52 protein-coding genes (2 of these 52 only partly in view) are annotated in these 56,569 nt (G+C 69.6%); 21 read left to right on the top strand and 31 right to left on the bottom strand.

Translation table 11 applies throughout. The features are described from left to right. A protein-coding gene (locus FD678_RS06500; RefSeq protein ID WP_218569555.1) for a TonB-dependent siderophore receptor crosses the window boundary here: on the top strand, nt 1-2,065 show its 3' portion. The gene continues 95 nt to the left of window position 1, outside the view; only the last 2,065 of its 2,160 coding nucleotides appear in the window; the start codon falls outside the window, past its left edge; it ends in the stop codon at nt 2,063-2,065. Nucleotides 2,066-2,147: 82 nt separating this feature from the next. Here the strand turns inward: FD678_RS06500 and lpxK are convergent, their stop codons facing one another. The 15 genes from lpxK to FD678_RS20825 form a co-directional block, all read right to left on the bottom strand. Then, nucleotides 2,148-3,173 carry a tetraacyldisaccharide 4'-kinase gene (lpxK, locus tag FD678_RS06495; protein WP_140720581.1) on the bottom strand — a complete coding sequence of 342 codons (1,026 nt, stop codon included), beginning with the start codon at nt 3,171-3,173 and terminating at the stop codon, nt 2,148-2,150. Beyond that, complete coding sequence (gene msbA / locus FD678_RS06490; protein WP_140720579.1) at nt 3,170-4,939, bottom strand: lipid A export permease/ATP-binding protein MsbA; 1,770 nt, start codon at nt 4,937-4,939, stop codon at nt 3,170-3,172. The genes lpxK and msbA overlap by 4 nt, the downstream gene beginning before the upstream one ends. Further along, nucleotides 4,936-5,373, bottom strand: coding sequence for an ExbD/TolR family protein (locus FD678_RS06485; RefSeq protein ID WP_140720577.1), 438 nt, complete (start codon nt 5,371-5,373; stop codon nt 4,936-4,938). Before FD678_RS06485 ends, msbA begins: the two co-directional genes overlap by 4 nt. A 4-nt stretch (nt 5,374-5,377) precedes the next feature. Continuing rightward, the gene (locus FD678_RS06480) at nt 5,378-6,040 is read right to left on the bottom strand and encodes a MotA/TolQ/ExbB proton channel family protein (RefSeq protein WP_140720575.1); all 663 of its coding nucleotides are present in this window, start codon (nt 6,038-6,040) and stop codon (nt 5,378-5,380) included. Between the two features lie 3 nt (nt 6,041-6,043). Further along, nucleotides 6,044-8,452 (bottom strand): DNA internalization-related competence protein ComEC/Rec2, encoded by a 2,409-nt coding sequence (locus FD678_RS06475; protein WP_218569554.1) that lies wholly within the window; start codon nt 8,450-8,452, stop codon nt 6,044-6,046. Nucleotides 8,453-8,821: 369 nt separating this feature from the next. Beyond that, nucleotides 8,822-9,526 (bottom strand): lipoprotein-releasing ABC transporter ATP-binding protein LolD, encoded by a 705-nt coding sequence (lolD, locus tag FD678_RS06470; RefSeq protein WP_177497608.1) that lies wholly within the window; start codon nt 9,524-9,526, stop codon nt 8,822-8,824. Then, the gene (locus tag FD678_RS06465; protein WP_140720573.1) at nt 9,519-10,760 is read right to left on the bottom strand and encodes a lipoprotein-releasing ABC transporter permease subunit; all 1,242 of its coding nucleotides are present in this window, start codon (nt 10,758-10,760) and stop codon (nt 9,519-9,521) included. Before FD678_RS06465 ends, lolD begins: the two co-directional genes overlap by 8 nt. Before the next feature lie 37 nt (nt 10,761-10,797). Further along, complete coding sequence (locus FD678_RS06460; RefSeq protein WP_140720571.1) at nt 10,798-11,253, bottom strand: hypothetical protein; 456 nt, start codon at nt 11,251-11,253, stop codon at nt 10,798-10,800. Beyond that, on the bottom strand, nt 11,204-11,452 hold the full coding sequence (locus tag FD678_RS06455) for an FAD assembly factor SdhE (RefSeq protein WP_177497606.1): 249 nt from the start codon (nt 11,450-11,452) through the stop codon (nt 11,204-11,206). Before FD678_RS06455 ends, FD678_RS06460 begins: the two co-directional genes overlap by 50 nt. Nucleotides 11,453-11,567: 115 nt before the next feature. After that, nucleotides 11,568-12,275, bottom strand: coding sequence for a succinate dehydrogenase iron-sulfur subunit (locus FD678_RS06450; protein WP_256661891.1), 708 nt, complete (start codon nt 12,273-12,275; stop codon nt 11,568-11,570). A gap of 91 nt (nt 12,276-12,366) precedes the next feature. Continuing rightward, nucleotides 12,367-12,546: a hypothetical protein gene (locus FD678_RS06445; RefSeq protein WP_140720564.1), complete on the bottom strand. Its 180-nt coding sequence runs from the start codon at nt 12,544-12,546 to the stop codon at nt 12,367-12,369. 14 nt (nt 12,547-12,560) lie between these two features. Continuing rightward, nucleotides 12,561-14,351: a succinate dehydrogenase flavoprotein subunit gene (gene sdhA, locus FD678_RS06440; RefSeq protein ID WP_140720562.1), complete on the bottom strand. Its 1,791-nt coding sequence runs from the start codon at nt 14,349-14,351 to the stop codon at nt 12,561-12,563. A 34-nt stretch (nt 14,352-14,385) separates the two neighbouring features. Continuing rightward, a complete protein-coding gene (gene sdhD, locus FD678_RS06435; RefSeq protein WP_140720560.1) occupies nt 14,386-14,772 on the bottom strand; it encodes a succinate dehydrogenase, hydrophobic membrane anchor protein in 387 nt (128 codons plus the stop codon). Next, nucleotides 14,769-15,161: a succinate dehydrogenase, cytochrome b556 subunit gene (gene sdhC / locus FD678_RS06430; protein WP_140720558.1), complete on the bottom strand. Its 393-nt coding sequence runs from the start codon at nt 15,159-15,161 to the stop codon at nt 14,769-14,771. The genes sdhD and sdhC overlap by 4 nt, the downstream gene beginning before the upstream one ends. Nucleotides 15,162-15,216: 55 nt before the next feature. Continuing rightward, entirely contained in the window at nt 15,217-15,387 is a 171-nt protein-coding gene (locus FD678_RS20825) for a DUF1674 domain-containing protein (RefSeq protein WP_140720556.1), read from the bottom strand. Between the two features lie 123 nt (nt 15,388-15,510). Here FD678_RS20825 and ygfZ point away from each other — a divergent pair, with 123 nt between their 5' ends. Beyond that, the gene (ygfZ, locus tag FD678_RS06420) at nt 15,511-16,284 is read left to right on the top strand and encodes a CAF17-like 4Fe-4S cluster assembly/insertion protein YgfZ (RefSeq protein ID WP_218569551.1); all 774 of its coding nucleotides are present in this window, start codon (nt 15,511-15,513) and stop codon (nt 16,282-16,284) included. A gap of 52 nt (nt 16,285-16,336) precedes the next feature. On the opposite strand, the gene FD678_RS06415 is transcribed toward ygfZ, so the two are convergent. After that, nucleotides 16,337-17,428: an ABC transporter ATP-binding protein gene (locus FD678_RS06415; protein ID WP_140720552.1), complete on the bottom strand. Its 1,092-nt coding sequence runs from the start codon at nt 17,426-17,428 to the stop codon at nt 16,337-16,339. 486 nt (nt 17,429-17,914) lie between these two features. On the opposite strand from FD678_RS06415, the gene zwf reads away from it, so the two are divergent. The 5 genes from zwf to FD678_RS06390 all read left to right on the top strand — a co-directional run bounded on the left by zwf (nt 17,915) and on the right by FD678_RS06390 (nt 23,870). Next, entirely contained in the window at nt 17,915-19,345 is a 1,431-nt protein-coding gene (gene zwf, locus FD678_RS06410; protein ID WP_140720549.1) for a glucose-6-phosphate dehydrogenase, read from the top strand. Beyond that, entirely contained in the window at nt 19,342-20,343 is a 1,002-nt protein-coding gene (gene glk, locus FD678_RS06405; RefSeq protein ID WP_140720547.1) for a glucokinase, read from the top strand. The genes zwf and glk overlap by 4 nt, the downstream gene beginning before the upstream one ends. Next, nucleotides 20,340-21,059 carry a 6-phosphogluconolactonase gene (pgl, locus tag FD678_RS06400; protein WP_140720545.1) on the top strand — a complete coding sequence of 240 codons (720 nt, stop codon included), beginning with the start codon at nt 20,340-20,342 and terminating at the stop codon, nt 21,057-21,059. The genes glk and pgl overlap by 4 nt, the downstream gene beginning before the upstream one ends. Before the next feature lie 128 nt (nt 21,060-21,187). Next, entirely contained in the window at nt 21,188-23,101 is a 1,914-nt protein-coding gene (gene edd / locus FD678_RS06395) for a phosphogluconate dehydratase (protein ID WP_218569605.1), read from the top strand. Between the two features lie 106 nt (nt 23,102-23,207). Next, on the top strand, nt 23,208-23,870 hold the full coding sequence (locus FD678_RS06390) for a bifunctional 4-hydroxy-2-oxoglutarate aldolase/2-dehydro-3-deoxy-phosphogluconate aldolase (protein WP_140720541.1): 663 nt from the start codon (nt 23,208-23,210) through the stop codon (nt 23,868-23,870). Nucleotides 23,871-24,070: 200 nt separating this feature from the next. Here FD678_RS06390 and FD678_RS06385 read toward each other — a convergent pair whose 3' ends face one another. From FD678_RS06385 to FD678_RS06340, 10 genes are all read right to left on the bottom strand, one after another. Then, on the bottom strand, nt 24,071-24,946 hold the full coding sequence (locus FD678_RS06385; protein WP_177497604.1) for an endonuclease/exonuclease/phosphatase family protein: 876 nt from the start codon (nt 24,944-24,946) through the stop codon (nt 24,071-24,073). Beyond that, the gene (locus FD678_RS06380; protein WP_218569550.1) at nt 24,943-28,116 is read right to left on the bottom strand and encodes a discoidin domain-containing protein; all 3,174 of its coding nucleotides are present in this window, start codon (nt 28,114-28,116) and stop codon (nt 24,943-24,945) included. Before FD678_RS06380 ends, FD678_RS06385 begins: the two co-directional genes overlap by 4 nt. Before the next feature lie 64 nt (nt 28,117-28,180). Then, on the bottom strand, nt 28,181-29,017 hold the full coding sequence (locus FD678_RS06375; RefSeq protein WP_140720539.1) for a carbohydrate ABC transporter permease: 837 nt from the start codon (nt 29,015-29,017) through the stop codon (nt 28,181-28,183). 46 nt (nt 29,018-29,063) lie between these two features. Next, a complete protein-coding gene (locus FD678_RS06370; RefSeq protein WP_140720537.1) occupies nt 29,064-29,945 on the bottom strand; it encodes a carbohydrate ABC transporter permease in 882 nt (293 codons plus the stop codon). Next, on the bottom strand, nt 29,942-31,234 hold the full coding sequence (locus FD678_RS06365; protein WP_140720535.1) for a sugar ABC transporter substrate-binding protein: 1,293 nt from the start codon (nt 31,232-31,234) through the stop codon (nt 29,942-29,944). Before FD678_RS06365 ends, FD678_RS06370 begins: the two co-directional genes overlap by 4 nt. 3 nt (nt 31,235-31,237) lie before the next feature. Further along, nucleotides 31,238-32,857 carry a glucoamylase family protein gene (locus tag FD678_RS06360; protein WP_140720533.1) on the bottom strand — a complete coding sequence of 540 codons (1,620 nt, stop codon included), beginning with the start codon at nt 32,855-32,857 and terminating at the stop codon, nt 31,238-31,240. Between the two features lie 96 nt (nt 32,858-32,953). Beyond that, nucleotides 32,954-35,941 (bottom strand): TonB-dependent receptor, encoded by a 2,988-nt coding sequence (locus FD678_RS06355; protein WP_140720531.1) that lies wholly within the window; start codon nt 35,939-35,941, stop codon nt 32,954-32,956. A gap of 128 nt (nt 35,942-36,069) precedes the next feature. Continuing rightward, nucleotides 36,070-37,080 carry a LacI family DNA-binding transcriptional regulator gene (locus FD678_RS06350; RefSeq protein ID WP_140720529.1) on the bottom strand — a complete coding sequence of 337 codons (1,011 nt, stop codon included), beginning with the start codon at nt 37,078-37,080 and terminating at the stop codon, nt 36,070-36,072. A 228-nt stretch (nt 37,081-37,308) separates the two neighbouring features. Continuing rightward, the gene (locus tag FD678_RS06345) at nt 37,309-37,572 is read right to left on the bottom strand and encodes a BolA family protein (protein ID WP_140720526.1); all 264 of its coding nucleotides are present in this window, start codon (nt 37,570-37,572) and stop codon (nt 37,309-37,311) included. Further along, nucleotides 37,569-37,868, bottom strand: a complete 300-nt coding sequence (locus FD678_RS06340; RefSeq protein ID WP_140721881.1) for a YciI family protein — start codon at nt 37,866-37,868, stop codon at nt 37,569-37,571. Before FD678_RS06340 ends, FD678_RS06345 begins: the two co-directional genes overlap by 4 nt. A gap of 418 nt (nt 37,869-38,286) precedes the next feature. Between FD678_RS06340 and FD678_RS06335 the strand changes: the two genes are divergently transcribed. The 3 genes from FD678_RS06335 to FD678_RS06325 are packed head-to-tail and all read left to right on the top strand — an operon-like array spanning nt 38,287 to nt 41,551. Continuing rightward, nucleotides 38,287-39,192 (top strand): segregation and condensation protein A, encoded by a 906-nt coding sequence (locus FD678_RS06335; RefSeq protein ID WP_140720524.1) that lies wholly within the window; start codon nt 38,287-38,289, stop codon nt 39,190-39,192. A 6-nt stretch (nt 39,193-39,198) separates the two neighbouring features. Further along, complete coding sequence (gene scpB, locus FD678_RS06330; RefSeq protein WP_140720522.1) at nt 39,199-40,059, top strand: SMC-Scp complex subunit ScpB; 861 nt, start codon at nt 39,199-39,201, stop codon at nt 40,057-40,059. Next, entirely contained in the window at nt 40,052-41,551 is a 1,500-nt protein-coding gene (locus tag FD678_RS06325) for a pseudouridine synthase (RefSeq protein ID WP_140720520.1), read from the top strand. Before scpB ends, FD678_RS06325 begins: the two co-directional genes overlap by 8 nt. 91 nt (nt 41,552-41,642) lie before the next feature. Here FD678_RS06325 and FD678_RS06320 read toward each other — a convergent pair whose 3' ends face one another. The 3 genes from FD678_RS06320 to FD678_RS06310 form a co-directional block, all read right to left on the bottom strand. Further along, nucleotides 41,643-42,077 (bottom strand): hypothetical protein, encoded by a 435-nt coding sequence (locus FD678_RS06320; RefSeq protein WP_140720518.1) that lies wholly within the window; start codon nt 42,075-42,077, stop codon nt 41,643-41,645. Between the two features lie 89 nt (nt 42,078-42,166). Then, nucleotides 42,167-42,982: an amidohydrolase gene (locus tag FD678_RS06315; RefSeq protein ID WP_140720516.1), complete on the bottom strand. Its 816-nt coding sequence runs from the start codon at nt 42,980-42,982 to the stop codon at nt 42,167-42,169. Nucleotides 42,983-43,085: 103 nt separating this feature from the next. After that, on the bottom strand, nt 43,086-44,234 hold the full coding sequence (locus FD678_RS06310; RefSeq protein ID WP_140720513.1) for a pyridoxal phosphate-dependent aminotransferase: 1,149 nt from the start codon (nt 44,232-44,234) through the stop codon (nt 43,086-43,088). A 231-nt stretch (nt 44,235-44,465) separates the two neighbouring features. On the opposite strand from FD678_RS06310, the gene ccmA reads away from it, so the two are divergent. The 10 genes from ccmA to metX all read left to right on the top strand — a co-directional run bounded on the left by ccmA (nt 44,466) and on the right by metX (nt 52,462). Further along, nucleotides 44,466-45,110, top strand: a complete 645-nt coding sequence (gene ccmA, locus FD678_RS06300; protein ID WP_140720509.1) for a heme ABC exporter ATP-binding protein CcmA — start codon at nt 44,466-44,468, stop codon at nt 45,108-45,110. Next, nucleotides 45,107-45,802, top strand: a complete 696-nt coding sequence (gene ccmB / locus FD678_RS06295; protein WP_140720507.1) for a heme exporter protein CcmB — start codon at nt 45,107-45,109, stop codon at nt 45,800-45,802. The genes ccmA and ccmB overlap by 4 nt, the downstream gene beginning before the upstream one ends. Before the next feature lie 39 nt (nt 45,803-45,841). Beyond that, nucleotides 45,842-46,591 (top strand): heme ABC transporter permease, encoded by a 750-nt coding sequence (locus FD678_RS06290; protein ID WP_140720504.1) that lies wholly within the window; start codon nt 45,842-45,844, stop codon nt 46,589-46,591. Continuing rightward, nucleotides 46,588-46,761, top strand: coding sequence for a heme exporter protein CcmD (gene ccmD, locus FD678_RS06285; RefSeq protein ID WP_140720501.1), 174 nt, complete (start codon nt 46,588-46,590; stop codon nt 46,759-46,761). The genes FD678_RS06290 and ccmD overlap by 4 nt, the downstream gene beginning before the upstream one ends. Beyond that, nucleotides 46,758-47,207 carry a cytochrome c maturation protein CcmE gene (gene ccmE, locus FD678_RS06280; RefSeq protein ID WP_140720498.1) on the top strand — a complete coding sequence of 150 codons (450 nt, stop codon included), beginning with the start codon at nt 46,758-46,760 and terminating at the stop codon, nt 47,205-47,207. The genes ccmD and ccmE overlap by 4 nt, the downstream gene beginning before the upstream one ends. Before the next feature lie 72 nt (nt 47,208-47,279). Further along, nucleotides 47,280-49,214, top strand: coding sequence for a heme lyase CcmF/NrfE family subunit (locus FD678_RS06275; RefSeq protein ID WP_140720496.1), 1,935 nt, complete (start codon nt 47,280-47,282; stop codon nt 49,212-49,214). Further along, a complete protein-coding gene (locus FD678_RS06270) occupies nt 49,214-49,819 on the top strand; it encodes a DsbE family thiol:disulfide interchange protein (protein ID WP_140720494.1) in 606 nt (201 codons plus the stop codon). Before FD678_RS06275 ends, FD678_RS06270 begins: the two co-directional genes overlap by 1 nt. Then, complete coding sequence (locus tag FD678_RS06265; RefSeq protein ID WP_140720492.1) at nt 49,816-50,247, top strand: cytochrome c-type biogenesis protein; 432 nt, start codon at nt 49,816-49,818, stop codon at nt 50,245-50,247. The genes FD678_RS06270 and FD678_RS06265 overlap by 4 nt, the downstream gene beginning before the upstream one ends. Further along, nucleotides 50,247-51,296: a tetratricopeptide repeat protein gene (locus FD678_RS06260; protein ID WP_140720490.1), complete on the top strand. Its 1,050-nt coding sequence runs from the start codon at nt 50,247-50,249 to the stop codon at nt 51,294-51,296. The genes FD678_RS06265 and FD678_RS06260 overlap by 1 nt, the downstream gene beginning before the upstream one ends. A gap of 47 nt (nt 51,297-51,343) precedes the next feature. Continuing rightward, nucleotides 51,344-52,462, top strand: coding sequence for a homoserine O-acetyltransferase MetX (metX, locus tag FD678_RS06255; protein ID WP_140720488.1), 1,119 nt, complete (start codon nt 51,344-51,346; stop codon nt 52,460-52,462). A 124-nt stretch (nt 52,463-52,586) separates the two neighbouring features. Here metX and cydC read toward each other — a convergent pair whose 3' ends face one another. Next, nucleotides 52,587-54,287 (bottom strand): thiol reductant ABC exporter subunit CydC, encoded by a 1,701-nt coding sequence (gene cydC, locus FD678_RS06250; RefSeq protein ID WP_140720486.1) that lies wholly within the window; start codon nt 54,285-54,287, stop codon nt 52,587-52,589. Further along, a complete protein-coding gene (gene cydD / locus FD678_RS06245; protein ID WP_140720483.1) occupies nt 54,284-55,996 on the bottom strand; it encodes a thiol reductant ABC exporter subunit CydD in 1,713 nt (570 codons plus the stop codon). Before cydD ends, cydC begins: the two co-directional genes overlap by 4 nt. A gap of 336 nt (nt 55,997-56,332) precedes the next feature. Here cydD and FD678_RS06240 point away from each other — a divergent pair, with 336 nt between their 5' ends. Then, on the top strand, nt 56,333-56,569 hold the 5' portion of the coding sequence (locus FD678_RS06240; RefSeq protein WP_140720481.1) for a cytochrome ubiquinol oxidase subunit I. It continues 1,356 nt past the right edge of the window; the window shows 237 of its 1,593 coding nt (coding positions 1-237); the start codon lies at nt 56,333-56,335; its stop codon lies beyond the right edge, outside the window.

Raw genomic sequence — 56,569 nt, 5'->3', positions numbered from 1 at the left:
GGCCGCGCCCTTGGCGGCCCGGGCGGAAGCCGTCGCCGACGCCAAGACGCTGGACTCGGTCAAGGTGACCGCCGAGCGCCAGGACGGCTACACCGTGCGCGAGACCAGCACCGCCACCAAGCTGGCCCTGTCGCCGCTGGAAACCCCGCAGTCGGTCAGCGTGATCGGCCGCCAGCAAATGGACGATTTCGCGCTGAACAGCGCGGACGACGTGCTGGCCCAGGCCGCGGGCGTGAACGTCGAGAAGATCGAGACGGACCGCACCTACTACACCGCGCGCGGCTTCGACATCACCAACTTCCAGGTCGATGGGCTCGGCCTGCCGTTCACCAATGGCGGTGCCGAAGGCGACATGGATGCTGCGATCTACGAGCGGGTCGAGGTACTGCGCGGCGCCAACGGCCTGCTCTCCTCGACCGGCAATCCGTCGGCGACGATCAACTTCGTCCGCAAGCGCCCGACCGGGGACACGCAGGGCAGCGTCGCCGTGGGCGGCGGTTCGTGGAGCAACTACCGCGTCGATGCCGACCTGTCCGGCAAGCTCAACCAGAGCGGCAGCGTGCGCGGGCGCCTGGTCGGCGCCTGGCAGGACGGCGACAGCTACCTGGACCGCTACAGCCGCAGCAAGAAGGTGTTCTACGGCGTGGTCGAGGCCGACCTGAGCGAGACCACCCTGCTGACCGTCGGCGCCAGCTACCAGCAGAACAAGCCCAAGGGCGCGATGTGGGGCGCGCTGCCGCTGTACTACACCGATGGCAGCCCTACCGATTACGCCCGCTCCACCAGCACTTCTGCCGACTGGAGCGCCTGGGAAAGCACGGACAAGCGCGCCTTCCTGGAGCTGGAACAGGCGCTCGGTGACGACTGGAAGCTCAAGGCCGCGCTGAACTACCGCAAGATCGAGACCGAGGGCGACCTGTTCTATGTCTACGGCACCCCCGATCGCGTTACCGGGCTGGGTTTGTATTCCTATCCGTCCTATTACGCCAGCGACGAAACGCAGAAGTACGCCGATCTCTATGCCAGCGGCACGTTCGCATTGGGCGGCCGTCGCCACGACCTCGTGGCCGGCGTGAACTGGGCCCACTACGACGTGGACCAGCTGTCCTGGTATAGCAACGACATCGGCACCCCACTCCCCAGCCTGAAGGATTGGACCGGCGACTATCCGAAGCCGAGCTTCGATGCCTACTCCGATGGCGCCGTTTTCGACATGACCCGCAAGACCGCCTACGCGACGGTCCGCTGGAACCTGAGCGACCGGTTCAAGCTGATCACTGGCGTCAATTACACCCACGTGGAAAGCGGCGGCGAGAACTACGGCAGCGCGCACGCCTACGACGACAGCAAGACCACCCCGTTCGTCGGCGCGGTCTACAACTTCGACCCGAACTACGCGCTGTACGCGAGCTACGCGGAGATCTTCAATCCGCAGACCGAACTGGACACCAACTTCCGCGTGCTCGATCCGGTCAAAGGCAACAACGCCGAACTCGGCATCAAGGGCCAATGGCTGGATGGCCGCGTCAACGGTTCGTTCGCCTTCTTCCGCGCCAAACAGGACGGCGTCGCCGAAGCCGGCGACATCATCAACAACATCCAGACCTACCACGGCATCAACGCCACTTCCACCGGCTACGAAGCCGAGCTGGCGGGCCAGTTGAACGAGCACTGGCAGGTCGACGCCAGCTACACCCAGCTCGGGATCAAGGGCGAGGACGGCGAGAACGTGCGCACCTACGTGCCGCGGCGTACCGCCAAGCTGGCGACCACCTACCGGATCCCTGGACTGGAGCAGCTCAAGATCGGCGCGAACGTGCGCTGGCAGGATGCCATCTCGCGCGACCAGCTTGCCACCGACCTCGACGGCAACGAGATCTTCACCCGCCAGGGGTCCTACGCCCTCGTCGGTGTGATGACCAGCTATGACTTCACCCCGCAGGTCAGCGCCACGTTGAACGTCAACAACGTCACCGACCGCAAGTACATCAACAGCCTGTACTGGGCCCAGAACTTCTACGGCGCCGGCCGCAACTGGTGGCTGTCGGTCAACTACCGGTTCTGATCGCGATGCGCGGCATGCGACGAGGGCGCCCGACGGCGCCCTCGTCCTCGCCCCCCGGGCCGCGCATGGCGGCGCAGGCGGGTCATTCGCGCGACAGCTTGCCCAGCCTGTCCAGCAGCGCCACCCAGAACGCCGCCGGCAGCTCCGCCTGCAGCGGCACGCTGTAGAAGCCGTCGCCGGCGAAGCCCTGGCATTTCACCGCGTCCTTCTCGGTCATCAGCACCGGCAGGCGGCTGCCGAACTCGAAATCCCCGGCCCGGTAGCGGTGATGGTCGGCGAAGGCATGCGGCACCACCCCGATCCCGCGATTGCGCAGCATCGCGAAGAAACGCTCCGGATGGGCGATGCCGGCCACGGCATGCACGCGGCGCCCGGCGAACGTTGACAGCGGGCAGGCCCGCACGCCGCCGAGCGGCTGCGCAAGCTCGATGCGCAGCCGCATCCCCCATTCGCCGAACCCGACGCCCGCCGCGGCCTGCTCCGGCGAATCGCTGGCCTGGCCCAGGTTGATCACCCGGAAGTCGCATTCGCGCGCGCGCGCGACGGGCTCGCGCAGCGGGCCGGCCGGCAGCAGGTGCCCGTTGCCGTAGCGGCGCTGCGCATCGACCACCTCGATCTCCACGTCCCTGGCCAGCCGGTAGTGCTGCAGGCCGTCGTCGCAGACGACGATGTCGCAGCCTGCTTCGACCAGCGCGCGCGCGGCCGCGACGCGATCGGTATCGACCCGTACCGGTACCCCGGTCTTCCAGGCGATCAGGGCCGGCTCGTCGCCGGCCAGTTCGACCGGCGTGCCGGCCTCGATCCAGCGCGGCTTCCCGGCCTCGTCCCGTCCGTAGCCGCGACTGGCCACGCCGGGTTTCCAGCCCGCCTCCTTGAGCCGGTTGACCAGTTCGATCGTCAGCGGCGTCTTGCCGGTACCGCCGGCGGTGACGTTGCCCACCACCACCACCGGCACCGGCACCTGCTGGCGCTTGCGCCAACCGCGCCGATACAGGCTGCGGCGCAGCGCGGTCGCGCCGGCGTACAGCGGCTCGAGCAGGCGTGCCGCCAACGGAATCGGACCTTCGCCGTACCAGTACGCCGGCGTGCGCGTTTCGCCCCTGCTCATGCCTGCCTTTCGCGGAACTGCATGCCGTGCAGGTGCGAGTACAACCCGCCCAGCGCCAACAGTTCGGCGTGCGTGCCGCGCTCGACGATGCGCCCCTGGTCCATCACCAGCACCTGGTCGGCATGCTCGATCGTGGACAGGCGATGCGCGATCACCAGCGTGGTGCGATCGGGCATCAGGCGATGCAGCGCATCCTGCACCAGGCGCTCGGATTCGTTGTCGAGCGCGGCGGTGGCTTCGTCCAGGATCAGGATCGGCGCGTCCTTGAGCATCGCCCGCGCGATCGCCAGGCGTTGGCGCTGGCCGCCGGACAGGCGACCGCCCTTGGCGCCGACCTGGGCCTGCACGCCTTCCGGCAGCTGCTCGACGAACTCCATCGCGTTGGCGCCGCGGATCGCGTGCTGCAGCTGCTCGTCGCCGGCGTTGCGCATCTCGCCGTAGGCGACGTTCTCGGCGATGCTGCCGTCGAACAGCATCACCTGCTGCCCGACCAGGGCGATCTGCCTGCGCAGGTCGGCCAGCCGGTACTCCTGCAAGGAATGGCCGTCGAGCAGGATCTGCCCCGATTGCGGGTCGTAGAAGCGCGGGATCAGCTTGACCAGGCTCGACTTGCCGCTGCCGGAGCGGCCGACGATGGCGGTCACCGTGCCGGGCGCGGCGACGAAGCTGACGTCGGCCAACGCCGGGCGCGCCTGGCCGGGATAGGCCGCGGTGACGTGGCGGAACTCGATGAGGCCCTGCGCGCGCTCGATGCGGCGGGTGCCTTCGTCCTGTTCCTCCGGCGCATCGAGCACCACGAACAGGCGCTGCGCCGACGCCACGCCCCGCTGCAGCATGTTCTGCACGTTGGTGAGGTTCTTCAGCGCCGGGATGATCGCCATCATCGAGGTCATCAGCGCGACGAAATCGCCCGCGCTCAGGCGGCCGGCGAGCGCCTCGCGCCCGGCGATCAACAGCAGCGCCGCCAGGCCGATGGCACCGAGCAGCTGCACCGCGGCCGAGGAGATGCCGCGGGTCGATTCGACCTTCATCGCCAGGCGCAGGTTGGTGTCCGCCAGCTGCCTGTAGCGCACCATCTCGCTCTCGCGCGCACCGTAGACCTTGACCTCCTGGTTGCCGGACAGCGCCTGGTCGGCGGCCTGCATCAGCTGCGCGCTGCTCTCCTGGATGCGATGGCTGACCCGGCGGTAGCGCTTGGCCACCTTGTCCATCACCCAGGCCAGCGGCGGCGCCACCAGCAGGATCGTCACCGTCACCGTCCAGCTGTACCAGATCATCACCGCCAGCGCGCCGACCACCTGCAGGGTCTGCTGCACCATCACCTTCAGCGCATCGACCGCCGCCTGGGCCACCTGGTCGCTGTCCGAGCCGAGCCGGACCAGCATCGATTGCACCGGCTCGGCGTCGAAGCGGCTGCCTGGCAGGCGCAGGTACTTGTCGAGCACGCTGACGCGGAAATCGCGGGCGATGCTGCGCGCGGCCCGGCCCATCGACATGTCGGTGATGTACCCGGCCACGCCGCGCAGCACGAACAGGCCGACGATCGCCAGCGGCAGCCACATCGCCACTTCGCGGTTGCGCGCGATGAAGGTCTCGTCGGTGATCGGCTTCATCATCGCCAGGAAACCGGACCCGGCCACCGCCTCCAGGATCGCGCCCACCGCGGCGAGCAGCAGCAGGCCGCGGTAGGCGCCGGCGTAGGACAGCAGGCGTCGGTACGTCCGCCAGGGCGAGTCCTGGACGGGCACATCGGTCGAAACGTTCACTTGTGGCTTCCGTCCCTGTTGACGTCGGGTGCGGTGGCGATGGCGATGCGGCGGAAGCCGAGCTGGCCCAGCACGTCCTGGACCGTCACCACGGCCTGGTACGGCGTGCGGGCGTCGGCACGCAGCAGCACGTCCTGCTGGCGATCCTCGCCGGCCACCTGCGCGATGGTCCGCTTCAACGATTCGGAATCCTGCCGCAGCACTTCCTGGTCGTTGACGAAATAGCGCCCGTCGGCGTTCACCAGCACGCTCAGCGAACGCGGTGGTTCGGGATTCTTCTGCTCGCTGGCGGTCGGCAGCTGCAGCTGCAGCGTGGAGCGCGCGTCGAAGGTGGTGGTGACCACGAAGAAGATGATCAGGACCAGGATCACGTCGATCAGGGGCACCAGATCGATGTGCGGCTCGTCCTGGGCGCGGTCGTCGCGGATCCGCATCCGCTCAGCCCTTCGCCAGCGCGGGCGAACGCGGCACCGCCGGCTTGGCCGCGGCCACCGGCGCCGGGCGGCCGTCGAGCGCGTCCAGCAACAGCGTCGCGTCCTGCTCCATCTCGATCACGTAGCCGGCGATGCGGCCCTTGAAATAGCGATGGAAGACCAGCGACGGCACCGCGATGATCATGCCGGTGGCGGTGCAGACCAGCGCCTTGCCGATGCCGCCGGCGAGCTGGTTCACGTCGCCCACGCCATGGTCCAGGATGCCGAGGAACATCTGGATCATGCCGACCACCGTGCCGAGCAGGCCCAGCAGCGGGCCGGCCGAGGCGATCGTGCCCAGGGCGTTCAGGAACTTCTCCATGCGATGCACGACATGGCGGCCGGTGTCCTCGATGCGCTCGCGGATCAGCTCGCGCGGGCGGCCCCGCACGTCCAGCGCCGCCGCCAGCAGCGTGCCCAGCGGCGAGTTGCGGCGCAGCGATTCGATGTGGGCCGGGTCAAGCTTGCCGTGCGCCGCCCAGTTGCGGACCTCCTCGCCCAGGCCCGGCGGCAGCACCTCGTTGCGGCGCAGGCTCCAGAGCCGCTCCAGGACGATCGCCAGCGCGACCACGCCCAGCAGCAGCAGCGGCAGCATCGGCCACCCGCCGGCCTTGACCAGTTCCAACACGTTTCAACCCTCCGGCGCACCGGCCGCATGTACGTTCGCCGATAGGATAGCAGCCGCCCGCCGGCGTTCCGCAGCGTCCCAGAGCCGGGCCCGCCAGATGCGGCGCTCCCTGACCTGAACGCCGGCCTGCCCGAACCATATCCGGATCGCGCCGCTGTGCGCCGTGTTCAGCAGCTCCGCGCCGGATTCGCGCCAGCGCCGCACCACGTCGGCACGCGGGTGCCCGAAGCGGTTGCCGTGACCGGCCGAGACCACCACCAGCCTGGCCCCGCTCGCGCGGATGAACCCGGGTTGCGAGGAACCGTTGCTGCCGTGGTGCGGCGCCAGCACCACGTCGGCGCGCAGGTCGGCGCCATGGTCGCGCAGCAGCCGTCGTTCGATGATCTCGCCGATGTCGCCGGTCAGCAGCGCCGCGCCGTGGACGGTCTCGATCCGCAGCACGCAACTGGATTCGTTGCGCAGGTACGGGAAGAACGGCGACGGATGCAGGAAGCGGAAGCGCACGCCGTCCCAGGTCCACTCGTCGCCGGCCACGCAAGCGGCCCGTATGTCCGGCAGCGGCGCGCCGGGCGGCGCGCGCGAATCCTGGACCGGGAAGACCGCGCGGACCGCGCCCAGGCCGCCGGCATGGTCGGCATCGGCATGGCTCAGCACCATCCGGTCGATGCGCTGCACGCCGCTCGCCCGCAGCGCCGGCACCACCACCCGCTCGCCGGCATCGAAGCCGTCGGGCACGGCCGGACCGGCGTCGTACAGCAGGGCATGCGCGCGGGTACGCACCAGCACCGCCAGGCCCTGCCCCACGTCCATCACCAGCAATTCGGCTTCGCCGTGGCGCGGCAGTTCGCGATCGGGCAGGCAGATCGGCAGCCACAGCAGCAAGGCCATCGCGCGTCCCGGCGTGCCGCGCGGCATCAGCATCCAGAACGCGCCGGCCAGCGCGAGCAGCAAGGCCCACGCCCCCGATTCCGGTGCCCACCACGCGGCGGCCGGGCTTCGCGCCAGCCACTGGAACAGCCTCCAGCTGATATCGAAGCACCCTGCCGCCAAATGCCAGGCCCAGGCGCCGCAACCGGGCACCACCGCCTCCAGGCCCGTGCCGATCAAGGCCAAGGGCACCACGACCAGGGTCCACCAGGGGATCGCCACCAGGTTCGCCAGCGGGCCGACCAGCGAAACCTGGTCGAACAACGCCAGGGTCAGCGGCACCAGGCCGATCGTCGCCACCCATTGCGCGGCCAGGAAGCCGCGCAGCAGCGGCATCGACCGGTCCGGCAGGCACCATACCAGCCAGGCCACGCCGGCGAAGCTCAACCAGAACCCGGCGAACAGCACCGAGAGCGGGTCGAACAGCAAGACCGCGAGCAGCGCGATCGCCAAGGTCTGCGGCGTGTTGCCGCGCCGCCTCGCCAGCGTGACCAGCACCGCCACGGCGATCATCAACACGGTGCGCACGGTCGGCAGCGAGAGTCCCGCCAGCACCGCGTAGCCGGCCCCGCCGAACAAGGCGCCGAGCGCGGCCGCGTGCCGCCGTGGGCAATGGCGTCCGAGCGCCGGCAGCAGCCACCACAGGCCCTGGATCGCCAGGGCGAAGAAGGCGGCCACCATGCCGACGTGGAAACCGGAGATGGCGATGAGATGCGTCAGCCCGACCGAACGCAGCACCGCCCAGTCCGGATCCTGCAGTCCGCGCGTATCGCCCAGCGCCAGCGCACGCACGTAGGGCGCGCCTTGCGCGGGCACCGCGGCATCGATGCGCGCCGACATGGCCTCGCGCCAGGCGTCCACGCCGTGCGGTGGCGCGAGCTGGGCCGCCGCGTCCGGCCGCCGCACCAGCGCCGTCGCCACGAGCCGGTTGCCCAGGGCATGCCGCTCCGCATCGAATCCGCCGGGATTGCTCAGCCCGCGCGGCGCCCGCACCCGCAGCGACATGCGCCACTGCGCACCGGCACGCACGGCGCTGCGCGGCCCGGGCGCGGTCGCTCCGAAATCGTCGTACCACGACACCTGCACCCGCTTGCCGCGCAGGAACGCCGGTTGCGCCACGTCGTCGTCGATCCGCAGCAGGAAACGCGTGCGCCGCGGCTCCGATTGCGGCAGGCCCTCGACCTGGCCGCTCACGACGACCTCGCGCCCCTCCCAGGCCAAGGGCAGTTGGCCGGCAAGCGCATGGGCCGCGTGCAGCCCGGCAAGCCCGAAGCCCACCAATGCCGCGGCCAGCGGAAGACCCCAGCGCCGGAGGCGGACCAGCGGCAGCGCCGGCACGAACGCGGCCAGGTACATCCAGCGCGGCAGCAGGCCCGGCCACCACAGCGCGACCACCACCCCGGCCAGCAGGCCGATCGAGGTCGTCACCAGCGGGAATGCGCCCGCCTTGTCAGATCCGGCGTCCTGCCGGGCCGCTTCCTGCACGGATCGCTCCTTCGATCGATGGGCATCGACGACCCGCGGTCGTCGCAGGCAACGCTATGCCGCTTCGCCTGCTCGGAACAGCGGCGTGTCACGCACCGTCGCGTCGGGAGTTTCCGAATCGGGACACGTCATCCTCGATGGCCGCCTTGGATGGGATCGGTCGCGCGACGGACGAGCATGCCGTTTCCGTCCGTGCGGGACGGCGCGGACGGAAATCCGCCCGCACAGCGAAGGGGCCCTCTCTGGCAAGAAGAGAAGATCGGGCGATGCCGGCGGTTCCGTCGGGACCGAAGTCCTTCCCACAAGGAGGTGCCTCGCACGAAGGCACCTGTTGCACCTCCCCATGCCGGAGCGGAGCGTCGGCCCGCCCTAGACCTCGGCCTTCGCCAATTGGTGCAAGCGCCCTTCGCGCAGTTCCAGCACCCGGTCGAGCCGCCGCGCCAGGCCGCGGTCGTGCGTGACCAGTACCAGGCTCGTGCCCTGCGCGCGATTGAGGTCGAGCATCAACTCGAACACCGTCTCCGCGGTCCGGTCGTCGAGGTTGCCGGTGGGTTCGTCGCCGAGCACGCAGGCCGGGCGGTTGACCAGCGCGCGCGCCACCGCGGCGCGCTGGCGCTCGCCGCCGGACAGTTCGCCCGGCTTGTGCGCCACGCGGTGCGACAGGCCCACCGCATCGAGCAACCGCAGCGCACGTTCGCGCGCAGGCGCGATGTCCTCGCCCGACAGCAGCACCGGCATCATCACGTTCTCCAGCGCGGTGAACTCCGGCAGCAGGTGGTGGAACTGGTAGACGAAGCCGAGCGAACGGTTGCGCAACCTGCCGCGCTCGGCGTCGGACAACGCCGACATCTTCTGCCCGTCCACGTAGACCTCGCCGGACGTCGGTATGTCCAACCCGCCCAGCAGGTGCAGCAACGTGCTCTTGCCGGCGCCGGACGCGCCGACGATCGCAACGGTCTCGCCCGGCGCGATCGACAGCTCCAGCCCGTCGAACACCGGGGTGCGCATCTTGCCTTCCGCATAGGTCTTGGCGAGCGCCTCGGCGCGGACCACCGGCTGCAGGGAATCATTCATAGCGCAGGGCCTCCGCCGGCTGGGTGCGCGCGGCGCGCCAGGCCGGATACAGGGTCGCCAGGAAGCTCATCGCCAGCGCGACGATGGTGATGACGACGACGTCGTGCGTTTGCATGTCGGTGGGCAGGCCGGTGATGTAGTAGACGTCCTCCGGCAGCAGCTTGACGTTGAACAGCGCCTCGATCGCGCCGAGGATGCGCTCCAGGTTCAAGGTCAGCACGATGCCGCCGACCACCCCGAGCACGGTGCCGATGATGCCGATCAGCGAACCCTGCACCATGAACACCTTCATCACCCCGCCGGGCGAGAGGCCGAGCGTGCGCAGGATCGCGATGTCGGCCTGCTTGTCGGTGACCAGCATTACCTGCGAGGAGACCAGGTTGAAGGCGCCCATCGCGATGATCAGCGACAGCAGGATGCCCATCACCGTCTTTTCCATCTTGAGCGAGTGGTAGAGGTTGGCATTCTCCTGGGTCCAGTCGCTGACGCGGTACGGGCCGCGCAGGTTGAGCGCCAGGTCGCGGGCGACCTCGAAGGCCTGGTCCATGTCGTGCAGCTTCAGGCGCACGCCGGTGACGCCGTCCATGCGCAGCACGCGCGCCATGTCGTCCATGTTGACCACCGCCAGGCCGCGGTCGATCTCGTTGTAACCGGCCTCGAAGATGCCGCTGACCGTGAAGCGCTTGATCTTGGGCAGCGCGCCGACCGGCGTGCCCTGGAAGTCCGACAGCGTGACGACGACGGTGTCGCCGACGTTCACGCCCAGCCACAGCGCCAGCTCCTGCCCGAGCAGGATATTGAACGAACCCGGGGTGAGGCTGTCGGCCGAGCCCTGCTTCATCTTCTGCGCCAGCACCGAGACCTTGGCCTCCTCGGCCGGGATCACCCCGCGCACCATCGCCGGCTGGTTGCGCGGGCCGGACAGCAGGGCCTCCTTCTCGATGTAAGGCGCGGCGCCCGCCACGCGCGGGTCGCGCATCGCCACCGCGACAGCGTGCTGCCAATCGTGCATCGGCGCGCCCTCGGCGCTGACCGTGGCGTGGGCCGCCATCTGCAGCAGGCGGTCGCGGATCTCCTTCTGGAACCCGCTCATCACCGCCAGCGTGGTGATCAGCACGGTGACCCCGAGCGCGATGCCCAGGATCGAGGCCATCGAGATGAAGGAGATGAAGCCGTTGCGGCGCTTGGCACGCAGGTAGCGCAGTCCGATTGCGACAGGGATGGGCTTGAACATGCCGTTGGGCGGGTCCGTTCCGAAGAACAAAGGAACGCTATGGTGCCATCTGTGGCCGGGCCGGCGGAACGGCCCGGGCCGCCGCGGCCAGACGCAGTTCACGTCGCGCGGGCGGCGGCAGCAGGTCGGGCCACCACAACCGGCCATCGCGCCGCCGCCCGGGCCAGCTCCAGCGCAGCATCGCCAGCGGCCCGCGCCACTCGACATCGAAGGTATCGGCCGGCCGACCCGCGACGACCACCGGCCGGTCGGGGTCCCAGGGGATCACCAGCTCGAACGGCTTCGCATCCCGTTCGCGCCAGATGCGCCGCACGCCCCATCCCGCCGCCAGGCCGGAGCCGGCCAGGGCGAGCCATCCCGGCAGCTCGCTGGTCCATAGCGACGCCACCGCCAGCCCCGACAACACCCCGCATGCCGCCATCGACCAGCGCGACGGCCGCCACTCAAGCCGGCAGGCTGCGGATGACACCGACGAGTTCGAGCAGGCGCGCATCCGGGCACTCCTCGTAGCCCATGAACCAGCGCCACAACTTATCGTCCTCGCAATCCAGCAGCTGTAGGAAAACCGCCCGCTCGGCGTCGGAAGCCGCCTTCCAGCGCCGCTCCAGGTAGCGGTCGAACAGTTGGTCCAGCTCGCGCATGCCGCGCCGGCAGCGCCAGCGCAGTTTCTTCAGTTCGGTGGATTCGTCCATCGTCGGTTCCATTCCAAGGGGCACGCCCCTCCAAAAACGACAACGGCACCAAACCCTCGGGCCGGTGCCGTCCGCCGATGGCCGCACCCGCGGCCACCGTCCCGCATCGCAGCGGTCAGGCGCGGCGCGCCATCATCAGCTTCTTGATCTCGGCGATCGCCAGCGCCGGGTTCAGCCCCTTCGGGCAGGTCCGCGCGCAGTTCATGATGGTGTGGCAGCGATACAGCTTGAACGGGTCTTCCAGGTCGTCCAGCCGGGCGCCGGTGTCCTCGTCGCGCGAGTCGATGATCCAGCGGTAGGCCTGCAGCAGGATCGCCGGGCCGAGGTAGCGCTCGCCGTTCCACCAGTAGCTCGGGCAGCTGGTTGAGCAGCAGGCGCACAGGATGCACTCGTACAGGCCGTCGAGCTTCTTGCGGTCCTCCGGCGACTGCAGCCGCTCGCGATCCGGCGGCGGCGGGGTCTGGGTGCGGATCCACGGCTTGATCGAGGCGTACTGCGCGTAGAAGTGGGTCAGGTCCGGCACCAGGTCCTTGACCACGTTCATGTGCGGCAGCGGGTAGATCGGCACCTCCGACTTGCCGCACGCGCTGATCGCCTTGGTGCAGGCCAGCGTGTTGGTGCCGTCGATGTTCATCGCGCACGAACCGCAGATGCCCTCGCGGCACGAGCGGCGGAAGGTCAGGGTCGGATCGATCTCGTTCTTGATCTTGATCAACGCGTCCAGGACCATCGGGCCGCACTTGTCCAGGTCCACCTCGTAGGTGTCGGTGCGCGGGTTCTCGCCTGCGTCCGGGCTCCAGCGGTAGATCTTGAAGGTGCGCACGTTCTTGGCGCCCTTGGCCGGGAAGTGCTTGCCCTTGCCGATCTTGGAATTCTTGGGGAGGGTGAACTCTGCCATGGCTGTTCTCGTTGGCTCAGGCGCTGCGCGGCGCGAAGGAGGCCTGCACGGCGCGCACGATTGGAAAGAGGATGGATCCGGCGATCGGGGCGGCTGCGGCGGCCGGCGCCATGGAACGGTCGATCGGCACTCCCGCCGCGACCGCCGGCCGGGCCGGGCCGGCCATCGTGCGGGGAGCGGTGCTCGACGGTTCCATGCGCCGGGCCTGCATCAGTACACGCGCGGCTTGGGCGGGACGACGTCCACGTCCTGCGTGAGCGTGTACATGTGCACCGGGCGGTAGTCGAAGCTGCAGTTGCCCTTCTCGTCGACGCTCACCAGCGTGTGCTTCTGCCAGTTGGCGTCGTCGCGCTCCGGATAGTCCTCGTGCGCGTGGGCGCCGCGGCTTTCCTTGCGCTGCTCGGCCGAGTTGATCGTCGCCACCGCGTTGAGCAGCAGGTTGTTCAGCTCGTAGGTCTCGATCAGGTCCGAGTTCCAGACCAGCGAACGGTCCGTCACCTTGACGTCCTCGAACGAGGCGAAGATGTCGGCCATCTTCTCGCAGCCTTCCTTCAGCGTCTTGCTGGTGCGGAACACCGCGGCGTCGGCCTGCATCGTGCGCTGCATCCTGTCGCGGATCACCGCCGTCGGCGTGTCGCCGTTGGCATGGCGCAGCTTGTCCAGCAGGCCCAGCGCCTTGTCGCAGGCGTCCGACGGCAGCGGCTTGTGCGGCTGGTTGGTGCGGATCGTCTCGGCGCAGCGGTTGGCCACCGCGCGGCCGAACACCACCAGGTCGAGCAGCGAGTTGGAACCCAGGCGGTTGGCGCCGTGCACCGACACGCAGGCGGCCTCGCCGATCGCATACAGGCCGGGCACGACCGCATCGGGGTCGTCGCCGATCTTGCGCACCACTTCGCCGTGGTAGTTGGTCGGGATGCCGCCCATGTTGTAGTGGACGGTCGGGATCACCGGGATCGGCTGCTTGTGCACGTCGACGCCGGCGAAGATGCGGGCGCTCTCGGCGATGCCCGGCAGCTTCTCGTCGATCACGCCCGGGCCGAGGTGGGTCAGGTCGAGCAGGATGTGGTCCTTGTGCTCGCCGACGCCGCGGCCCTCGCGGATCTCGATGGTCATCGAGCGCGCGACCACGTCGCGCGAGGCCAGGTCCTTGTAGTGCGGCGCGTAGCGCTCCATGAAGCGCTCGCCGCTACTGTTGCGCAGGATGCCGCCCTCGCCGCGCACGCCCTCGGTGATCAGGCAGCCCGCGCCGTAGATGCCGGTCGGGTGGAACTGCACGAACTCCATGTCCTGCATCGGCAGGCCGGCGCGCATCACCATGCCGCCGCCGTCGCCGGTGCAGGTATGCGCCGAGGTCGCGCTGAAGTAAGCGCGGCCGTAGCCGCCGGTGGCCAGCACCACGCCGTGGGCGCGGAACAGGTGCAGCGTGCCCTCGGCCATGTCCAGCGCGAGCACGCCGCGGCAGACGCCTTCCTCGTCGAAGATCAGGTCGAGCGCGAAGTACTCGATCATGAAGCGCGCGTTGTGCGCCAGCGACTGCTGGTACAGCGTGTGCAGCATGGCGTGGCCGGTACGGTCGGCGGCGGCGCAGGTGCGCTGCGCGGCCGGGCCTTCGCCGTACTTGGTGGTCATGCCGCCGAACGGGCGCTGGTAGATCTTGCCGTCCTCGGTGCGCGAGAACGGCACGCCGTAGTGCTCGAGCTCGATGATCGCGGGGATCGCCTCGCGCACCATGTACTCGATGGCGTCCTGGTCGCCCAGCCAGTCCGAGCCCTTGATGGTGTCGTAGAAGTGGTAGCGCCAGTCGTCGTCGCCCATGTTGCCGAGCGCGGCGGAGATGCCGCCCTGCGCCGCGACGGTGTGCGAACGGGTCGGGAAGACCTTGGTCAGGCACACCGTCTGCAGGCCCTTCTGGGCCAGGCCGAAGGTGGCGCGCAGGCCGGCGCCGCCGGCGCCGACCACGACCATGTCGTACTTGTGTTCGGTGATCTTGTAAGCGGACATCTAATCTGGATTCCTGTTCTGGGCGCCCGAGGACTCAGGCGCCGCCCAGCGCGATGCGGACCACCGCGAAGACACTGGCGATTCCGCCGACCACGGCGATGAACTTCACCGTCGTCTGCAGCGCAAGGGCCAGGAGCGAATTGTGGATGTAGTCCTCGAGGATGACCTGCAGGCCGAGCTGGGCATGCCAGAACGAGGCCACGAGGAAACCGACCAGCAGGACCGCGTTCCACGGCTTGGCGACCGCCGCGGTGGCGGTGGCGTAGTCCGAGCCGACCAGGCCGAGCACGAACACCAGGAACCAGATGCCGAGCAGCACCAGGGCGGTCGCGGTCAGGCGCTGGTGGACGAAGTGATCGGTGCCGGTCTTGGCCGCGCCGAGGCCGCGCACGTTCTTGAGGGGGGTACGAAAGCGACTCATGCGCCGGCTCCCAGCAGGACGTAGGCCCAGATCAGCGCGGTGATCACCAGGCTGCCGATCACCGACAGCCAGCTGCTGCGCTTGAAGGCGGGAATGCTGTAGCCGTACGCGAAGTCCTGCACGATGTGGCGGATGCCGTTGCACAGGTGGTAGGCGAAGGCCCAGGACCAGATGAAGAGGAAGAGCTGGCCATACCAGGCGCCAGCCAGCTGGGTGAAGCAGCTCCAGTGTTCCGGGCCCAGCATCAGCACCAGCAGGCCGGTGGCGATGATCAGGGCACCGAGCGACAGAACGATGCCCGTGGCTCGATGCAGGATCGAGGTGGCCATCTGGATCTGCCAGCGATACACCTGGAGGTGCGGAGACAATGGTCGTTCTTGGGTCGCCATTCGCTGGACTCGTTTTTCTCGGCTGGGCGGCTTGCGCCGCGTTGGCTGGTGCTGATCAGAAATCGATGCAGCGCCCGTTCTTCTCCCAATCCCCGTATCGCACCGGATCCAGTCCGCCGCGGCCACCGATCTCCTTCGGCTCCGTTCCACCCTTGGAATCATGCGTTCCAGCGGGCGGCGGCGCTTCGGGCTCGGTCTCGGGAGTGGGGGTTGTTTGGCCTATCATGAGGGTCTCGCAACGCAGCAAATTTTAGTCCTGCCCCCCGTGCCTGACAACCTTCACATTACGGAACCGTCGTTCATCCTGCTCCCGGAGGCGGAAATCATCGCGCTCCAGGGGCCGGACGCGGTGGCTTTTTCCCAGGCCCAGTTCGCCAACGACGTGGCCTCGCTGGCCGCTGGACATTGGCAATGGAACGCATGGCTCACGCCCAAGGGCCGGGTCATCGCGATCTTCCTGCTCGCCCGGCCAAGCGAGCAGGACATCCACCTGGTGCTTCCGGACGGCGGTGCCCACGCCATGGCCGAGCAACTGCGCCGCTTCGTGTTCCGCCGCAAGACGAGCATCGAGCCGCGCGAGGACCTGGCCGTGTCCGGCCGGCTGTCGCCCGCCCCGGCCGACGGCGACCGCCTCGGCATCGAGCAGGACCGCCTGTCGTTCGACCTCGGCACCCCCGGGGCGGCGCGCACGCTGTGCGTGCAACCGCGCTCGGCGCTCGTGCAGGCCGACGACGACTTCGCCAAGGAATGGCGCAGGCTCGACCTGCGCATGGGCCTGCCTCGATTGGACGCGTCGCAGCGCGAGCAATGGACGCCGCAGCAGATCGGGCTGGACCGGCTCAACGCCTACAGCGTCAAGAAGGGCTGCTACCCCGGCCAGGAGATCGTGGCGCGCACGCACTTCCTCGGCAAGGCCAAGCGCAGCACGCGCCTGCTCGAAACCGCCGTGGATGCCCAGCCGGGCGATGAAGTGCGGCGCGACGATCAGGCCATCGGCAGCGTCGCCAGCGTCGCCGACGGCCTGGCGCTGGCGGTGCTGCCGCTGGAAGGCGCGGAGGATGGCCTGACGGTACGCGGCGAGGCCGCGCGTGTCGCTCCGTTCCTGGATGGACTGGCACGCTGATCCCGTTGCGGGACCTGCTTTTGTGGGAACGGCTCCCGCCATGGGAAGCGCGTCAAGCAGACGCGGACAAGCGCACGCCACTATCCGCATCGAAGAAATGCAGGTGCGCCGCCTGGATCGCCACCGGCAGCGCCTCGCCCGCCGCGGGCAGCGCCTGCGGCGGCACGCGCAACACCAATGGCACCCCGTCCAGCGACACGTTGACGAAGATCTCGTTGCCGACCGGCTCCAGTCCGTCGACCACGGCGTCGAACGCCGGCCCGGCCGCCGTCGCCGGCTGCAGGTGCTCCGGGCGCACGCCCACCGCGACCTCACGCCCCAGCCAGTCCGGGGACACGGCCGCGCCCTCGATCGGCAATGTCCGCCCGCCCGCGAGCTGCAGCCCCAGGCCGGGCCCGGCGACCAGCCTTCCGCGCAGCACGTTCATCGCCGGGCTCCCGAGGAACCCGGCCACGAACAGGTTGGCCGGCCGCTCGTACAGCGCCATCGGCGTGTCGATCTGCTGGATCACGCCATCCTTGAGCACGACGATGCGCTGACCCAGCGTCATCGCCTCGACCTGGTCGTGGGTGACGTAGATCATCGTGGTGCCGAGCTTGCGATGCAGTTGCGCGATCTCGGTGCGCACGCTGTGGCGCAGCTTGGCGTCGAGGTTGGAAAGCGGCTCGTCGAGCAGGAACACCGCCGACTCGCGCACCATCGCCCGGCCCAGCGCCACGCGCTGGCGCTGGCCGCCGGACATCGCCTTGGGCAGCTTGTCCAGCATCGAGGCCAGGCCGAGCATGTCGGCCGCCTCCTTCACCCGCCGCGCGATCTCGTCCTTGGGCGTGCCGCGCAGCTTCAGGCCGAAGGCCAGGTTCTCGGCCACGGTCATGTGCGGGTACAGCGCGTAGCTCTGGAACACCATCGCGATGTCGCGGTCCTTGGGGGCGACGTCGTTGACCACCCGATCGCCGATCCGCAGCGTTCCATCGCTGATCTCCTCCAGCCCGGCGATCATCCGCAGCAGCGTGGACTTGCCGCAGCCGGAAGGGCCCACCAGCACCATCAACTCGCCATCGGCGACCTCGAAACTGGCCCCCTGCACGGCCACCTGGCCGTTGTCGTAGACCTTGCGGACCTTGTCCAACTGCACTTTCGCCATCTTCTCGCCTCGACCGGGGATACGACTGCGCCGGCCCTCCCGACGTCAGTGACGGGCAATCGTCGCAGGATCCACCGCAAACGAATGCATTGGTTTATTCTGACATGTAATCGTTTTCAACTGGCAACATCGGCGGCGTGCCGCCCGCGAGGGCCGGACACGTCGCGCCAGCTCCTTCGACACGATGGTCGTAGGGAACGGCATGGGGAATCGAACGGGAGGGAACATGACGCCATCGCACCGGACTTGCGCGCATTCCGCGCCGTACCGGGCCAGACATTCCATAACGATCGTCCAGGTATGCCCGGTGCGCCCTAAACATGCCGGCCCTTTGCTGCAACAATCGGGGGCTCACCTCCGTGGGCAGGGATCCCGATGTGTGCGCATACGCCTTGAACCGATGCGGCCAACCCGATCACCAGAACGCCTGGAACCCCTTGGGCCACTTCATTGACAACGATGTCACAGGAATCTGAAACTCGATCCATGCACACCACACTCCTCCTGTTCGGTGCCACCGGCGACCTGGCACAGCGCTACCTCTTCCCCTCCCTGCTGCGCCTGTCGATCGATGGCTTGCTGCCGGAGGATTTCCGGGTCCGTGCACTGGCGCTTTCGCCCCACGACACGCCCAAGTTCCACGACATCCTGCGGCCGCGCCTGGAACAGGCCCTGCCCCACGCCAGTGCGGCCCAGATCGAGGCGTTGCTGCAGCGGATCGACTACCGCTCGGTGGACCTGCGCGATGCGAGCTCGGTCGCCAATGCCGTGCGCGAACTGACCGACCGCCCCTGCGTGAGCTACCTGGCGATCCCGCCGGGCCTGTACATCAGCACCTGCCAGGGCCTGGCCGAGGGCGGCGCGCTGGCGCCGCCGCACCGCCTGATGCTGGAAAAGCCGATCGGCCACGATTCGGCCAGCGCCCAGGAGATCCTGCAGTCGATCGGCGCGCTGATCGACGAGGACCGCGTGTTCCGGCTCGACCATTACCTGGGCAAGGCCGCGGTGCAGAACCTGATCGCGCTGCGCTTCGGCAACACGCTGCTCGAGGCGGTGTGGAACCGCAACTACATCGAGTCGGTGCAGATCCTGGTCGCCGAGAGCGAGGGCGTGGACGGGCGCGACGCCTACTACGCCCGCTCCGGCGCGCTGCGCGACATGGTCCAGAGCCACATCCTGCAGCTGCTGTGCCTGGTGGCGATGGAACCGCCGGCCTCGCTGGAGGCCGACCGCATCCGCGACGAGAAGGTCAAGGTGTTGCGCGCGTTGCGGCCGCTGACCGCCGAGCACGCCGCGCGCGACAGCGTGCGCGGCCGCTACACCGCCGGCACCATCAACGGCCAGCCCGCGCAGGCCTACCAGCCGCCGGAAGGCAGCGACGTGGAGACCTTCGTCGGCGTCACCGCGCGCATCGACAACTGGCGCTGGGAAGGCGTGCCGTTCCACCTGTGCACCGGCAAGCGCATGCCCGAGCGCACCACCCGCGTGGTGGTCACGCTCAAGCCGGTCACGCATTGGCTGTTCGAGCGTCCGCATCGCAAGCAGGCCGTGCCCAACCGGCTCACCTTCCAGTTGCAGCCGCAGGAGAACATCGAGCTGGGCCTGATGAGCAGCCTGGCCGGCCCGGAATGGGGCGCGCTGGAACTGCAGCCGCTGGAGCTGGAGCTGTCGGTGCCGACCGGCCTGCATCGCCGGATCGCCTACGAACGCCTGTTCCTGGATGCGTTCAACGGCAACCACGCGCTGTTCGTGCGCGACGACGAGGTCAGGGCCGCCTGGGCCTGGATCGACAGCGTCAGCGAGGCCTGGAAGAAGGCCGGGCTGCCGCTGGAGTCCTACCCGGCCGGCACCTGGGGCCCGGAACGCGCGCGCGCGTTCCTGCCGCCCGGCATCGACGACCACGGAGCGGACGCATGAACCTGGCGCTGTCCAAGCCCGTGCTGGTCGCCGACATCGGCGGCACCAATGCGCGCTTCGCGCTGGCCGACATCGACGCCTCGGTCCCGCTGCTCGCCGACACCGTGCGCGAGTACCCGGTGGTCGAGTTCCCCTCGCTCGGCGACGCCGCCAGCCACTACCTCGAACAGACCGGCGTGCCCACCGCGCGCGGCGTGTTCGCGGTGGCCGGCCGCGTCGACGGCGACGAGGCCCGCATCACCAACCACCCCTGGGTGATCTCGCGCAGCCGCACCGCCGGCATGCTCGGCTTCGACAGCCTGCACCTGATCAACGACTTCGCCGCGCAGGCGATGGCGATCAGCCTGCTCAGGCCCGAGGACGTGGTGCAGGTCGGCGGCGCCGGCTGGGAACCTGCGCCGGTGACGCAACCGCGCAACTACGCGGTGATCGGTCCCGGCACCGGGCTCGGCGTGGGCGGCCTGGTCATCCGCGGCGGCCGCTGCTATCCGCTGGAAACCGAAGGCGGCCATGCCAGCTTCCCGCCGGGCACGCCGGAGGAAATCCGGATCCTGGAGATCCTGTCGCAGCAATTCGGCCGCGTTTCCAACGAGCGCCTGATCTGCGGCGCGGGGCTGGTGAACATCTACCGTTCGCTGAGCGAGATCGCCGGCGTCGACCCGGGGCCGCTGCAACCGAAGGACATCACCGCGCGCGCGGCCGCCGGCGATCCGCGCGCGACGCGCACGGTCGACCTGTTCTGCGCGATCTTCGGCGCCATCGCCGGCGACCTGGTGCTGGTCCAGGGCGCCTGGGACGGCGTGTTCCTCACCGGCGGGCTGGTGCCGCGGCTGCTGGACTCGATCCTGCATTCCGGCTTCCGGCAGCGCTTCGAGAACAAGGGCCGTTTCTCGTCGATCATGTCGCGCGTCCCGTCGCTGGCGGTGATGCACCCGCAGGCCGGCCTGCTGGGCGCGGCCGCGTACGCCGTGGATGCCGAACGCGAGGTGATCCGATGAAGCTGCAGAACCACGAGCGCATCGCGCTGGTGCGCCACGAGGAGCCCCAGGACTGGATCGAGGGCGTCGCCAGCGAACTGGCCGGCATCCTCGCCCACGAGATCGAGAAGAACGGCCACGCCCGCATGCTGCTGTCCGGCGGCACCACGCCGGCGCCGGTGTACGAATCGCTGGCGACGCGCGCGCTGGACTGGAGCAAGGTCGAGGCCGGGCTGGTCGACGAGCGCTGGCTGTCGCCGCAGGATCCGGACAGCAATGCCTGGCTGGTCGGGCACAGCCTGCTCGACCATGCCGAGGGCATGGGCTTCGTGCCGCTGGTCCGTCCCGGCAAGCCGATCGAGGAATGCGTGCATTCGGCCAACCTGCACGCCCGGCACGCGCCCGCGCCGTGCGTGGCGGTGCTGGGCATGGGCGGCGACGGCCATACCGCCTCGCTGTTTCCCGGCGCGTCCGACCTGCCGAAGGCGCTCGCCAATCCGGCGCCCTACGCTTCGCTGGACGCCACCGGCTGCCCCGGCTCCAACAGCTGGCCGCTGCGGATCACGTTGACGCCGGCCGGGCTGGCCATGGCCGGCACGCGCCTGCTGCTGTTGCGCGGCAAGCAGAAGCTGGAGGTGCTGGAAGCGGCACTGGCCGGCGACGATCCGCTGGAATACCCGATCCGCGCCGCCATCGACCTGCCCGGGCCGCGGCTGCGCGTGCACTGGTGCCCTTAAGGAGCCCGCACATCCATGTGCGGGGACTTGAAGATGCGAGTCCCTCGCAAGAGCCTGCACATCCATGTGCGGGGACCTAACGAAAAGCGGGTCCTTCCCGCTCCACTCATAGCCGGTAGCCAATGAGCCTGCATCCCAACATCCAAGCCGTCACCGAACGCATCCGCGAGCGCAGCGCGCCGTCGCGCGCGGCCTACCTCGCCGGCATCGATGCCGCCCTGCGCGACGGCCCGTTCCGCGCCCGCCTGAGCTGCGGCAACCTGGCCCACGGCTTCGCCGCGTGCGGCCCGACCGACAAGGGCCGGCTGCGCGCCGACGCGACGCCGAACCTCGGCATCGTCACCGCCTACAACGACATGCTTTCGGCGCACCAGCCGTTCGAGCAGTATCCCGAGCTGATCCGCGAGACCGCGCGCGCGCTCGGCGCCACCGCCCAGGTCGCCGGCGGCGTGCCGGCGATGTGCGACGGCGTCACCCAGGGCCGCGCCGGCATGGAGATGTCGCTGTTCTCGCGCGACGTGATCGCCCAGGCCGCCGCGATCGGCCTGAGCCACGACATGTTCGACAGCACCGTCTACCTGGGCGTGTGCGACAAGATCGTGCCGGGCCTGCTGATCGGCGCCCTCGCCTTCGGCCACCTGCCGGCGGTGTTCCTGCCGGCCGGGCCGATGACCCCGGGCATCCCCAACAAGAAGAAGGCCGAAGTGCGCGAGCGCTACGCGGCCGGCGAGGCCACGCGCGAGGAGCTGCTCGAAGCCGAGGCCGCCTCGTACCACGCGCCGGGCACCTGCACCTTCTACGGCACCGCCAACTCCAACCAGGTCCTGCTGGAAGCGATGGGCGTGCAATTGCCGGGCGCTTCGTTCGTCAATCCCGGCACGCCGTTGCGCGACGCGCTGACCCGCGCGGCGACCGAGCGCGCCCTGGCGATCACCGCGCTGGGCCAGGATTTCCGCCCGTTCGGCCGGCTCATCGACGAGCGCGCCATCGTCAACGCGATCGTCGCGCTGATGGCCACCGGCGGCTCCACCAACCACACCATCCACTGGATCGCGGTGGCGCGCGCGGCCGGCATCGTCCTGACCTGGGACGACATGGACCTGATCTCGCGGACCGTGCCGCTGCTGGCGCGCGTCTACCCCAACGGCGAGGCCGACGTGAACCGCTTCCACGCCGCCGGCGGCACCGCCTTCGTGTTCCGGGAGCTGATGGACGCCGGGCTGATGCATGACGACCTGCCGACCGTGGTCGAGGGCGGCATGCGCGCCTACGCGCAGGAACCGCGGCTGCACGAGGGCGGCAAGGTCGGTTACGTGCCGGGCGCGCAGGCCAGCGCCGACGAGGCGGTGGTGCGCCCGGTCGCCCATGCGTTCGAGGCGCAGGGCGGCCTGCGCCTGCTGCGCGGCAACCTGGGCCGTTCGTTGATCAAGCTGTCGGCCGTGAAGCCCGAGTACCGCCGCATCGAGGCGCCCGCGGTGGTGGTCGATGCGCCGCAGATGCTCAACAAGCTGCATGCCGCCGGCCTGCTGCCGCAGGATTTCGTCGCGGTGGTGCGCTACCAGGGGCCGCGCGCCAACGGCATGCCGGAACTGCATTCGCTGGCGCCGCTGCTGGGCATGCTGCAGAACCAGGGCCGGCGCGTGGCGCTGGTCACCGACGGCCGCCTGTCCGGTGCTTCCGGCAAGTTCCCGGCGGCGATCCACGTCACGCCGGAAGCCTCGCGCGGCGGTCCGATCGGCCGGATCCGCGAGGGCGACATCGTCGTGCTCGACGGCGAGGCCGGCACCCTGGAAGTGAAGGTATCGCCGGAGGAATGGGCCGCGCGCGAGATCGCGCCGAACACCGCGCCGGCCGGCAACGACCTGGGCCGCAACCTGTTCGCGATCAACCGGCGCGTGGTCGGCCCGGCCGACCAGGGCGCGATCTCGATCTCCTGCGGACCGATGAACGCCGACGGCAGCCTGTGGGAATACGACGCCGAATACGACCTGGGCCATACGCCGGTCGCGGCGGAAGCCCCGCACGAAGCCAAGGACGCTTGAAATGCCGGGATCGGGGATTCGGGATCGGGGATTGGCAGAGCCAGGACACCGCCCCGAATCCCCGATCCCGAATCCCCAATTCCTGCTTTACGACACCGAGAACGCCATGAGCATCGCCCAGCACCAACAGAAAGCCGAACAACTGCTCCGCGCCGCCGGGATCCTGCCGGTGGTGACCGTCCACACGCTGGACCAGGCCCGCCGCGTGTCGGCCGCGCTGCTGGAAGGCGGCTTGCCGGCGATCGAGCTGACCCTGCGCACGCCGGTCGCGATGGAAGCGCTGGCGGTGCTGAAGAAGGAACTGCCGGACGTGGTGGTCGGCGCCGGTACCGTGCTCTCGGCCGAACAGATGCAGCAGTCGATCGATGCAGGCGCCGACTTCCTGGTGACCCCGGGCACGCCGCCGGCGCTGGCCGATGCGCTGGCGCAGGCGCCGCTGCCGGTGGTCCCGGGCGCGGCCACGCCGACCGAGTTCCTGGCCCTGATGGCGCGCGGTTTCCGCGTGTGCAAGCTGTTCCCGGCCAGCGCCGTCGGGGGCCTGGCCATGCTCAAGGGCCTGGCCGGACCGCTCGCCGATCTCAAGCTGTGCCCGACCGGCGGCATCAGCGAGGCCAACGCGGCCGAGTTCCTGTCGCAGCCGAACGTGCTGTGCATCGGCGGCTCGTGGATGGTGCCCAACGACTGGGTCGCCGGCGGCGAGTGGGACAAGATCCGCGACACCTCGGCCAAGGCCGCGGCGATCGTGCGGCAGGTGCGTGCCGCGGGGTGAGCTATTCCCTTCTCCCCCGAGGGGAGAAGGTGCGCCGAAGGGGCGGATGAGGGCACGGGGCCGGGGGCTTCGCCTTCATACCCTCACCCCAATCCCCGCTTCGCGCCCCGGCCCACGCCAGCGGCGTGGGCGCTCAAAGGCACGCGCACCCGTGGTGCGCAAGCCGTGCCTCCTCGCCCCGCCGGGAGAAGGGCTTCAGGTCAAGGCTTCGTCGACGATGCATCCACCATCGACCGCGCCGGCAATGGCGCGAACTGCAGCCGTGTCCATACGCCGTAATGATCCGACGCCCAGCGCCCATGGGCGTCCGGCAGATCGAACAGGATCCTCGCCTCGCGCGCCAGCAGGCGCTGCTGCTGGAAGAACACGTGGTCGATCCGCGCCGGCCTGTCGTAGACCTCCATGTTCAGCGTGCTCACCCGGGCGTCGCGGTGCACGCTGCCATAGCTGTCGCCGTAGCCCTTGCGCAGCGCTTCCAGGTCGATCGCATCGGCGGCGCTGTTGAAGTCGCCCGCGATCACCACCGGCGCCCCGCCGGCGGTGTCGGCGACGAACCGCAGCAGGTCGGCGACCTGCAGGGTACGGGTCGCGCGTCCGCGCCCGTCGGCGCGCTCGTTGAGATGGGTGACGTAGACGCTGACCGGTTGCCCGTCCACGTCGATGCGCACCTGCGCGGCGACGCGATAGTCGTCCAGCGGCTGCAGCAGGCGCTGGTGCCGGGCCAGGACCGGCCGGCGGGTGAGCAGCGCGTTGCCGTAGCGCTTGGGCGCGCCGGCCGGGTCCACCGAGGCGAACTCGTAGTCGTAGCCCAGCCGCTGCGCCAGCCAGGCCGCCTGGTTGGCGACGCTGCCCTCGCGCTCGATCACTTCCTGCAAGGCGATCACGTCCGGACGCAGCGCGGCGAGTTCGCCGGCGATGTACTCGCGCCGCGCCGGCCAGTCGCCCCGGTCGTGGTGCAGGTTAAGCGTCACCAGCGACATGCCCGCCACCTCGTCCCGGGCGGCGGCGGCCAGCGGTGCCAACGCCAGCAGCACCGCCGCCATCGCGCGCGTCGCGCGCCGCGCCGGACCCGTCATTGAGCCTTGCGCTCGGCCCGGCGCACCGACGCCGGCACCTCGACCTCCACCTGCGCCGGCAATTGCCGGATGCGCAGCTCGTTGCCCTGCCATTGCGCCTGCTCGCCATTGATCGTGGCCTCGCCCGGCTCGCCCGCGTACGGCCACGGGAACGCCACGCCGCCGGCCGGCAGCACCAGCCCGGTCTGCACCTGCAGCAGCAGCCGCTTGTCGCTGCGCTTGATCGAGTAGCCCAGTCGCCCCTGCGGCGTGCGCAGGTCGGAGATCGCCACGCCCTGCCCCTCGAACCAGCGCGGCGGCAGGCCGGCGGCGATGACCAGGCTGTCGTCGCTCTCGCGTTCGTAGGCGAACATGTCCAGCACCGAGCGCACGAAGTCCGAAGCCACCCAGGCGTGCGGCAGGTCGCCGAGGAAGAACGGCGCGCGCGGCGTGCGCGAGACCACTTCCGCCCACTGGTTCCACGCCTGCGGGGTGCGGTCCTTGAAGAAGAACGACAGCGCGTCCCAGGCGCGGTCGCGCCATCCCAGCCGCACGAACGCCGACACGTTGCGCCATTCGTACGGGGTGTAGTCCTTCCATTCGCGCTTGCCGTCGCGGCGCGCGACGAACTCGTTCCAGTAGCGCTCGAAGGTGCCGTCCAGCAGCTCCGGCGGCAACCGCCCCTGCTCGCCGCCCGGCGCCAGCGCGATGGTGGTCGAGGTGGGATCGAAATCGCCCAGTTCGGCCGAGCCCGGCAGGTAGTCGATCTGGTGCTGGCGCACCGCCGCCTTGAGCGAGGCGTCCAGGTCCTGCTGGAACTGGTCGCGCGAGGCCGCGAACCGGGCCGCGTCCTCGGGACGCTCCAGGGCCTCGGCGATCGCCACCGCGTCCTTGTAGCCGCGCAGCGCCCAGAAATTGTCCCAGTACGAGTGCACCGGCTTGGCCGAATAGCCCTCGTGGCTGATCGACACCGGCATCATCCCGTAGAAGGCCGGGTCGACCATGAAGTTGGATTCCGTGCGCTCGCTCAGGCGCAGCTGCTCCATGTAGCCGTACGCCCCGGTGACGTGCGGCCACATGCGTTCCAGGAACGGCTTGTCGCCCGTGTAGCGGTAGTACTCGGCGATGTTGAAGATCAGCTCGCCGTGGCTGTCGTTCTCCGGCACCGGGTCGCTGCCGCGGTCGTCCACGCAGCAGGGCACCATGCCGTTCTCGAACTGGTACGGCGCGAACCAGTCCACGTACTCGCGCACCACGTCCTCGCGGCCGAGCCGCAGCAGCCCCTCGGAGATCATCGCGCCGTCGCGGATCCAACTGCGCGAGTACGAACGCGTGCCCGGCTGCAGGCGCGGGCCGATCCGCGAGATCAGCATGTGCGCCAGTGCGGTGCGCAGGGTGTCCACCACCGGCTGGCCTTCCGCCGGCACCTCGATGCGCACGCGGTCGAGCTTGTCGCGCCAGGATTGCGCCACCTGCTGCTGCGCCTTCTCGGCGTCGAAACCGGCCGGCATCTGCGCCGGGCCGGTCTGCGGAATGACCAGCGCGATCTCGCGCGCCTGGCCCGGTTGCAGCGTCCAGCGGTACAGCATCGCGCCGGAGGCCAGGCCGGTGGCGTCCTTGACCTGCGCCGTCGCCGGCACCTGCTTGTCGAGCAGGTGCGCCACGTCCATGCCGCTGTCGAAGGCGGTCGCGAAAGCGGCATCCGGCGCCTGCGCGGCGAACACGCGCGGCTTGCCGTTGATGCTGGCGATCGGTCCGTTGAACGCCAGCTGCTGGATCGGGCTGACGCCGCCCTGGGTATTGAGGAACTGCGACGGCGGATTGACCTGGAACGGCCGGATCGCCAGCGCCAGGGTGACGTCGTGCGGCACCTTGTCCGGGTTGCTCAGACGGTAGCGCGCCACCAGTTGCGCGTTGTCCGGCGTGCCCTGCACGAACGAGGTGACCCGCAGGTCGGCCTGCTCGTGGTGCCAGTCCACGCTCGGGATCGGCAGGTAGCCGCCCTGCAGGCTCTGCCGGCTGCCGACGTCGGACCATGCCAGGCGCTTGCCTCCGACCAGCAGGAAAGGCTCGATGCTGAAGCCGGCCTTGGCCACCTCGACCGCGCCGTCCTCGCCGATCAAGCCCTGCTCGGTGCCGCCGTCCAGGCCGAGGATGGTCCAGTACGGCTGCTCGCCGGAGAAGCCCCGCGGGAAACTGCCGCGCGGCAGTTGCGCCGCCAGCGACTTGACGAAGTCGTTCGGCGTGGCCGCGAACGCCAGCGGCTGCACCTTGATCTCCTTGATGCCGTAGCGGAAGTTCGGGCCGTCCTTCAGGTCGAAGCGCAGGTAGCGCGCCTGGCTCTCGGGCAGCGCCAGCCAGCTGGTGTCGCCGCCGCCGGCGACCACGTCGCGCAACAGCTTCCACTCGCGCCCGTCCACCGAGGAGCGCACCTCGTAGACCGAGGCCTGCAGGCCCGGCACCCAGTTGACGATGGCGCCGCCGAACTCGCGCACCTTGCCGAGGTCCAGCGTCACGGTCTGCTGCTTGACGTTGCCGCTGAGCCAGAACGTGTCCGGCTTGCCGTCGGCCATGCGCTGCTCCAGCGCCGGTGCGGTGTCGGCGATGACATGGGCGGCATACGGCGATTCGTCGGGCGGCGGCAGCTCGGCCATCGCCAGGCGGTCGAAGCATACGGTGCCCTTGCCGCCGACCTTGTTGTAGATCGTGAACTCGACCGCCGCGCTGCTGCGCAGCTCCTTGTCCGGGCTTGGGCCCCAGGCCTTCTCGACGTGCCGCTTGAGATAGGCCACCTTGGTCCAGTTCCTGGGGAACGCGAATCCCGGCCGGTTGACCCACCACACGTTGTCGCCGCTGGCGTCGATCAGCTTGAACTGCAGGTCGTTGGCGGGCGAGTCGCCGCGGATGTTGAACGAGAGCTCGTAGTTCTGCGGGTACTGGACCGGCAGCTCGCGGCGGATGCCGACGTAGCCGGACACGCCGTTGAAGTTGTAGTCCAGGCACAGCGCCTTGCCGCCGCCGGGGGAAGCCACCGGGCGCAGCGAGCCGCTGACCTGGTTGGAGACCACCAGCTTCCAGGCGGATATGTCGTCGAATCCATCCAGCACGCGGGCCTCCGTCGCGGACGCTTGCGAAACCGTGCAGGCCATCACCAGGCCGGCGACCGGCCATTTCCAGGATCGCAATCTCATCGCCACCGTCTCATCGCGTTTCGCTCCAGGTCCATGCCATCCCTGCCCCCCAACCGCGCCATTCTCACCCCTTCACGCTCCCCAGCAGCAGGCCCTGGATGTAATAGCGCTGCAGCGCCAGGAACAGCAACAGTACCGGAATCACCGTCACCACCGCCCCGGCCATCATCAGTTCCACGTCCATGATGTGCTCGCGCGACAGCGCCGCCAGCGCCACCGGCAAGGTGTAGTGCTCCTGGTCGGTCAGCACGATCAGCGGCCACATGAAGTCGTTCCAGGCGGCCATGAAGGTGAAGATGGTCAAGGTCACCAGGACCGGCTTGAGCATCGGCAGCACGATCTGGAAGAAGATCCGCAGCTCGCTCGCGCCGTCGATGCGCGCCGCCTCCAGCAGTTCGTCAGGGATGCCGCGCGCGTACTGGCGGACCAGGAAGATGCCGAACACCGTCGCCAGCGCCGGCACGACCACCCCGCCGAAGCTGTTGACCAGGTGCAACTGCTTCATCAGCAGGAACAGCGGCAGCATCGCCACCTGCGCGGGGATCACCAGCGCCGCCAGCAGGATCTGGAAGATCCGCTCGCGCCCGGCGAAGCGCAGTTTGGCGAAGGCGTAGCCGGCCATGGTGTTGACCAGCAGCGAGCCGAGCGTGATCGACAGCGACACCAGCAGGCTGTTGGCGAAGTTGCGCGCCATGCCGGTGCGCGCCAGCAGCTCGCGGTAGCTGTCCAGCGTGGCGTGCGAAGGCAGCAGCGGCGGCGGGAAATGGCTGGCCTCGCCGCGCGGCATGAACGACACCGACACCATCCAGAGCAACGGCGCCAGGCTGACCAGCGCGATCAGCGCCAGCCCCCCGTTCACGAGCACGCCGTTCCAGCGCGATTGGCCCACTTCCCGGCTCATGAAAAAGGACCCGCGCACATGGACGTGCGCCGCTTTTGCGAGGGACTCACAGGAACTCCTTTTTGCGGCCGAGCCGCAGCATCACCGTCGTCACCGCCAGGATGATGAGGAACAGCAGGAACGCGACCGCCGACGCGCGGCCGAGGTTCCACCACTTGAAGCCTTCCTCGAACATGAAGTACAGCACGCTGACCGTGCTCTGCAGCGGGTCGCCGCGGGTCATCACGTACGGTTCGGCGAACAGCTGGAAATAGCCGGAGACGGTGATCACGCTGACCACCAGCAGCACCGGGCCCAGCTGCGGCAGGGTGATGTGCAGGAATTGCTGCCGCTTGTTGGCGCCGTCGATGCGCGCGGCCTCGTACAGGTCGTGCGGGATCGCCTGCAGGCCGGCCAGGAAGATCACCATGTTGTAGCCGAAGTTCTTCCACACCGCGAACAGCATGATGGTCGGCATCGCCCAGGCCGGGTCGCCGAGCCAATCGACCGGCGGGATGCCCAGGTGGCCGAGCGCCCAGTTCACCAGGCCGTAGCTGGTGTGGAACAGGTAGCGCCAGATCACCGCCACCGCCACCAGCGTGGTCACCACCGGCGCGAACAGCGCGGTGCGGAACAGCGCCCTGAAGCGGGCCGCCGGCGCGTTGAGCAGCAGTGCCGCGCCCAGCGACACCGCGATCGACAGCGGCACGCCGACGACCACGAAGTACGTGGTGTTCCACAACGACTTCCAGAACATGGGCGTCTGCAGCAGGTCGATGTAGTTGCCCAGCCCGATGAAGCGCAGGTGGCTGGCGTCGGCGAGCGCGTAGAGGTCGAAGTCGGTGACGCTCAGCGCCAGCGCCGACAGCACCGGCAGGCCGAAGAACACGCCGATCACGATCAGGGCCGGGCCGGCGAAGACCCAGCCGGCCAGCGAGCTGCGCCTCATGGCCGTGCCTCCCCGGTGGCCGGCGACGGATGTTCCTGCGCATAGATCCAGCGCCGCTTGGCCAGGATCTCGTCCACGCGCCTGTCCAGTTCTTCCACGGCCTTGTCCTGCGGCTCGCCGCCGCGCACCACCCGCTCGGTCACCAGCCGCATCTCCTGCACGATCCGCTCCCATTCCAGCACCTTGGGCGTCGGCTTGGCCCGTTCCAGCTGCTCGCGGAACGCCTTGGCCAGTTCGTCGCTGGCCAGCGAGGGCGCGTCCCAGGTGCTGCGGCGCGGCGGCAGGTCGCCGATCAGCGCGTGGAAGCGCGCCTGCACCTGCGGCCGCGACAGGAACTCGATCAGCTTCCAGGCCGCCTGCTTGTGCTCGGAGGAACGGAAGATCACCAGGCTGGCGCCGCCGGCGATGCCCGCGCCCGGCCCGTTGGGGCCCGGCAGCGGCATCGTGCCCCACTGCCCCTTCAACGCCGGCGGCTCGCGCAGGCCGAACTCGCGGATGTTCCACGGGCCCGACAGATAGAAGGCGTAGAAGCCGTCGAAGAATTCGTCCCAGACGTTGGAGATCTGGGTCTCCGACATCTTCGGCGCCCAGCCCTGCTCGAAGATGTTGGCGTAGAACGCCAGCGCCTTGCGGAAGCCGGGGCCGCGGAAGTTGCCGTAGTTGTCGTGGTCGCGCAGCAGCGGATCGTCGAACTGCAGGCCGAGCGAGAGCTGCTGCTCGAACTCGTTGAGCGGCAGCAGGATCGCGTAGCGGTCGGGACCGACGTGCTTCTTCACCGCGGCCATCGCGTCGTTCCACTCGGCCCAGGTCACCGGCAGCCTGGTCACCCCGGCCTCGCGCAGCATGTCCTTGCGATAGAACAGCAGGCGCGTGTCCACGTACCAGGGCACGCCGACCACCTGCCCGTCGATGAGGTTGGTATCCCAGATGCCCGGGAAGTAGTCCTTCGGGTCGACCACCGTGGACCGGTCGATGTACGGCTGCAGGGGTTCGAGCGTGTCCAGCAGCGCGAACTCGGGGATCCAGGTATTGCCGAGCTGGCACACGTCCGGCAGGCCGTCCGCGGCGAAGGCGGTGAGCAGCTTCTCGTGCGCGGCCGTCATCGGGATCGCCTGCACATCCACGTGGATGCCCGGGTTCTCCTTCTCGAAGTCGTCGATCAGGCCGCTGACGACCTCGGCCTCGCGGCCCATCGCCCAGAAGCGGATGGTCTCGCCCTGCGGCGGCCCGCTGCAGGCGGTGGCGGCGAGCAGCAGCGCGGCGGCGATCAGGTTACGGATGCTGGCCACGCGTCACTCGGGCTTCTGCTGGCGCTGGGCCGGGTTCTCCTGTGCCTCGGCCGCGGCCGCGCGCGACTCGGCGATGCCCAGCGCGCGTGCCTTGGCCGCTTCCTCGTCCTTCTGCGGCGCCGGCTGCGACTCGCCTTCCGGCGTCAGCCAGCCGCCGGTGAAGCCGGCGCGTTCCAGGCCGCGGCGGATGTACTTGTTCTTCTTCATCACCGTCCAGACGAACTCGTCGCGGTAATTGGCGATGCCGGCCAGGATCGGCCCCTGGTCGATCGCGATGTAGTCGCTGGCCACCCAGCCGCGGTCCGGGATCAGCCGCCCGGTCTTGAGCGGGATGTCGTAGTTGAAGCTGGGGTTGAAGGCGTCCAGGAAGCCGTAGCTGGAATACAGGAAGTCGCCGTAGCGCTTGTGCATCTCCACCGTGGCCGGGATCACCACCTCCGGCGCGAACGGCAGCGAGGAGATCGCCGCGGTCGGCGCTATCGTGCCGTCGTCGAAGTTCTCGCGCAGGCCGGCGCCGCGCGAGGAGTAGTGGCGGAACTGGCGCTGCTCCCCGCGGTATTCCTGGCTGGTGTTCTGCGGACCGTCGCTGGCGGTCAGGCCCCAGACGTTCTCGCCGTAGCCCTTCCACTTCATCGGGTTCTCGATGGCGTAGTCGCGCTGCGCCAGCGTGGCCCGGCGGCTGTTGAGGTAGTAGTCGATGCCGCGCTCGCGCATGTACTGGTCCTGGATGTCGCGGAAGTCGATCCAGACATGGCTGTACTGGTGGCCGAACAGCGGGCCGAACGACAGGTACTCCTGTCCCTGGTAGACGCCCCAGTCGTTGTTGTACGTGCGGGTCCACACTTCCCACGCTTCCGGGGCGACCGCGTGGGTGGGCGAGCCCAGCGCCAGCACGTACAGCATCATCGCCTCGTTGTAGCCCATCCAGTCGTGGTTGATGAAGCCGCTTTCCGGGAACCAGCCCATCGACACCAGCGGCGCGCGCTTCTGCATCCAGGCCCAGTCCACGCGCTTGTACAGCGCGTCGGCGATCTCGCGGATCTCCTTCTCGCGCGGATCGTCGCCGTCGTAGTACGACTGCGCGAACAGCACGCCCATCATCAGCAGCGCGGTGTCCACGCTGCTCAGTTCGACCCAGCTGTTGTAGCGCTGGCCCTGCTGCATGTCGAGGAAGTGGTAGTAGAACCCCTTGTAGCCGGCCCGTCCCGCCCGCTGCGGCCCCATCGGCGCGTCGCGGAAGAACTTCAGCGTGGTCAGCGTGCGGTCGATCGCCTGGTTGCGGCTGATCCAGCCGTTCTCGATGCCGATCGGATAGGCGGTCAGGGCGAAGCCCACCGACGCGATGCTGGCGAACGGGCGCGACGGGTAGCGGTCCGGCGTCAGGCCGTTCTCCTGGTTGGTGGTGTCCCAGAAGAACTGGAAGGTACGCCGTTCTATGTCGCTGAACAGCGGCGGCAACTCGGGCTTGAGCGGGCGCGGCGGCACGTTGGCCTCGATCAGGATGACGGGGGGCCTGGCAGGTTGCGGCTTGGCCGGCTGCGATTCTTCGCGTTGGCACGCCGCCAGTCCCAGGCATGCCACCAAAGGTACCGCCAGCCACTTCGAGAATAGTCCCCTGTTCATCAAACCCCGCTCATGTAATCGATTTCAAAAACCTTCGAGAAGATACATCCTCGGCCGCGGTCGCGTCCTCCCGGGAGCGCAACCGCGGCCGCGGCACTACCAATCCAGTCCGAACGAAAGCTTGGCGGTCCGGGTCACGTACTGGTCGAAGCCGGTGGCCGTGCCGTTGTCCCAATCGACGCTGTAGGAGTCGAAGTTCTTCCAGTTGAAGACGTTCAGCACGTCCAGCCGCGCCCGCAGCTTGATGTTCGAGCCGGTGTCCCACACCTTCTGAGCCGCCAGGTCGAGCTGCTTGAAGCCCAGCGTCGTGTCCGGATGGAACTGGCGGATGCGGCACTGGCCGTCCACGCCGACCGGGCAATAGTCGGTGTAGTAGTACTCCGGCGTGGACAGGGTCAGCTTGCCGGAGAACGTGGTGTCCCACGGCCCGTCGGCGACGCCGCTCACCACCAGGCGGTGGCGCGCCACGCCGCTCGAGGTGAACCAGCCGTAGTCCGAGAGCGTCGGGTAGTCCAGCGCGTAGTGCTCGCCGAACTGGCGGTTCTCCTTGGCGTTGCTGTAGGTGTAGGCGATGTTGAGGCTCCAGGGCGACTCGTTCGTGTACGGCTTCTCCAGGCTGAGCAGCAGCGAGTTGTTGCGCGTCTCCAGCCCGTTGGTGCCCAGGATCAGCGAGCCGTATCCCGGCACGCCGTTGTTCCACGGCGGCCCGGAGATGGTGCCCGGCTCGAAGAAGCTGCCGTCCGGCAGGCGGTTGCCCAGCAGGAACACGAAGCCGTCCTTGGACACGATGCGCTGCAGCGTCACCGAACTGTTCCAGTCGTAGCCGAACATCCGGAACGTGTCGCGGATGCCGATGCTGAACTGGTCCGAATACGGCACCTTGAGGTTGTTGGACAGCAGGTCGACCTCGCGCCCGACGGCCGAGTTGCCCGCCACCAGCGCATCGAGGGTGGACTGCTGCAGCAGCGACTCGTCCCAGGCCAGGCAGGTGCCGCTGCCCACGGTGCACGGGTGCCCGGCCGTGTCGATGCTGAAGCCGTAGCTGCCGTAGGTGGCCTTGGTCTGCTCCAGCGCCAGGTAGTCGAACAGGTCGCGGTCGTAGGCGCGTCCCGCGCCGCCGAACAGCACGTGCTTCTCGTCGCCCGACAGGTCGTAGGAGAAGCCGAGGCGCGGCTGCCAGGCATCCTTGAACGCATGCCGGCTGCTGCCGTCGCTGATGTAGTTGGAAATATCGATCCCGCCCAGCGCCAGCGTCTGCGCGTAGGTCTGTCCGGCCGGGGCGTTCGGGTCCTGGCCGTAGATCGCCGCGACCACGTCCGGATCGGTCACGTGGTCGAGATAGCTCGGCGTCTTCTCGTAGTCCCAGCGCACGCCCAGGTTGAGCGTCAGCCGGTCGGTCACTTCCCAGTCGTCCTGGAAGTAGATGCCGAACTGCTTGTTCTTGGAACTCAGCTGGCCCTGGCTGGTACCGGTGATGCCGGAGGAAAAGCTGACGTAGTACGGGACCGACGTGCTGTCGCCGATGTCGTAGTAGAACTGCGGGTTGTAGGGCTGCTGCTCGAGCGTCTTCAGGTCCACCTGCTTGTACTTCACGCCCATCTTCAGCGTGTGCCCTTCCCAGCCGGTGAAGGTCAGGTCGTCCTGGAACGAATGGCCCTGCTGGCCCTTGCGCTGGTAGCCGCCCGAGCCGGCGCCGGTCGCCAGGATCACGTTGCCGGTGTTGCCCTCGCCGTCGGTCAGCACGTAGCCGGCGCCGAAATTCTTCGGCTCCATCGACCAGAAGGCCTTCTCGTAGGTCAGGTGGGCGTCGTTGAGCCAGTCGCCGGCGGTCAACTGCCAGCGCAGGTCGATGCGCGTCTCGTCCACCTTGTTGTCGGTCGCGTACGACTCGGTGTTCTGGTCGCCGACATTGCTGAGGTCGGTCTCCTCGCGGCGCTTGGCGGTGAGCTCCAGCAGGTTGTTCTCGCCGATCGACCAGTCGATCTTGCCGAAGTACAGGTCCTCGTGGAACGGCACCGAGCTGTTGCGGACCGAGGACTGCAGGAACGCCGGCAGGTCGGACACGCTGTAGCCCTGGCCGGGAACGACGTCCTTGGGCGCGATGTAGTCCTTGCCCTCGTAGGTCACGAAGAAGTGCGCCACGTCCTTGACGATCGGGCCGCCGAACGCGAAGCCGTATTGCTCGTCCTTGGAGCGGTCCTTGCCGCCCTGCTCCTTCTCGGTCTCCCGGGTCGCCCGCATGTCGGTGTTGGCGTAGTCCCAGAAGAAGCTGCCCTTGAATTCGTTGGTGCCCGACTTGGTCACCGCCGACACCGCCGCGCTGCTCAGCTGGTCGTACTCGGCCTTGTAGTTGGAGGTGATGACCTTGTACTCGCCGATCGCCAGCTGCGGGAACGGGTTGCCGCGGCTGGAATCCTGCCCGGTGATGCCGCCGGCCAGCACGTAGTTCTTCTGGCCCACGCCGTCGATGAACACGTTGATGTTGTTCGCGCTCTGCGCGCCGGACTGCAGCCGGGTGGATCCGTCGCTCGGGCTGGTCTCGAAGCGCATGCCCGGCACGGTGTCGGCGAACGCCAGGAAGTTGCGCGAGGTCTGCGGCAGCGCCTCGATCTGGCGCGTGGTGACGTAGGTGGCCACCTCGGAGGTCTTGGTCTCCACCGCCAACGGCGCGGTGACCTGCACCGTATCGAGCGTGGTGGCCGCTCCGCCGCCGGCATTGGCGGCCACGCCGCCCACGCCCAGGTTCAACGTCGCGGTCTGGCCGACCTGCACGGTGATGGTCTGGCTGTTGCTGCCGCCCGCGGACTGCACTTCGACGCGGTAGGTGCCCGGCGGCAGGCCCGCCACCGCATAGCCGCCACCGGCGCCGACCTGGACGGTGCGGCTGAGCCCGGTGGCCACGTTGGTGGCGGTCACCCTGGCGTCCGTGGCGGGGGCCGAATCGGCCGTGACCTGGCCGCGGATGGTCGCCGCGGTGCTCTGCGCGAAAGCCGGCGCGGCCGCCAGCGCCAGGCAACTGGCCAATGCGCAGGCAAGCAGCCTGCGTGATGGTCGTCCTGCTTCGGTATTTCGTTGATCTGCCATTTCTGACCCTCCCGGGGTTCGATTCCTGGTTACGGCGTGGATACGGTTCCCCAACTACCGGCAAAGGCGGCAAGGCCGCCTGAAAAAAGCGCCTGCGACGCGGAAACCCGGCGCCGGCGCGGCAAACGTCACCTCGATGCGCAGGATTCCCTCACGATCAGCGCGGGAACGAGGGTTTGGCGCTGTCTGTCGACCGCGCCTGGATGATCGATCAGGGCGAGCAGGCGGGTCATCGCCTGCCCGCCCAGTTCCGCGATGCTGACCTGCATCGTGGTCAAGGGCGGATGAACGAAGCGGGCCAGCGGGATGTCGTCGAAACCGGCCAGGGCGACGTCGGCCGGCACGCGCACGCCGGCATGGGTCAGCGCGTACAGGCACCCCAGCGCCATCATGTCGTTGGCGGCGAAGACCGCGTCGGGCAGCGGACCGCTCGCGAGCAAGGCCTGCCCGGCGCGGTAGCCGGACGCCTCGTCGAAATCGCCCGGCAGCTCGATGCCCGATGCTTCGCCATCGTGCGCGGCGATCGCGTCGCGGAAGCCGCGCAGGCGCTCGCGCGCGTCGAAGTTGGATTCCGGGCCGGCGATGAAGGCGATGCGCCGGTGGCCGGCCGCGAGCAGGTGCTCGGTCATCGCCACGGCGCCGGCATGGTCGTCGATGCTCAGCACCGGGTACTGCTCGTCCGGCAGGCGGGTATTGATCAGCACGGTCGGCAGCGCCGGCGGCAGGTTGGCGGTCAGGAAGCCCGGGTTCTCCGCGTAGGGCGAGAGCACCAGCAAGCCGTCCACGCGCCCGCGCATGGCGCGCAGCGCCTGGCCTTGCTCGTCCTGGTTGCCGTGGTAGCTGGAGACCAGCAGGTGCTGGCGGCGCGCCCGCGCCACCCCGTCGATGCCGCGGACCAGCTCGGAGAAGAACTCGCCGTACAGGTCGGGCAGCACCACGCCGATGGTCTGGGTGTGCCGGCTGCTGAGGCTGCGGGCGGCCGCGTGCGGGCTGTAGCGCAGTCGCTCGGCCACCGCCAGGACGTGCTGGCGCACCGGCTCGGCCACGTTGGTATGCCCGTTCAAGGCCCGCGACACGGTGGCGACCGAGACCTTGGCCTCGCGTGCCACGTCTTTGATGGTGATCGTAGCTCTGGTCAACGTACCGCCCTCCGCGGCCGAGACTGCATGAAACCGGGCGGACTGTAATCGTTTTCAAGCCGTTTAGGAAACCCGGGGCCGCCGGTTTTCCGACGCAGCCCACGGAAATCTTAAATTTCAGTTACTTAGAAGTTCGTCACCCGACCTTCACATTCGCTGCATCGCAACAAAAATCCAGGCATTCCTGGCCATTTCTTGTCCCCTCGATGTCCCGGGACATCGCCCTCCTCACGCCGGCGGCGCCGCGTCGATCGCGAGGGCATGGATGTCGGTCTGCATCATCTCGCCGAGGGCGGCATACACCGCCCGGTGCCGCGCCAGCGGCGTCATGCCGGCAAAGGCGGCACTGCGGATGCGCACGTTGAAATGCCCGCGGCCGTCGCGCGCGCCGGCATGGCCGGCGTGACGGTGGCTGTCGTCCTCCACTTCGAGCTCGACCGGCGCGAACGCCGCCTCCAGTGCGGCACGGATGCGCGCTTCGCGCGGGCTCATGGCAGCGCCTTGCGGAACGGGCGCACGTCGACGCGCACGTAGACGCCGGCGGCCACGTACGGGTCCTGGTCCGCCCAGGCGCGCGCCGCCTCCAGCGAAGGGAACTCGGCGATCACCACGCTGCCGCTGAAACCGGCGTCGCCCGGATCCTCGGCATCGATCGCCGGACAGGGCCCGGCTACCAGCAACCGGCCTTCCGCCTGCAACTGCTTCAGGCGCTCCAGATGCGCCGGCCGCGCCGTCCTGCGGCCCTCGAGCGCCCGCTCGCCGTCATACCCTTCGATCACGTACCACATCAGCTTGCCCGTACTCCGCACATGGAACGGCGGACATTCTAAGCCCGGCATCGCCCGGACCTGGCCGGACAAGGCCATGCGCGGGTCTCCAGGCCCAACGCCACCTGTTCGAGGTCCAGGGCGCCCCTAGACACCGGCCATCGCCACGCATTACCCTTGGCTTCACTGCACGCGGCTGGATACAGGCGGCCCGTCGGCTCCCGGCCCCGCCCGCCCCGACGACCGATTCGCCCGACACCGGATCGCCGCGCTAGACGACCTCTTCAGAGCTGTCATGCCGTCGTGCCGATGGGCGCGTCGTGCTGGTTTGTTGTGTGGAATCACGCCTGTCCGGCGTGACAGGGATTGCAACGAGATACGAAAGGCCGCGCCGGACCGGGTCCGCAGCGGCTGCGCAACGCAACACCGATCCGAGCTGATGACCTCCGAACTCGCGTCCGACGCGACTGCCCCGACATCGCCGAGCCCGCCGCAGCAGCAGGAAATGCCGCTGGCGCTGGTGCATGGGCAGCCGTTGCTGCAGATCCCGCAGGACCTGTACATCCCGCCGGACGCGCTCGAGGTCATCCTCGATGCCTTCGAAGGCCCGCTCGACCTGCTGCTGTACCTGATCCGCCGCCAGAACCTCGACATCCTCGACATCCCCGTCGCCGAGATCACCCGGCAGTACGTGGACTACATCAACGTGATGCAGGAGCTGCGCTTCGAACTGGCGGCCGAGTACCTGGTGATGGCCGCGATCCTGGCCGAGATCAAGTCGCGGATGCTGCTGCCGCGGCCGCCCAGCGCCGAGGGCGAGGAAGAGGACCCGCGTGCCGAGCTGGTGCGCCGGCTGCAGGAATACGAACGCTTCAAGCAGGCCGCCGAGGACATCGACGCCCTGCCCCGCCAGGACCGCGACACCACCCCGGCGCATGCCCACGTGCCGGACCGTGCCGCGATCAAGCTGCCGCCGCCGGTCGAGCTCAAGGAGATGCTGCTGGCGCTGTACGACGTGCTCAAGCGCGCCGAGCTGTTCTCGGGCCATGCCATCAAGCGCGAGGCGCTGAGCGTGCGCCAGCGCATGGGCGACGTGCTGAGCCGGCTGGGCGACGGCAAGTTTTACCGGTTCGAGACGCTGTTCACCGCCGAGGAAGGCAAGCTCGGCGTGCTGGTCACCTTCCTGGCGCTGCTGGAGCTGGCCAAGGAGCAGTTGCTGGACATCGTCCAGGAAGCGCCGCTGGCCCCGATCTACGTCAAGTCGCTGGCGTTGAACAACACCAACGAGCCCTTGCAGTTCTCGAGCGAGTTCGACGACAGCGACGAACCCGCCGTGTCGACCTGAGCAACCATGGACCAACAGCTGATCACCCGTATCGTCGAGGCCGCGCTGCTGGCCAGCCACCAGCCGCTGACCCTGGCCCAGTTGAACGAGCTGTTCCCCGAGGACGAGCCCGCGCCCCCCGGCAGCGTGGCGCGCGCGCTGGAGCTGCTGCGCGAAGGCTGCGCCGAGCGCGGCGTGGAACTGGTCGAGGTCGCCTCCGGCTTCCGCTTCCAGGTCAAGTCCGACGTGCACGCCTGGGTCTCGCGGCTGTGGACCGAACGCAAGACCCGCTACACCCGCGCCACGCTGGAGACGCTGGCGCTGATCGCCTACCGCCAGCCGATCACTCGCGGCGAGATCGAGCAGGTGCGCGGCGTGACGGTGAGCAGCAACATCATCCAGGCGCTGGAGGAACGCGAGTGGATCCGCGTGGTCGGCCACCGCGACGTGCCCGGCAAGCCGGCGCTGTTCGGCACCACCAAGGCGTTCCTGGACTACTTCGGGCTCAAGAGCCTGGACCAGCTGCCGCCATTGTCGGAACTGAAGGACATCGGCGAGCTGGACCCGGAACTGCCGCTCGACGCCGAAGGCCAGCCGGCCGCGCCGCTCGCCGCGAGCGCCTCGCCGCCCGGGGATGCGAGCGCCAACGACGACGTCGGCGGCGACGACGCCCCGGGCCCGCAGGACGCATCGCAACAAGACGCATCGCAAGACCAAGAACACGACGCCCGCCAGGGCGAACCCGAAGCCGCGCCGGGCGAGCGCGCGGCAGACGTGAACGAAGACGAAGACAACGCCGTCGCGACGACGACCGTGGCTGTTGACGAAGCCGATCCAGAACCAGAGGCCGACGAGGAAAACGCCGGCCGGAGCCAGAACAATGAGTGACACCACCCGCAAGCTGTCGTTGAACAAACTCTCGCTCAAGCGCGACAGCGCCCCCGAACATTCCAAGCTCGAAGAGCGCCTGCACAAGGTGCTCGCCCAGGCCGGGCTGGGCTCGCGCCGCGCGCTCGAGCAGCGCATCGCCGACGGCCTGGTCAAGGTCAACGGCGAGGTCGCGCAGACCGGCATGTCGGTCAAGAGCGGCGACAGGATCGAACTGGACGGCCGCAGCTTCGTCGCCAGCGCCCTGACCGAGCCGGCGCGCGTGCTGATCTACAACAAGCCCGAAGGCGAAGTGACCACGCGCGAGGACCCGGAAGGCCGCCCGACCATCTTCGAGGCGCTGCCGGCGCTCAAGGGCGCGCGCTGGATCGCGATCGGCCGCCTCGATATCAACACCACCGGCCTGCTGCTGCTCACCACCGACGGCGAGCTGGCCAACGCGATGATGCATCCCTCCTTCGAGGTCGAGCGCGAGTACGTGGTGCGCGTGCGTGCGCCGGAAGGCCAGGACAAGGTGCCGGACAACATCGTCGACCGCCTCGCGCGCGGCGTGGCGCTGGAAGACGGCCCGGCCAAGTTCGACGAGATCGAGCGCATCGGCGGCACCGACTCGCACGACTGGTTCCGCGTGGTGGTCAAGGAAGGCCGCAACCGCGAGGTGCGCCGGTTGTGGGAGTCGCAGGGTTGCCAGGTCAGCCGGCTCAAGCGCACCCGCTACGGCAAGATCGCGCTGCCGCGCGAGCTGCTGCGCGGCCACTCCGTGGAACTGCCGAGCGCGCAGGTCGAGGCGCTGCGCGCCGAACTGAAGCTGGAGGAAGGCGCGCCGTCGGCGCTGACCCTGCAGCCGGTGATCGGCCAGCGCCGCGCCGCCAAGGCCACCGTGCACGTCGCCGGCGGCCGCAGCGCCGGCGCCTACGTCAACGGCCACAACACCGCCGACGAAGGCCGCGAACTGCGCCGCTTCGACAACGTGCGCGAGGATCGCGGCCGCGGTCGCGGCAAGGGCGGCTTCAAGGGCGGCCTGACCGTCACCGGCGAGGCCGCGGCCAAGCAGTCGCAGAAGCCGTTCAAGCAGCGCAAGCCCAAGGGCGACCGCAGCCTGCCCGAGGGCAATCCGGCCGCGTTCCGCAGCTGGTACGTGCCGGAAGGCGTCAGCACCGGCCCGAGCGGGCATCGCAATGCCGGCCCGGGCGGCCAGGGCCGTCCCTACGGCAAGCCGAAAGGCCCCGGCGCCGGGCGCCCGGGCCAGGCCCGCGGCGGCGCAGGCGCCGGCCAGGGCCAGCGCAAGCACCCGTACGGGCATCCGGGCAACGCGCCGAGCTTCCCGTCCGACCACGCCACGCCGGGCCTGAGCCCGTACGGCGCCGCCCGTCCGGGCGGCGGGCGGCCCGGTGGCGGCAATCGCGGCCCGGGTGGCCCGCGCGGCAACCGCCCGGGCGGCCGCGGTCCCGGCGGCAACACCGGTCCGCGCCGCGGTCCGCGCGGCGGTTGAGCCGGAGGCCGGATCCAGGCCACGAAAAAACGCCCCTCCGGGGGCGTTTTTCCTTTGGGGAGCGACGCGGGCGGAAGCCGCCCGGCCCGGCTCAGCGGCGCGAGATCACGAACTTGCCGAAGCCGACGCCCAGGTCCCAGCCTTCGCCGGTGCCGGCCAGGGCCAGCGAGATGTCGCCCTTGGTCACCACCTGCGCGTTGCTCGACTTGACCGCGCCGGCGTGCACTTCGGCGCCGCCGTAAGTGCCGATCAGGTCGTTGAGGCTGTAGGCGCCGGTGAACTTGCCCTTGCCGTTGACGATCTTGGACTTGCCGACGGTCAGCCCGCCGCCCTTGGCGACGATCTTCACCGGGATGCTGGCGCCGTTGTCGCAGGTGATGGTGCCGGTGCCGTTGGCGGTCTTGTAGAAGATCGACCAGCCGGACAGGTTGAAGCGCAGCTCGCAGTCGATGTTGCCCGCGGCGCGCGCCTGCGGGGCCAGCGAGGCCGCGGCCAGCAGCGCGATCAGGCTCAGGGTCTTGGTCACGGGAAACGTCCTGGTGTGAACACGGCGGCGAGGTTAGCAGTGCCGCCGTCCGGGCCGCGACAACGCGGGGCCGGACGGCGTGGTTCCGTTCAGCGATCGGCGTTGGCGGAGCCCAGCTCGAACGCGTCCGCGTCCAGCATGGCCGGGAAGCGCTCGCGGTGCTGGGCCAGCGCCGCGGCGGAGATCGTGGTGGTCGCCACCTGCTCGCGTTCGCGGATTTCCAGCTGCGGCTGGCCGAGGAAGTCGATCACCGCGCTGTCGCCGGCGTAGTGCAGCTGGTTGCCGTCGATGCCGACCCGGTTGACCGCGGCGACGTAGCACAGGTTCTCGATCGCCCGCGCGCGCAGCAAGGTCTTCCAGGCATAGGCCCGCGCCGAAGGCCAGTTGGCGACGAAGACCTGCAGGTCGAAGTCGAGCTGCCCCGGCCGCTCCACATCGAAGCGGTTGCGGCAGAACACCGGGAAGCGCAGGTCGTAGCAGACCTGCGGATTGATCCGCCAGCCCTTCCATTCCACGGTCAGCCGGTCGCGACCGGCGGCATAGCGCTGGTGCTCGTTGGCGTAGCGGAACAGGTGGCGCTTGTCGTAGTGGGCCAGCGTCCCGTCCGGCGTGGCGAACAGCAGCCGGTTGAACACGCCCGCGGGCGTGCGCAGCTGCACGCTGCCGGTGACCGCCGCGTCCAGGCGCGCGGCCTGCTCCAGGATCCAGGCCACGGTCGGCCCGTCCATGCCCTCGGCCCGCTCGATGGCATCGTTGGAAAAACCGCTGGTGAAGGTTTCCGGCAGGATCACCAGGTCGGTCGTGCCCGCCAGCGGCGCCAGCAGCGCGGCGTAGTGCTCGCGGTTGCCGGCCGGATCGTGCCAGCGGGTGTCGCCCTGGACGAGGGAAATGCGCAAGTCGTTCATGGGATCCGTGATTCGGGATTGGTGATTTCGTGATTCGGAAAAGCGGAAGCGCGATGGCTGATGGTGATTCTGCTCTTTCGAATCACCAATCACGAATCACCAATCACAGCTTCTTCAACCGCTCGATCGCCGCATCCAGCGTCGCCTCGTTCTTGGCGAAGCACAGCCGCGCCAGGCGCTGGCCCTGCGGCGGCGCCTCGTAGAACGGCGACAACGGAATCGCGGCGACGCCCTTCTCGATCGTCAGCCACTTCGCGAACTCGGTGTCCGGCAGGTCGCTGACCGCAGAGTAGTCGACCAATTGGAAGTAACCGCCCGGCACCGGCAACGGCTTGAGCCGGGTCCCCAGCAGTTGCTCGCGGAAACGGTCGCGCTTGGCCTGGTAGAACGCCCCCAGCCGTTCGTCGTGCTCCGGTTCGTCGCGGATCATCGCGGCGAACGCATGCTGGGCCGGGGCGAAGGTCGCGAAGGTGTTGTACTGGTGGACCTTGCGGAATTCGGCGGTCAGCGCCGGCGGGGCGATCGCGTAGCCGATCTTCCAGCCGGTGCAGTGATAGGTCTTGCCGAAGCTGGAAACGACGAAGGCGCGCTCGCGCAGTTCCGGCCAGCGCAGTACCGACTCGTGGCGGCGGCCGTCGAACACGATGTGTTCGTAGACCTCGTCGGAAACCAGGAAGATGTCGGTGCCGCGCAGCAGGTCGGCCAGCGTGCGCATGTCGTCGGCGGAGAACATCGCGCCGGACGGATTGTGCGGGCTGTTGATCATCAGCAGGCGGGTCTTCGGCGTGATCGCGGCCTGGATCCTGGCCCAGTCCGGCGCGAAGGTGCGCGGATCCAGCGGCACGTGCACGGCGCGCGCGCCGGCCAGGTCGATCGCCGGCTCGTAGCAGTCGTAGGCCGGGTCGAGCACGATCACTTCCTCGCCCGGGCGCACCACCGCGTGGATGGCGTTGAAGATCGCCTCGGTGGCGCCGCTGGTCACGGTGATCTCGGCATCGGCGTCCACCTGCGCGCCGTAGCAGCGCAAGGCCTTGCCGGCGATCGCCTGGCGCAGCGGCGCCACGCCGGTCATCGGCGGGTACTGGTTGTGGCCGGCGCGCATCGCCGCGTCCAGTTCGTCGACCAGCCGCTGCGGCACCGCGAAATCGGGAAAGCCCTGGCCGAGATTGACCGCGCCGTGCTCGGCCGCCAGTTGCGACATCACGGTGAAGATGGTGGTGCCCACCTTGGGCAGCTTGGTCGTCAGGGGCATCGCGCGATCCAGGAGACGTGGGATCGCGAGTTTAGCCCCTCTCCCGGTGGGGCGAGGAGGCATGGCTTGCACGCCACTGGCGTGCGTGCCTTTGAGCGCCCACGCCGCTGGCGTGGGCCGGGGCGCGAAGCGAGGGTCGGGGTGAGGGGACGCGCCACCTTCTCCCGCAGGGAGAAGGAATCCCCGGCTACAATGCCGCCCGCCTTCCGCCCTGCCCGGCGCCACTCACCGATGACCGATCCGCTGTACTCCGCGCCGCCCCTGCTTGCCGCGCATGCGCTGGCCTTCACCCGCAACGAGGAGCCGGTGTTCGGCCCGATCGATTTCCATGTCGATGCCGGCGAGGCATTGCTGGTCCAGGGCGACAATGGCGCCGGCAAGACCACGCTGCTGCGCCTGCTGGCCGGGCTGCTGCACCTGGAGTCGGGCCGGATCGAGATCGACGGCAGGCCGGCCAAGCGCGGCGACCGCAGCCGTTTCATTGCCTATCTCGGCCACCTGCCCGGCCTCAAGGCCGACCTGACCACGCTGGAGAACCTGCACTTCCTGTGCGGCCTGCACGGCCGTCGCACCAAGCAGATGCCCGGCAGCGCGCTGGCGATCGCCGGGCTCGCCGGCTACGAGGACACGCCGGTGCGCCAGCTTTCGGCCGGGCAGAAGAAGCGCCTGGCGCTGGCCCGGCTGTGGCTGTCGCCGGCACCGCTGTGGCTGCTGGACGAGCCGTACGCCAACCTCGACCTGGACGGCATCAACCTGGTCAACCGCATGATCTCGGCGCACCTGCGCAGCGGCGGCGGTGCGCTGGTCACCACGCACGGCGCCTACGCCGCGCCGCCGGTGCGCACCCGAATGCTGGTGCTGGGAGGTGCCGCATGAGCGTGCCCTCGCCCACCCCGTCGTTGTGGCAGGCCTCGCGGGCGCTGGTCGCGCGCGACCTCAGGCTGTTGTGGCGGCGCCGCGGCGACGCCCTGCAGCCGGCGCTGTTCGCGCTGCTGATCGTGGTGCTGTTCGCGCTCGGCCTGGGCACGCGCCCGGAACTGCTGGCACAGGCGGCGCCGGCGGTGATGTGGCTCGCCGTGCTGCTGGCCGGGCTGCTGTCGCTGGACTCGCTGTTCCGCGGCGATGTCGAGGACGGCTCGATGGAGCAATGGCTGCTCGCGCCGGTGCCGTTGTCCTGGCTGATCCTGGTGCGCGTGCTGCTGCACTGGGCCACCAGCGCGCTGCCGCTGATCGTGGCCACGCCGCTGCTCGGGGAATTGCTGCACCTGCCGCATGACCGGTTGCCGATGCTGCTGGCATCGTTGGCGCTGGGCACGCCGCTGCTGAGCCTCCTCGGCGCCGTGGTGGCGGCCCTGACCGTCACCATGAAACGCTCTGGTATTCTCGTGGCGTTGCTGGCGTTGCCGCTGTACGTGCCGGTGCTGGTGTTCGGCGCCGGCAGCGTCGCCGCCAGCGCGCAGGGACAGGATGCCGTGGGCGCGTTGCTGTTGCTCGGGGCCGGGCTGGTCGCAGGACTGGTGCTGGCGCCGCTGGCGGCCGCCGCCGCGATCCGCATTTCGTTGAGTTGACCGGAACCCAAGACAACACCGAGAGCCCACCGCCATCGCATGAACCTCGTCGTCCGCTGGTTCCACCAACTCGGTTCGCCCCCGTTCTTCGACCGTTTCGCCCGGCGCTGGGCACCGTGGTGCTACGCCGCCGCGCTGGTGCTGCTGGGCCTGGGCCTGTGGCAGGCCCTGTTCGTGGTCCCGGCCGACTACCAGCAGGGCGACAGCTTCCGCATCCTCTACATCCACGTGCCCAGCGCCTGGATGAGCCTGTTCGTGTTCGGCCTGATGGCGCTGTACGCGGCCATCGCCCTCATCTGGCGCATCAAGCTGTGCGAGATACTGGCCATGGCCTGCGCCCCGATCGGCGCCGCCTTCACCCTCGTCACCCTGCTCACCGGCAGCATCTGGGGCAAGCCCATGTGGGGCACCTGGTGGGACTGGGACCCGCGCCTGACCACCGAGCTGATCCTGCTGTTCCTTTACCTGGGCGTGATCGGCCTGTACCAGGTCATCGACGACCATCGCAACGCCGCCCGCGCGGCCGGCCTGCTGGCCATCGTCGGCGTGGCCCTGCTGCCGGTGATCCGCTACTCGGTGGTGTGGTGGAACTCGCTGCACCAGGGCCAGACCATCCGCCTGTTCGGGGAATCGAGCATGGACCCGAGCATGCTGCCCCCGCTGTGGCTGATGGTGTTCGCCACCAAGTTCTGGTTCGCCGGCTCGCTGCTGGTGCGCGCGCGCGCCGACAACCTGCGCCGCGAGGCCGGCAAGGACTGGGTGGCCAAGCTGGCGGAGGAACGCGCATGAGCTACCTGCCGTATGTGATCGCCGCCTACGCGGTGTTCGCGCTGGTATTGCTGTGGGAGGCGCTGGCGGCGCGCTGGCAGGTGCGGAGGGCGCTGCGGCAGGCCAGGGCGCGCGGCGCGCGCCGGCGCGGCCAGGCCGCCGCGTCCGCCGATGCGGAGCTGGTGCGATGAACCCGGTACGGCGCAGGCGACTGCTGTGGGTGCTGGTGCTGGTGTTCGCCGGCGGGCTGGCGACCACGCTGGTGGCGATGGCGTTGCAGCGCAACGTCGCCTATCTGTACACGCCTTCCGAAGTGCTGCGCGGCGAGGCCGGCGAACAGGCCCGGTTCCGGCTCGGCGGCATGGTCGAGAAGGGCTCGTTCCAGCGCGCGCCCGGTTCGCTGCAGGCGCATTTCCGCGTCACCGACGGCGATGCGCAATTGCCGGTGAGCTACGACCGGATCCTGCCGGACCTGTTCCGCGAGGGCCAGGCGGTAGTCGCCACCGGGCGCATGCGGGACGGGGTATTCGTCGCCGAGGACGTCCTGGCCAAGCACGACGAGACCTACATGCCCAAGGAAGTGGCCGACAAGATGGGCGCGGCGCACAAGAAGCACCAGGTGGAGGCGGCGCCGTGAAGGCCGGGACCCGTGGAAGCGGCGCCGGCCGCATGGCAGCCGCTCTTGATGTTCCCGGGGCCTGGCTCTCCGATGCTTCCTGAACTCGGCAACATCCTGCTGATCCTCGCCCTGCTGGTCGCCTTGTTGCAGGCGGTGCTGCCGCTGGCCGGCGCGCAGCGCGGCAATGCGGCGTGGATGGCGGTGGCGCGGCCGGCGGCCTTCGCGCAATTGGCGCTGCTGGCCGGCGCGTTCGGCGTGCTGACGCACGCGTTCGTGACGCAGGACTTCTCGGTGCGCTACGTCGCCGAGAACTCCAACTCGCTGCTGCCGCTGGTCTACCGCTACTCGGCGGTCTGGGGCGCGCACGAAGGCTCGCTGCTGCTGTGGACGCTGGTCCTGGGGCTGTGGACGGCGGCGGTGGCGCTGGCGTCGCGCCGCCTGCCCGAGCGCGTCGTCGCGCGGGTGCTGGGGGTGATGGCGATCGTCAGCCTCGGCTTCCTGGCCTTCCTGCTGTTCACCTCAAATCCGTTCGCGCGGCTGCTGCCCGCGCCCGTCGAAGGAGGCGATCTCAACCCGCTGCTGCAGGATCCCGGGCTGATCGTCCACCCGCCGATGCTCTACGCCGGCTACGTCGGCTTTGCCGTGCCGTTCGCGTTCGCGATCGCCGCGCTGCTGGAAGGCCGCATCGATGCGCAATGGCTGCGCTGGACGCGGCCCTGGACCAACGTCGCCTGGGCCCTCCTGACCCTCGGCATCGCGCTGGGCAGCTGGTGGGCCTACTACGAGCTGGGCTGGGGCGGCTGGTGGTTCTGGGACCCCGTCGAGAACGCCAGCTTCATGCCATGGCTGGCCGGCACGGCCTTGCTGCACTCGCAGGCGGTGACCGAGAAGCGCGGCAGCTTCGCCGGCTGGACGCTGCTCTTGGCGATCGCCGCGTTCGCGCTGTCGCTGCTGGGCACGTTCCTGGTGCGCTCGGGCGTGCTGACCAGCGTGCACTCCTTCGCCGCCGACCCTTCGCGCGGGCTGTTCATCCTGGTGTTCCTGTTGCTGGTGGTGGGCGGTTCGCTGCTGCTGTACGCGCTGCGTGCGCCGCGCCTGGAGAACCCGGCCGATGCGGCGCGCGCGCGCTTCGCCGGTTCCTCGCGCGAGACGCTGCTGCTGGTCAACAACCTGCTGCTGAGCTGCGCCTGCGCGATGGTGCTGCTGGGCACGCTCTACCCGCTGCTGGCCGACGCGCTGGAACTCGGCAAGATCTCGGTGGGCCCGCCCTACTTCGGCACGCTGTTCGTGCTGCTGATGGCGCCGCTGGTGGCGCTGGTGCCGTTCGGCCCGCTGACGCGCTGGCAGCGCGAGCAGGCTTCGCGGCCGCTGGCGATGCTGCTGCCGTGGGCGCTGCTGGCCCTGGTCGCGGCCTGCCTGGCCTGGTTCGTGGCGCCGCAGGGCCGGCTCAAGGCGGCCTTCGGCGTGCTCGGCGCGGCCTGGGTGATGTTCGGCACGCTGCGCTTCGTCGCCAGCCGCTGGCAGGCGCAGGGCCGCCGCCTGACCCCCGAGATGCTGGGCATGTGCCTGGCGCACGGCGGCATCGCGGTGTTCCTGGCCGGCGCGCTGCTGGTCGAGGCGCTGAGCGTGCAGCGCGAGGTCGCGCTCGGGCCGGGCCAGTCGCTGCCGCTGGGCCGCTACGAACTGCGTTTCGACCGCCTCGACGAGCGGCAGGGGCCGAACTACCTGTCCGACCGCGCCACGCTCAGCGTGTTGCGCGACGACCGCGTGGTCGCCACCCTGCACCCGGAGAAGCGCCGCTACGCCAGCGGCGGCCAGGTGATGACCGAGGCCGGCATCCACCCTGGCTTGTCCGGCGACATCTACGTTGCGCTGGGGGAACCGCTGGGCAACGATGCCTGGGCGGTACGCGCCCACCTCAAGCCGTTCGTGCGGTGGATCTGGCTGGGCGCGCTGCTGATGGCGCTGGGCGGCCTGGTGACCGCGGCCGACCGGCGGTTCCGCCGTACCCCGGAGAAGTCCTGATGTCCGATACAAGCCCCCGCCGCCTGCCGACCGCCGCGATCGTCGCCGGCGTGCTGGCGTTCCTCGCCCTGGCGGCATTGCTGGCCTACGCCGTGAAGCGCTCCGGCGATGGCGACCGCGATGCGCTGCCGTCGGCACTGATCGGCAAGCGCGCCCCCGACTTCGACCTGCCGTTGCTGCACGAGCCCGACACCCGCGTGCACGCCCGCGACCTGCTAGGCGCGCCGTACGTGCTCAACGTCTGGGGCAGCTGGTGCCCGGCCTGCCAGGTGGAGCATCCGGTGCTGAGCCGCTTCGCCTTGAGCAAGCGCGTGCGGGTGGTCGGCTACAACTGGAAGGACGACCGCGACGAGGCGCTGCGCTGGCTGGAACAGCTCGGCAATCCGTACCTGCTGGTGCTGTTCGATCCCGAGGGCCGCACCGCGATCGACTGGGGCGTGGCCGCCGCGCCGGAGACCTTCCTGGTGGACGGCAACGGCATCGTGCGCTGGAAGTACAGCGGCGCGCTCACCGACGAGGTGATCCACAAGCAATTGCTGCCGGCGCTGGAGAAGGCCGAACGCACCGCGGCGCCCCCTCCGCCTGCCGCCCGCGCCGCGCAATGAAGAAGGCCTTGTTGCTGCTCGCGCTGCTGGCCGCGCCGGCCCTGGCCGAACCGCTCGGCGACCCGACGCCGCTGCACTATCGCAGCGCCGCCGAGGAGGCGCGCTTCCACGCACTGACCGCCGAGCTGCGCTGCGTGCAGTGCCAGAACCAGTCGCTGGCCGATTCCAACGCGCAGATCGCCCAGGACCTGCGCCGCGAGGTGCTCGACCTGATGCAGCGCGGCCGCAGCGACGCGCAGATCAAGCAGTTCCTGGTCGAGCGCTACGGCGAGTTCGTGCTGTACCGCCCGCAGCTCGAGCGGCGCACCTGGGTGCTGTGGTTCGGCCCGCTGGCCTTGCTGCTGATCGGCGGCGCGATCGTGCTGCGCATGGTCCGGCGCCACCGCGATGGGCGCGTGCCGCCAGCCGGCGACGAGCAGGAGTGGTGATGCCGCTGTTCGCCTGCATCGCCGCCGTCCTCGTGGCCGCCACCCTTGGCGCGGTGCTCTGGCCGCTGTGGCGGCAATCGCGCGGCGTGGTGCTGGCGGGCGTGGCGCTGCTCGGCCTCGCCTGTTTGGCCATGTATCGCCTGGTCGGCACGCCGGCGGCCGTGGACGCCGTACCCGTCCAGGCCGATACGCCGCGCAGCCTGGACGAGGCCATCGCGCAGCTGCGCGAGGCGCTGCGGCGCGATCCCCGCCAGGTCGAAGGCTGGCTGCTGCTGGGCCGTTCGCTGATGAACCAGCAGCGCTTCGCCGAGGCGCGCGATGCGTTCGCGCGCGCGCGCGAACTGGCGCCGGACCAGCCCGAGGTGCTGGTCGCCGCGGCGCAGTCGCGCATGCAGGCCGCTTCCGGCCAGCGCCTGGACACCACCGCCGTGCAGTGGCTCGAGCACGCCCTGGCGCTGCAACCCGACCACCAGCGCGCCCGCTGGTTCCTCGGCGTGGCGCAGCGCCAGGCCGGCCAGCCGGCGCAGGCCGCGCGCACCTGGGAACCGCTGCTGGACCAGGTCGACGCCGGCACCCGCGCCGGCTTGCTGGAACAGATCGACCTGGCCCGCCAGGAGGCCGGCGAACCGCCGCTCGATGCCGCCGCGCCGGCGCCGCGCGCCCTGGCCGTGAAAGTCGCGCTCGATCCCGATTTCGCCGCGCGCGTGCGCCTGCGTGGCGATGCCAGCGTGTTCGTGATCGCCCGCATCCCGGGCGGCCCGCCGATGCCGGTGGCGGTCGAGAAGCACGCCCTGCAGGAACTGCCGCTGACGGCGACGCTGGACGACGGCGACGGCCCGATGCCGACGCAGAAGCTGTCGGCGCTGCCGGAAGTCGAGGTGTTCGCGCGGCTCTCCGCCAGCGGCAACGCCATGCGCCAGGACGGCGACATCGAATCGGCGCCGGTGCGGGTGAAGCTGCCGGCCGATGCGCCGGTCGAACTGGTGATCGGCAAAGGCCGCGGCCCGGGACTGCAGGCGGGTGGCTCGGAAGATCATGGCCGGCCTTGACGCGCTTCCGCGAGTCCCGAGCCCCCAGTCCCGTTTAAGATTTCCCGATGACCGAATTCATCCCGCCCGGAAGCCAGTTCCACGCCCTGCCCTCGCCCTTCCCGATGAAGCGCGGCGGCGCGCTGCATGGCGCGCGCATCGCCTATGAGACCTGGGGCGAACTCGATGCCGGGCGCGGCAACGCGATCCTGATCGTCACCGGCCTGTCGCCGAACGCGCATGCCGCGCGCAACGCCGGCAACCCGGAGAACGGCTGGTGGGAGGCGATGGTCGGCCCCGGCAAGCCGATCGATACCGATCGCTGGTTCGTGGTCTGCGTGAACTCGCTCGGCGCGTGCAAGGGTTCGACCGGGCCCGCCTCGATCGACCCGGCGACCGGCCAGCCCTACCGGCTGTCCTTTCCCGATCTTTCGATCGAGGACGTCGCCGATGCCGCGGCCTCGGTAGTGCGCGCGCTCGGCATCCAGCAGCTGGCCTGCCTGATCGGCAACTCGATGGGCGGCATGACCGCGCTGGCGCTGCTGCTGCGGCACCCGGGCATCGCGCGCAGCCACATCAACATCTCGGGCAGCGCGCAGGCGCTGCCGTTCTCGATCGCGATCCGCTCGCTGCAGCGCGAGGCGATCCGCCTGGACCCGAACTGGAACGGCGGCGACTACGACGAGACCCGCTACCCCGAGAACGGCATGCGCATGGCGCGCAAGCTCGGCGTCATCACCTATCGCTCGGCCCTGGAATGGGACGGGCGCTTCGGGCGCGTGCGACTGGATTCCGACCAGGCCGACGACGACCCGTTCGGCCTGGAGTTCCAGGTCGAGAGCTACCTGGAAGGCCATGCGCGGCGCTTCGTGCGCTTCTTCGACCCCAACTGCTATCTCTACCTGAGCCGCTCCATGGACTGGTTCGACCTGGCCGAGTACGCCGACGGCGACGTGCTGGCCGGGCTGGCGAAGATCAAGGTCGGCAAGGCGCTGGCGATCGGCGCCAACACCGACATCCTGTTCCCGGTGCAGCAGCAGGAGCAGATCGCCGAAGGCCTGCGCCGGGGCGGCGCCGAGGCGCAGTTCCTGGGGCTGGACTCGCCGCAGGGACACGACGCATTCCTGGTCGATTTCGAGCGGTTCGGGCCCGCGGTGCAGGCGTTTCTTGACGCTCTCGATCGATAGGACGTTGCTGGCCCATTCGCATCCGGTCTCCATCATGAAGGTGTAGCGAGACGCCGGATTTTCCTTCTCGCCTCGGCGTGCAGGCGTGTGGCTTGCGAGCCATTGGCATGCAAACCGTGCCTTCTCACCCCGGAGGAAGAGGGGCCATGCCTGCGTCCGCGGGCTGCAGGCGCCCTCCCTGCAGTCGGTAACGCCGATGCACCACGCCATCGGGCAAGTCGTCGTGGCTGATCATCACCAGCGTGCGGCCGTCCAGCGCTTGCGCGAGATCGAGCAGCATGGCGTGCGCGGTGTCCACGTCCAGGCCCTCGGTCGGCTCGTCGAGCAGCAGTACCGGTGCGTCGCGCAGCAGCGCCCGGGCGAGCGCCAGCCGGCGCGCCTGCCCCGCCGACAAGGTCGCGCCGTTCTCTCCGACCCACGTGTCCAGCCCCCCCTGGGCCTGCGCCCAATCGTGCAATCTCACCTGCCGCAAAGCCCGCCAAAGCGCCGCGTCGTCGGCATGCGGATCGCCGATCAGGAGATTGGCGCGCAGGCTGCCGGCGAATACCGGCGCGTTCTGCGGCAGCCAGGCGATGCGACGGTGCCACTCCGCCTGCGCCATCGCGCGCAGGTCGATGCCGCCGTAGCTCACCTGGCCTTGCATCGGATCCCATAGCCGCAACAGCAACGAGGACAGCGTGGTCTTCCCGCAACCGCTATCGCCGCCGATGGCGATGCGCTCGCCGGGCGCAATGCGCAAGTGCAGGCCATCCAACACCTTGCGCCCGCTTCCGGGCCACGCGAAATGCACGTCCTCGAAACGCAATTCGCCGCGTGCCGGCGGCGAAACCGGCCGTACCGGATCGCCCGTGCCGGCCGGTTGGTCCACGATCGCCTGCAGGCGCCGCGACGCGACGCGTCCCGACTGCAAGGCCTGCCAGGCCAGGCCGGCGCCGGCCCACACGTCGAGCAGCCCCAGCATCAGGAACACCAGCGCGGCGGCCATTTCCGGCGCGACCGCCCCCCGCTCGGCTGCCGACAGCGCGATGTACAGCATCGCCAGCAGGCCCGCGCCGCCGCAGGCCAGGTGCAAGGCCGTGCCGGCGACGAGCCGGCGGCGTTGCAGGCGATCGCCGAGCGCCACCTGCTCCGCGGCGCGATCCACGCGCGCGATCCAATCCGGCTCGGCCTGCAGCGCATGCAGATCGGCAGCGCCCTCCATGCCCTCGAAAGCCGCCGTGCGCAGAGCGGTGCGCCGTGCCGCGCGCATGCGCTCGCGCGCCTGCGCGCCGCGTGCGACCTGCCATGGCACCAGCACGCCGATCGCCAGCCCGGTCGCCGCGATCGCGATCGCGGCCGGGACATGGATCGCCGCCGCGGCGGCGATGCCCAGCAGGCCGACCCCGAGCAGCGCGGCCAATGGCGCCAATGCGCGCACGGCCAGCCCATCGACCTCGCCGATGTCCGACATCAGCCGTGCCATCAGCTCGCCGATGCGACTGGCCGACAACCGGCCCGGCGCCAGCGGCAGCGCACGCCGGAAAAACCAGACGCGCAGGTCGCGGGCGATCCGCAGCGTGGCGTCGTGGCCGACCAGCTTCTCGCCGTAGCGCGACGCGATCCGCGCGAAGGTCAGCGCCCGGATGCCGGCCGACGGCGAGAAGAAATTGAAACCGGCCTGGCCCCCTGCCACGCCGGCCAGCGCCGCCGCGACCAGGAAGCCGCCGGACAGGCCCAGCAGGCCGACGCCCGCCAGCATCGTGGCCAGCACCAGCAACGCGGACAGCGCCAGCCGCCCCCGATGGCGGCGGAACACGCAGGCCAGTTCGTCGCGCCGCTCCTTCATGGCACGGCCCCCGGCCTGGCCCGCTCCGGCCGCAGGCGATACACGCTATCGGCCCAGGCCATGGCGGCAGCGCTGTGGGTGGCGATCACCACGGCGCGGCCGCGCGCGTAGCTGCCCAGCGTGCGCAACAGGTCGGCCTCGGTATCCGGATCGAGGAAGGCGGTGGGTTCGTCGAGCAACAGCAGGTCGGGCTCGTGCAGCAGCAAGCGCGCCAGCGCGATGCGCCGCGCCTCGCCACCGGACAGGCCGAAGCCGCGCTCGCCGATCACCGTGTCCAGCCCGTCCGGCAACCGCGCGGCGAACCGCATCACCTGCGCCGCCTCGGCCACCGCGCGGATGCGAGCAAGGCTGGCCTGCGGGTCGGCCAGGCGCAGGTTGTCGGCGATGCTGCCGTGGAACAGGTAAGGCCGCTGCGCGGCGTAGCCGACCTTCACCCCCGGGCGCAGGCGCAGGCGGCCGTGTTCGGGCGGCAGCCAGCCGGCCATCGCTTCCAGGAGCGTGCTCTTGCCGCTGCCGCTCGGCCCGACCAGGGCCAGCCGTTGCCCGGGCTGCAACGCCAGCGAAACGCCGCGCAGCACCGCGGCCGGCGCGCCATGCGGGCGCAGGGCGAGGTCGCGCGCTTCCAGCAGCGGCGCATGCGCCTCGGCGACTTCCAGCGGCCGGGCCGGCGCCGCGTCGTCCGGCCCGGCCGGCACGTCGGTCGTCCCCAGCAACCGCTCCACCTCGGCCACGGCCGCCAGTGCGTTGGCGCGATCGTGGTAGTGCGCCGCCAATCGCCGCAGCGGCGCGAAGAACTCCGGTGCCAGCAACAGGCAGAACACGCCCACGCCGAGCGAACCGGCGCCGGCGATGGGCAGCATGCCCAGGTAGCCCAGGCCCAGGTACAGCGCGACCATCGCCACGCTCACCGAGGCGAAGAATTCCAGGGTCGTGGAGGACAGGAAGGCGATCCGCAGCACCTTCATCGTGCGCACGCGCACGCCCTCGGCGGCGGCGGCGATGCCCTCCAGTTCGGCCTCGCCGCGTCCGTACACGCGCAGCAGGCCCAGGCCCTTGAGCCGGTCGGCGAAGTGCCCGCCCATGCGGGCCAGCTCCGCCAGTTGCGCGCGCCCGGCGGCCTCCGCGCCCCACCCCACCAGCATCATGAAGAAAGGGATCAGCGGCGCCGTACAGAACAGGATGATCGGTACCACCCGGTCCACGCAGGCCACCGCCACCAGGATCGCCAGCGGCACGACCGCGACCTCCACGCGGGCCAGCCGGTAGCCGGCGAAGTAGCCCTCCAGCGCATCGGCATGCGCCAACAGCAGTTCGCCCAACTCGCCGGTGCGGCGCTGGCGCAGCCACAGCGGGCCCCGTTCCGCCAGCCGGCGGTAGACGCGGCGGCGCAGGGCCAGGCGCGCGGCATCGGCGACTTCGCCCGCCCACCACGACGACAGGGACTGCAGCCCCGAACGCGCGGCGAGCGTCGCCGCCAACACGGCGAATGCCGGCCAGAGCGTGGCCACCGGCCGGTGCAGTTCGAAGGCGGCGTGCACGATCCACGCGATCGCGGCCGCCTGCGCCACCAGCAGCAGGCCGGACATGCCCGTCGCCGCCGCGGCTCCGGCATCGGTCCGCCTGGCGTCGCGGGCCAGGCTCGCCAGCCATTTCACGTGCCGTCGACGCGATCCGGACGTACCGTTGACGCGCGCGGGGCGGGCGCTCAAGACCACTCCATCGAAGCGTGGCGCACGCGGAGGCGCAAGGCGGAAGTCGCGCACGTATCCGCCTGGATCGGCCCGACCGGGCAAAGCGCCATGCGATGTCGGCTTTCCCTACGTGACTTCAAGGAGGAGGACCGGCGACCGGCAGATCCCATCTCAAAGTGCATGACGCGCTCCACAGGCTTCGATCGGTCCGTGATTGTAGTCGGGCCTTCCGTCCGGAGCGCCAGCATCGGCCATGGGGCAAATCGTCGCATTGATCTGGATCAACGCGGGGCACACCATCCCGGCCGATCATCCGCCGCAGCACTTCCCAAGGAACCCACCAGGTAGCCAGCCATGATCGACTCGACAGTCGTAGAACTGTCGCGGCTGCAGTTCGCACTGACCGCGATGTACCACTTCCTCTTCGTGCCCCTCACCCTGGGGCTGTCCTTCATGATCGCGATCATGGAGAGCGTCTACGTCATGACCGGGCGCGACGTATGGCGGCGCATGACGATCTTCTGGGGCGTGCTGTTCGGCATCAACTTCGCGATGGGCGTCGGCACCGGCATCGTGATGGAGTTCCAGTTC

This window comes from Pseudomonas sp. Hp2, from assembly GCF_006386585.1.
Classification (GTDB): Bacteria; Pseudomonadota; Gammaproteobacteria; order Xanthomonadales; family Xanthomonadaceae; genus Pseudomonas_S; species Pseudomonas_S boreopolis.
The sequence above is the reverse complement of the archived record's forward strand: the minus strand, read 5'-3'. Positions and strand labels throughout refer to the sequence as shown.

Bases quoted from the DNA above. Each gene is read 5' to 3' on its own strand.
- lpxK (WP_140720581.1), bottom strand. From the start codon at position 3,173: ATGAGCAGGGGCGAAACGCGCACGCCGGCGTACTGGTACGGCGAAGGT.
- FD678_RS06485 (WP_140720577.1), bottom strand. From the start codon at position 5,373: ATGCGGATCCGCGACGACCGCGCCCAGGACGAGCCGCACATCGATCTG.
- lolD (WP_177497608.1), bottom strand. From the start codon at position 9,526: ATGAATGATTCCCTGCAGCCGGTGGTCCGCGCCGAGGCGCTCGCCAAG.
- FD678_RS06465 (WP_140720573.1), bottom strand. From the start codon at position 10,760: ATGTTCAAGCCCATCCCTGTCGCAATCGGACTGCGCTACCTGCGTGCC.
- FD678_RS06460 (WP_140720571.1), bottom strand. From the start codon at position 11,253: ATGCGCGCCTGCTCGAACTCGTCGGTGTCATCCGCAGCCTGCCGGCTT.
- FD678_RS06455 (WP_177497606.1), bottom strand. From the start codon at position 11,452: ATGGACGAATCCACCGAACTGAAGAAACTGCGCTGGCGCTGCCGGCGC.
- FD678_RS06445 (WP_140720564.1), bottom strand. From the start codon at position 12,546: ATGGAACCGTCGAGCACCGCTCCCCGCACGATGGCCGGCCCGGCCCGG.
- sdhA (WP_140720562.1), bottom strand. From the start codon at position 14,351: ATGTCCGCTTACAAGATCACCGAACACAAGTACGACATGGTCGTGGTC.
- sdhD (WP_140720560.1), bottom strand. From the start codon at position 14,772: ATGAGTCGCTTTCGTACCCCCCTCAAGAACGTGCGCGGCCTCGGCGCG.
- sdhC (WP_140720558.1), bottom strand. From the start codon at position 15,161: ATGGCGACCCAAGAACGACCATTGTCTCCGCACCTCCAGGTGTATCGC.
- FD678_RS20825 (WP_140720556.1), bottom strand. From the start codon at position 15,387: ATGATAGGCCAAACAACCCCCACTCCCGAGACCGAGCCCGAAGCGCCG.
- FD678_RS06415 (WP_140720552.1), bottom strand. From the start codon at position 17,428: ATGGCGAAAGTGCAGTTGGACAAGGTCCGCAAGGTCTACGACAACGGC.
- zwf (WP_140720549.1), top strand. From the start codon at position 17,915: ATGCACACCACACTCCTCCTGTTCGGTGCCACCGGCGACCTGGCACAG.
- glk (WP_140720547.1), top strand. From the start codon at position 19,342: ATGAACCTGGCGCTGTCCAAGCCCGTGCTGGTCGCCGACATCGGCGGC.
- pgl (WP_140720545.1), top strand. From the start codon at position 20,340: ATGAAGCTGCAGAACCACGAGCGCATCGCGCTGGTGCGCCACGAGGAG.
- FD678_RS06390 (WP_140720541.1), top strand. From the start codon at position 23,208: ATGAGCATCGCCCAGCACCAACAGAAAGCCGAACAACTGCTCCGCGCC.
- FD678_RS06385 (WP_177497604.1), bottom strand. From the start codon at position 24,946: ATGACGGGTCCGGCGCGGCGCGCGACGCGCGCGATGGCGGCGGTGCTG.
- FD678_RS06380 (WP_218569550.1), bottom strand. From the start codon at position 28,116: ATGAGATTGCGATCCTGGAAATGGCCGGTCGCCGGCCTGGTGATGGCC.
- FD678_RS06375 (WP_140720539.1), bottom strand. From the start codon at position 29,017: ATGAGCCGGGAAGTGGGCCAATCGCGCTGGAACGGCGTGCTCGTGAAC.
- FD678_RS06370 (WP_140720537.1), bottom strand. From the start codon at position 29,945: ATGAGGCGCAGCTCGCTGGCCGGCTGGGTCTTCGCCGGCCCGGCCCTG.
- FD678_RS06360 (WP_140720533.1), bottom strand. From the start codon at position 32,857: ATGAACAGGGGACTATTCTCGAAGTGGCTGGCGGTACCTTTGGTGGCA.
- FD678_RS06355 (WP_140720531.1), bottom strand. From the start codon at position 35,941: ATGGCAGATCAACGAAATACCGAAGCAGGACGACCATCACGCAGGCTG.
- FD678_RS06345 (WP_140720526.1), bottom strand. From the start codon at position 37,572: ATGAGCCCGCGCGAAGCGCGCATCCGTGCCGCACTGGAGGCGGCGTTC.
- FD678_RS06340 (WP_140721881.1), bottom strand. From the start codon at position 37,868: ATGTGGTACGTGATCGAAGGGTATGACGGCGAGCGGGCGCTCGAGGGC.
- FD678_RS06335 (WP_140720524.1), top strand. From the start codon at position 38,287: ATGACCTCCGAACTCGCGTCCGACGCGACTGCCCCGACATCGCCGAGC.
- scpB (WP_140720522.1), top strand. From the start codon at position 39,199: ATGGACCAACAGCTGATCACCCGTATCGTCGAGGCCGCGCTGCTGGCC.
- FD678_RS06325 (WP_140720520.1), top strand. From the start codon at position 40,052: ATGAGTGACACCACCCGCAAGCTGTCGTTGAACAAACTCTCGCTCAAG.
- FD678_RS06315 (WP_140720516.1), bottom strand. From the start codon at position 42,982: ATGAACGACTTGCGCATTTCCCTCGTCCAGGGCGACACCCGCTGGCAC.
- FD678_RS06310 (WP_140720513.1), bottom strand. From the start codon at position 44,234: ATGCCCCTGACGACCAAGCTGCCCAAGGTGGGCACCACCATCTTCACC.
- ccmA (WP_140720509.1), top strand. From the start codon at position 44,466: ATGACCGATCCGCTGTACTCCGCGCCGCCCCTGCTTGCCGCGCATGCG.
- ccmB (WP_140720507.1), top strand. From the start codon at position 45,107: ATGAGCGTGCCCTCGCCCACCCCGTCGTTGTGGCAGGCCTCGCGGGCG.
- FD678_RS06290 (WP_140720504.1), top strand. From the start codon at position 45,842: ATGAACCTCGTCGTCCGCTGGTTCCACCAACTCGGTTCGCCCCCGTTC.
- ccmD (WP_140720501.1), top strand. From the start codon at position 46,588: ATGAGCTACCTGCCGTATGTGATCGCCGCCTACGCGGTGTTCGCGCTG.
- ccmE (WP_140720498.1), top strand. From the start codon at position 46,758: ATGAACCCGGTACGGCGCAGGCGACTGCTGTGGGTGCTGGTGCTGGTG.
- FD678_RS06275 (WP_140720496.1), top strand. From the start codon at position 47,280: ATGCTTCCTGAACTCGGCAACATCCTGCTGATCCTCGCCCTGCTGGTC.
- FD678_RS06270 (WP_140720494.1), top strand. From the start codon at position 49,214: ATGTCCGATACAAGCCCCCGCCGCCTGCCGACCGCCGCGATCGTCGCC.
- FD678_RS06265 (WP_140720492.1), top strand. From the start codon at position 49,816: ATGAAGAAGGCCTTGTTGCTGCTCGCGCTGCTGGCCGCGCCGGCCCTG.
- FD678_RS06260 (WP_140720490.1), top strand. From the start codon at position 50,247: ATGCCGCTGTTCGCCTGCATCGCCGCCGTCCTCGTGGCCGCCACCCTT.
- metX (WP_140720488.1), top strand. From the start codon at position 51,344: ATGACCGAATTCATCCCGCCCGGAAGCCAGTTCCACGCCCTGCCCTCG.
- cydC (WP_140720486.1), bottom strand. From the start codon at position 54,287: ATGAAGGAGCGGCGCGACGAACTGGCCTGCGTGTTCCGCCGCCATCGG.